The 57,671-nt window shown below is 72.4% G+C and carries 46 protein-coding genes and 1 pseudogene (2 of these 47 cut by a window edge); 22 read left to right on the top strand and 25 right to left on the bottom strand.

The genetic code is table 11. The features are described 5' to 3' along the window. The 9 genes from A949_RS0126385 to A949_RS0126425 form a co-directional block, all read right to left on the bottom strand. Positions 1–40: the 5' end (the start) of a right-handed parallel beta-helix repeat-containing protein gene (locus A949_RS0126385; protein WP_026005053.1), read on the bottom strand. 1,481 nt of this gene lie to the left of the window's left edge; only the first 40 of its 1,521 coding nucleotides appear in the window; its start codon is at positions 38–40; its stop codon lies beyond the left edge, outside the window. A gap of 8 nt (positions 41–48) precedes the next feature. After that, positions 49–1,992: an alginate lyase family protein gene (locus tag A949_RS0126390; RefSeq protein WP_019359054.1), complete on the bottom strand. Its 1,944-nt coding sequence runs from the start codon at positions 1,990–1,992 to the stop codon at positions 49–51. Next, positions 1,989–4,205, bottom strand: a complete 2,217-nt coding sequence (locus A949_RS0126395) for a bi-domain-containing oxidoreductase (RefSeq protein WP_026005054.1) — start codon at positions 4,203–4,205, stop codon at positions 1,989–1,991. The genes A949_RS0126390 and A949_RS0126395 overlap by 4 nt, the downstream gene beginning before the upstream one ends. A 15-nt stretch (positions 4,206–4,220) precedes the next feature. Beyond that, positions 4,221–6,155 carry an asparagine synthase (glutamine-hydrolyzing) gene (gene asnB, locus A949_RS0126400; protein WP_019359056.1) on the bottom strand — a complete coding sequence of 645 codons (1,935 nt, stop codon included), beginning with the start codon at positions 6,153–6,155 and terminating at the stop codon, positions 4,221–4,223. 3 nt (positions 6,156–6,158) lie between these two features. After that, on the bottom strand, positions 6,159–7,685 hold the full coding sequence (locus tag A949_RS0126405) for a Wzz/FepE/Etk N-terminal domain-containing protein (RefSeq protein ID WP_019359057.1): 1,527 nt from the start codon (positions 7,683–7,685) through the stop codon (positions 6,159–6,161). Beyond that, positions 7,682–9,049 (bottom strand): Wzz/FepE/Etk N-terminal domain-containing protein, encoded by a 1,368-nt coding sequence (locus tag A949_RS0126410; RefSeq protein WP_019359058.1) that lies wholly within the window; start codon positions 9,047–9,049, stop codon positions 7,682–7,684. Before A949_RS0126410 ends, A949_RS0126405 begins: the two co-directional genes overlap by 4 nt. After that, positions 9,046–10,308 carry a glycosyltransferase family 4 protein gene (locus tag A949_RS0126415; RefSeq protein ID WP_019359059.1) on the bottom strand — a complete coding sequence of 421 codons (1,263 nt, stop codon included), beginning with the start codon at positions 10,306–10,308 and terminating at the stop codon, positions 9,046–9,048. Before A949_RS0126415 ends, A949_RS0126410 begins: the two co-directional genes overlap by 4 nt. After that, entirely contained in the window at positions 10,298–11,626 is a 1,329-nt protein-coding gene (locus A949_RS0126420) for a nucleotide sugar dehydrogenase (RefSeq protein WP_019359060.1), read from the bottom strand. Before A949_RS0126420 ends, A949_RS0126415 begins: the two co-directional genes overlap by 11 nt. A 73-nt stretch (positions 11,627–11,699) precedes the next feature. Beyond that, positions 11,700–13,178: a sugar transferase gene (locus tag A949_RS0126425; RefSeq protein ID WP_026005055.1), complete on the bottom strand. Its 1,479-nt coding sequence runs from the start codon at positions 13,176–13,178 to the stop codon at positions 11,700–11,702. Between the two features lie 860 nt (positions 13,179–14,038). Between A949_RS0126425 and A949_RS0126430 the strand changes: the two genes are divergently transcribed. The 7 genes from A949_RS0126430 to A949_RS0126460 all read left to right on the top strand — a co-directional run bounded on the left by A949_RS0126430 (position 14,039) and on the right by A949_RS0126460 (position 20,400). Further along, positions 14,039–15,586: a sodium:solute symporter family protein gene (locus tag A949_RS0126430; protein WP_019359062.1), complete on the top strand. Its 1,548-nt coding sequence runs from the start codon at positions 14,039–14,041 to the stop codon at positions 15,584–15,586. Further along, the gene (locus A949_RS0126435; protein ID WP_026005056.1) at positions 15,583–16,161 is read left to right on the top strand and encodes a sigma-70 family RNA polymerase sigma factor; all 579 of its coding nucleotides are present in this window, start codon (positions 15,583–15,585) and stop codon (positions 16,159–16,161) included. Before A949_RS0126430 ends, A949_RS0126435 begins: the two co-directional genes overlap by 4 nt. Next, positions 16,158–16,481 carry a hypothetical protein gene (locus A949_RS34670; RefSeq protein WP_019359064.1) on the top strand — a complete coding sequence of 108 codons (324 nt, stop codon included), beginning with the start codon at positions 16,158–16,160 and terminating at the stop codon, positions 16,479–16,481. Before A949_RS0126435 ends, A949_RS34670 begins: the two co-directional genes overlap by 4 nt. Before the next feature lie 199 nt (positions 16,482–16,680). Continuing rightward, the gene (locus A949_RS0126445) at positions 16,681–16,920 is read left to right on the top strand and encodes a DUF3311 domain-containing protein (RefSeq protein ID WP_106428915.1); all 240 of its coding nucleotides are present in this window, start codon (positions 16,681–16,683) and stop codon (positions 16,918–16,920) included. Positions 16,921–17,465: 545 nt separating this feature from the next. After that, positions 17,466–19,166: a carbon starvation CstA family protein gene (locus A949_RS0126450; protein WP_019359066.1), complete on the top strand. Its 1,701-nt coding sequence runs from the start codon at positions 17,466–17,468 to the stop codon at positions 19,164–19,166. Then, on the top strand, positions 19,163–19,420 hold the full coding sequence (locus A949_RS0126455) for a cory-CC-star protein (RefSeq protein WP_019359067.1): 258 nt from the start codon (positions 19,163–19,165) through the stop codon (positions 19,418–19,420). The genes A949_RS0126450 and A949_RS0126455 overlap by 4 nt, the downstream gene beginning before the upstream one ends. Further along, positions 19,411–20,400 (top strand): ArsA family ATPase, encoded by a 990-nt coding sequence (locus A949_RS0126460; protein WP_019359068.1) that lies wholly within the window; start codon positions 19,411–19,413, stop codon positions 20,398–20,400. The genes A949_RS0126455 and A949_RS0126460 overlap by 10 nt, the downstream gene beginning before the upstream one ends. A 52-nt stretch (positions 20,401–20,452) precedes the next feature. Here A949_RS0126460 and A949_RS36835 read toward each other — a convergent pair. From A949_RS36835 to A949_RS0126490, 7 genes and pseudogenes are all read right to left on the bottom strand, one after another. Further along, a pseudogene (locus A949_RS36835) lies at positions 20,453–20,605 on the bottom strand (IS5/IS1182 family transposase); the annotation flags it as partial. 135 nt (positions 20,606–20,740) lie between these two features. Then, positions 20,741–21,670 (bottom strand): hypothetical protein, encoded by a 930-nt coding sequence (locus tag A949_RS0126465; RefSeq protein WP_158687638.1) that lies wholly within the window; start codon positions 21,668–21,670, stop codon positions 20,741–20,743. Between the two features lie 83 nt (positions 21,671–21,753). Further along, positions 21,754–22,383 carry a hypothetical protein gene (locus A949_RS0126470; RefSeq protein WP_019359070.1) on the bottom strand — a complete coding sequence of 210 codons (630 nt, stop codon included), beginning with the start codon at positions 22,381–22,383 and terminating at the stop codon, positions 21,754–21,756. A 197-nt stretch (positions 22,384–22,580) separates the two neighbouring features. Further along, positions 22,581–24,242 (bottom strand): tetratricopeptide repeat protein, encoded by a 1,662-nt coding sequence (locus A949_RS0126475; protein WP_019359071.1) that lies wholly within the window; start codon positions 24,240–24,242, stop codon positions 22,581–22,583. A 327-nt stretch (positions 24,243–24,569) separates the two neighbouring features. Continuing rightward, positions 24,570–24,977: a PGPGW domain-containing protein gene (locus tag A949_RS0126480; protein ID WP_019359072.1), complete on the bottom strand. Its 408-nt coding sequence runs from the start codon at positions 24,975–24,977 to the stop codon at positions 24,570–24,572. Between the two features lie 330 nt (positions 24,978–25,307). Beyond that, on the bottom strand, positions 25,308–25,850 hold the full coding sequence (locus A949_RS0126485) for a class I SAM-dependent DNA methyltransferase (RefSeq protein WP_026005059.1): 543 nt from the start codon (positions 25,848–25,850) through the stop codon (positions 25,308–25,310). 348 nt (positions 25,851–26,198) lie between these two features. Next, entirely contained in the window at positions 26,199–26,621 is a 423-nt protein-coding gene (locus tag A949_RS0126490; protein WP_019359074.1) for a YjbQ family protein, read from the bottom strand. A 116-nt stretch (positions 26,622–26,737) separates the two neighbouring features. Here A949_RS0126490 and A949_RS0126495 point away from each other — a divergent pair, with 116 nt between their 5' ends. Continuing rightward, positions 26,738–27,838: an NAD(P)-binding domain-containing protein gene (locus A949_RS0126495; protein ID WP_019359075.1), complete on the top strand. Its 1,101-nt coding sequence runs from the start codon at positions 26,738–26,740 to the stop codon at positions 27,836–27,838. A 113-nt stretch (positions 27,839–27,951) separates the two neighbouring features. Here A949_RS0126495 and A949_RS0126500 read toward each other — a convergent pair whose 3' ends face one another. From A949_RS0126500 to A949_RS0126520, 5 genes are all read right to left on the bottom strand, one after another. Continuing rightward, positions 27,952–28,962, bottom strand: a complete 1,011-nt coding sequence (locus A949_RS0126500; protein ID WP_019359076.1) for a LacI family DNA-binding transcriptional regulator — start codon at positions 28,960–28,962, stop codon at positions 27,952–27,954. Positions 28,963–29,093: 131 nt separating this feature from the next. Continuing rightward, positions 29,094–30,173 carry a rhamnose ABC transporter substrate-binding protein gene (rhaS, locus tag A949_RS0126505; RefSeq protein ID WP_019359077.1) on the bottom strand — a complete coding sequence of 360 codons (1,080 nt, stop codon included), beginning with the start codon at positions 30,171–30,173 and terminating at the stop codon, positions 29,094–29,096. A gap of 49 nt (positions 30,174–30,222) precedes the next feature. After that, positions 30,223–31,326, bottom strand: a complete 1,104-nt coding sequence (locus tag A949_RS0126510; protein WP_019359078.1) for an ABC transporter permease — start codon at positions 31,324–31,326, stop codon at positions 30,223–30,225. Then, positions 31,323–32,354 (bottom strand): ABC transporter permease, encoded by a 1,032-nt coding sequence (locus A949_RS0126515; RefSeq protein WP_019359079.1) that lies wholly within the window; start codon positions 32,352–32,354, stop codon positions 31,323–31,325. Before A949_RS0126515 ends, A949_RS0126510 begins: the two co-directional genes overlap by 4 nt. Beyond that, entirely contained in the window at positions 32,351–34,057 is a 1,707-nt protein-coding gene (locus tag A949_RS0126520; RefSeq protein ID WP_019359080.1) for a sugar ABC transporter ATP-binding protein, read from the bottom strand. The genes A949_RS0126515 and A949_RS0126520 overlap by 4 nt, the downstream gene beginning before the upstream one ends. A 342-nt stretch (positions 34,058–34,399) precedes the next feature. Here A949_RS0126520 and rhaI point away from each other — a divergent pair, with 342 nt between their 5' ends. From rhaI to A949_RS0126560, 8 genes are all read left to right on the top strand, one after another. Further along, positions 34,400–35,593 (top strand): L-rhamnose isomerase, encoded by a 1,194-nt coding sequence (gene rhaI / locus A949_RS0126525; RefSeq protein WP_019359081.1) that lies wholly within the window; start codon positions 34,400–34,402, stop codon positions 35,591–35,593. A gap of 138 nt (positions 35,594–35,731) precedes the next feature. Further along, positions 35,732–37,300 (top strand): rhamnulokinase, encoded by a 1,569-nt coding sequence (locus tag A949_RS0126530; protein ID WP_019359082.1) that lies wholly within the window; start codon positions 35,732–35,734, stop codon positions 37,298–37,300. Then, a complete protein-coding gene (locus A949_RS0126535; RefSeq protein ID WP_019359083.1) occupies positions 37,291–38,043 on the top strand; it encodes a (Fe-S)-binding protein in 753 nt (250 codons plus the stop codon). Before A949_RS0126530 ends, A949_RS0126535 begins: the two co-directional genes overlap by 10 nt. 79 nt (positions 38,044–38,122) lie before the next feature. Beyond that, on the top strand, positions 38,123–39,685 hold the full coding sequence (locus A949_RS0126540) for a lactate utilization protein B (protein WP_019359084.1): 1,563 nt from the start codon (positions 38,123–38,125) through the stop codon (positions 39,683–39,685). After that, the gene (locus tag A949_RS34675; RefSeq protein ID WP_051019652.1) at positions 39,682–40,362 is read left to right on the top strand and encodes a LutC/YkgG family protein; all 681 of its coding nucleotides are present in this window, start codon (positions 39,682–39,684) and stop codon (positions 40,360–40,362) included. The genes A949_RS0126540 and A949_RS34675 overlap by 4 nt, the downstream gene beginning before the upstream one ends. Positions 40,363–40,539: 177 nt before the next feature. Beyond that, positions 40,540–41,133 (top strand): hypothetical protein, encoded by a 594-nt coding sequence (locus A949_RS0126550; protein ID WP_019359086.1) that lies wholly within the window; start codon positions 40,540–40,542, stop codon positions 41,131–41,133. A 350-nt stretch (positions 41,134–41,483) separates the two neighbouring features. Next, positions 41,484–42,290: an ABC transporter ATP-binding protein gene (locus A949_RS0126555; protein WP_019359087.1), complete on the top strand. Its 807-nt coding sequence runs from the start codon at positions 41,484–41,486 to the stop codon at positions 42,288–42,290. 189 nt (positions 42,291–42,479) lie between these two features. Continuing rightward, complete coding sequence (locus A949_RS0126560) at positions 42,480–43,574, top strand: questin oxidase family protein (protein ID WP_019359088.1); 1,095 nt, start codon at positions 42,480–42,482, stop codon at positions 43,572–43,574. Positions 43,575–43,598: 24 nt separating this feature from the next. Here the strand turns inward: A949_RS0126560 and A949_RS0126565 are convergent, their stop codons facing one another. Next, a complete protein-coding gene (locus A949_RS0126565) occupies positions 43,599–44,108 on the bottom strand; it encodes an O-acetyl-ADP-ribose deacetylase (RefSeq protein ID WP_019359089.1) in 510 nt (169 codons plus the stop codon). Positions 44,109–44,280: 172 nt separating this feature from the next. On the opposite strand from A949_RS0126565, the gene A949_RS0126570 reads away from it, so the two are divergent. Further along, positions 44,281–45,579 carry an exo-beta-N-acetylmuramidase NamZ family protein gene (locus tag A949_RS0126570; RefSeq protein ID WP_019359090.1) on the top strand — a complete coding sequence of 433 codons (1,299 nt, stop codon included), beginning with the start codon at positions 44,281–44,283 and terminating at the stop codon, positions 45,577–45,579. 91 nt (positions 45,580–45,670) lie between these two features. On the opposite strand, the gene A949_RS0126575 is transcribed toward A949_RS0126570, so the two are convergent. Then, positions 45,671–47,515 carry an ABC transporter ATP-binding protein gene (locus A949_RS0126575; protein ID WP_026005060.1) on the bottom strand — a complete coding sequence of 615 codons (1,845 nt, stop codon included), beginning with the start codon at positions 47,513–47,515 and terminating at the stop codon, positions 45,671–45,673. A gap of 145 nt (positions 47,516–47,660) precedes the next feature. Between A949_RS0126575 and A949_RS0126580 the strand changes: the two genes are divergently transcribed. Both A949_RS0126580 and A949_RS0126585 read left to right on the top strand, forming a co-directional pair. Then, the gene (locus A949_RS0126580; RefSeq protein ID WP_019359092.1) at positions 47,661–48,107 is read left to right on the top strand and encodes a MarR family winged helix-turn-helix transcriptional regulator; all 447 of its coding nucleotides are present in this window, start codon (positions 47,661–47,663) and stop codon (positions 48,105–48,107) included. Positions 48,108–48,284: 177 nt separating this feature from the next. Beyond that, positions 48,285–51,254, top strand: coding sequence for an FAD-binding and (Fe-S)-binding domain-containing protein (locus tag A949_RS0126585; RefSeq protein WP_019359093.1), 2,970 nt, complete (start codon positions 48,285–48,287; stop codon positions 51,252–51,254). A gap of 50 nt (positions 51,255–51,304) precedes the next feature. Here the strand turns inward: A949_RS0126585 and A949_RS0126590 are convergent, their stop codons facing one another. Next, positions 51,305–52,723 (bottom strand): alpha-amylase, encoded by a 1,419-nt coding sequence (locus tag A949_RS0126590; protein ID WP_019359094.1) that lies wholly within the window; start codon positions 52,721–52,723, stop codon positions 51,305–51,307. Positions 52,724–53,046: 323 nt separating this feature from the next. Between A949_RS0126590 and A949_RS0126595 the strand changes: the two genes are divergently transcribed. Continuing rightward, complete coding sequence (locus A949_RS0126595; RefSeq protein WP_019359095.1) at positions 53,047–54,453, top strand: Gfo/Idh/MocA family protein; 1,407 nt, start codon at positions 53,047–53,049, stop codon at positions 54,451–54,453. Positions 54,454–54,537: 84 nt separating this feature from the next. On the opposite strand, the gene A949_RS0126600 is transcribed toward A949_RS0126595, so the two are convergent. Beyond that, positions 54,538–55,380, bottom strand: coding sequence for a L,D-transpeptidase family protein (locus A949_RS0126600; protein WP_019359096.1), 843 nt, complete (start codon positions 55,378–55,380; stop codon positions 54,538–54,540). A 180-nt stretch (positions 55,381–55,560) separates the two neighbouring features. On the opposite strand from A949_RS0126600, the gene A949_RS0126605 reads away from it, so the two are divergent. Further along, entirely contained in the window at positions 55,561–57,501 is a 1,941-nt protein-coding gene (locus A949_RS0126605; protein WP_019359097.1) for an ABC transporter transmembrane domain-containing protein, read from the top strand. 68 nt (positions 57,502–57,569) lie between these two features. Further along, positions 57,570–57,671, top strand: partial view of an ABC transporter ATP-binding protein gene (locus tag A949_RS0126610; protein WP_026005061.1) — the start only. The gene runs 1,668 nt beyond the window's last position; the window shows 102 of its 1,770 coding nt (coding positions 1–102); its start codon is at positions 57,570–57,572; its stop codon lies beyond the right edge, outside the window.

The following is a 57,671-nucleotide window of genomic DNA, read 5'->3' on the forward strand; positions in this document are numbered from 1 at the left end:
CCGCCACCGGTAACCCCCGGTGCCGCCGTTCGATCCCCACGCGCCCCCCTAGCCCCGGAACCTGAGTACGGTGACGAATCCCTCGGCGCTGTCGGTAAACCCGCTGCCGACCAGCGTCGTGGCGGGTTCCTTGCGCCCGAACCCGGCGGAGTACCAGCCCAGTGGCGGGTCGGTCTCGCCGCGATGGGCCCGCCAGGTCAGCCGCTCGGGCAGTTCGAGCACGGCGGAGCGGTCCTCGCCGTCCCGCAGCCAGCTGAGCACGGCCCGGTTCTCGACGAGTTCCGCGGTGACCGCCGGGCCGAGGTGGAACGCCAGGCGCGCGGCCCGGCGCGGTCCGCGCACCTCGTCGACCATCCGCAGCTCCCGGTCGTCGGCGGTCAGCTCCACCCGGCGACGGTGCACGGAGTGCCGGTAGCCGTCGTGCTCGGCGCACCAGCGGGCCGCGCCCTCCGCTGAGGGGTCCGCGACCAGGACGCGGCTGCGGGCGTGCCGGGTCCACAGGAACGGGCCGCCGGAGACGGACTGGTCGGCGCCGTCCAGTTGCAGAGTGTTGTGGCCCAGGGTGGAACGGAAGTACTGCCGCCACCCGGGCTGCCCGTGGTAGCAGTACGTTCCCGGGTCGGCGAGCACGTCCACCCCGTCGTGCCGGACCTCCACGGACAGCGCGTCCGCGTGGGCGTGCGCGGCGATGGACAGGAAGCCGTGCGGACCGCCGTCGCAGCGGCACCAGATCTCCCCCGGTCCGCGCAGGATGGTCATGCCCGCGTCGGCGAAATGGGCCGGACGGACGGCGGGCCGGGCCGTCGCCGGTGCGGTGGGCCGGAGCAGCGCGCCCAGCAGCGGAGTGCGCACATCGGTCCCGGTCACCGCCGGCCACCAGGCGAGCCCGCCGAACACGGCGTCCCCGGTGGCCAGCAGCGAGGCCCAGCGGTCGGTGCCCGGGCCGTCCAGGACCAGTCCGTGCCCGTCGTCCCCGTCCCCCTGGCGCGGTGGCCGCAGGCGGCTGTCCACCACGGCCGCGAGCGCGTCGGTCATCCGCAGCAGCACCCGCCGGATCGAGGCGGGGACCGGCACCCCGGCGGCATCCGCCTCGGCCACCGCGGCCAGGCCGAGCTCCAGGACGAGTCCGTGGTACTCGGTGGCCGACTCTCGGTTCAGGCCGGAGGCGAAGGTGTTGCTGCGCAACTGCCGCTCCAGCGTCCGCAGCGCCTCGGCGCGCCACCGTGCGGAGGAGGGGAACCACCCGAACGCGCAGGCCGCCGCGGACTGCCCGGCGGCCTCGGCGACGACGTGGTTGTTCGCCGACGACCCGCGGCTGGGGAAGGCGGCCAGCCAGCGCTGGTGGTGCCATATCTGGGCCACCGCCACCGGGTTGTCCTCGAACAGCTCCGCCGCGCCCGGCCAGCCCTCCAGCAGCCGGCGGATCCACACCCAGGAGAGCAGCCGGATGCCCAGCTCGATGCCGCTGACCCAGTGCACCCCGCACAGCGGCGGATTGGTCCGCCACCACGACCGCAGATGACCGGCCGTCCGCTCGGCGTACCGCTCGTCGCCGGTGAGCGCGTAGGCGGCGGCGAGCACGGTGAGGTACTGGTGCCGGGAGAGTTCCCAGATCTGCTTGATGTCCCCGACCGCGTCCTCGTCCCGGTAGGGCATGTCGAAGGCGTAGCCGCGCGGCGCACGGCGCCCGGTCTTCGGGTCGTACCACCAGTCCGGGTCGGACAGGTCGGCGCGCTCCACGCCGAAGTGGGCGGCGTGCCCTTCCAGCAGCCGGTCCGCCTCGGCGACGAGCCGCTTCGCGGCGTCCGGGGGCACCGCGGCGAGTGCGCCGGCGGGCAGTACGGAGGTGAACCGGGCGCCGGTCACCCGCGGACAGTCCGGCCGCAGGGACCGCCAGCGCCGCCTGCGCACCGCGTCGCCCGCACGGCCGACGGCCTCCCCGGGTCCCATGCGGGAGAGCCGCCGCAGGTACCAGCCCGCGCTCATCGTCATCGCGGCCCCGCCAGGGTCACCGGTGCGCCGGCGACCAGCGCGGTGCGCACGGCGAGGGTGGCCGCCGTGGTGGCGGCGAGCGACTCCAGCGGCACCGGCATCGGCCCGCCGGTGCGCACCGCCCGGAGGAACGCGGCCAGTTCGGTGCGCTGGCCCTTGTCCCGGGTCCTGGACAGCCGCGGGGAGGCCCACCGCTTGGGGCCGTGTACCGAGGCCCGCACGAAGTCGTCGAGCCGCAGCACCTTGCCGTCCGCGACGAGGTCCAGCGTCTCCTTGGGGAAGCCGGGCGAACCGCTGGTGACATAGCCGAGGGTGGCGGTCGACCCGTCCGGGTAGCGCAGCACGACTTGGAGGTCCTCGTTGTCGGGTGTGGCGACCGCGTACACCGAGACGGGATCGCCTCCGAGCAGCCAGCTCACCGTGTCGATGAAATGCCCGCCCTCCCCGGTGAACCGGGAGCCCTCCGTACCCTGCCGGAGGTACCAGCTGCCGTGCGCCAGCCGGCCGGCGTTGACCAGGTAGCGGACGCTCGCCGGACCGGTGCGGGCGCCGAACCGCTTCCTGGCCTGGCGCAGCAGCGGCGCGAACCGGCGGTTGAAGCCCACCTGCAGCCGGTCGTTGCCGGACTCCTCCACCGCCGCGAGCACACCGGCCAGCTCGTCCTCGGTGAGGGCCAGCGGCTTCTCCACGAAGACCGCCTTCCCGGCCAGCAGCGCCCTGCGGGTCAGTTCGGCGTGCGAACTGTGCCGGGTGACCACGAACACCGCATCGACGGCCGGGTCGCCGAGCACGGCGTCGAGATCGGTGGTCGCCTCGGCGAAGCCGAACTTCCGCTTCGCGTTGGCGGCCGAGAGCGCCGTCGTGGTCACGACGGTCGACAGTGCGACACCGTCCCGCTGGGCCAGGTGCGGCAGCAGCATCGACGACGCGTAGTTGCCCGCGCCGACGAACGCCAGCCGCACCGGTGCGGCGGCGGCCCGGGCGGGAACGGACGCCGCGGCGCCGCGGCGCCGCACCGCCGGTACGGCCACCTCGGGTGCCGCCGGTACGGTCAGCTCGGGTGCCGCCGCGTCCGCCGGCTGTCCGGCGGGGCCCGGGTACCGGAACAGCACGGCCACGGCCTTCAGGTCGCCGTCCGACAGGCGCCGGTAGGTCTCGACGGCGTCGTCGAAGGCGGCGACATGGGAGACGAGGGGCTCCGCGTCGGCGGAGCCGCGGGCCAGCAGGTCGAGGAAGCACGCCAGGTTGCGGCGTTCGGTCCAGCGCACGTAGCCGATCGGATAGTCCCGCCCGGCCAGCTCGTACTCCGGGTCGTAGCGCCCGGGGCCGTAGCTGCGGGAGAACCGTACGTCGAGTTCCTTCTCGTAGTACGCGTTCCACGGCAGGTCCAGACGGCACTTGCCGATGTCGACGACCCGGCCGCGGTCCCGGCTCAGCCGGGCGGCCAGCTCGACGGGCTCGTTGCTGCCGCCGCCGGCGGCCAGATACACCTGGTCCACGCCGTGCCCGCCGCTGAGTTCGGCGACGGCCGTCGCCACCGCGGCGGACGCGGGATCGCCGCAGGCCACCGCGCCCAGCCGGGCGCCGAGTTCGCAGCGCGCCGGGTCCGGGTCCGCCCCCACGACGCGGACTCCCGAGGCGGCCAGCAGCTGCACCACCAGCTGCCCGATCAGCCCGAGGCCGACGACCAGCGCCACGTCGCCCAGCTGCGGCTCGCCGCGGCGGACGCCCTGCAGCGCGATGGCCCCGACCGTCCCGAACGCCGCGTGCCGCGGCGCGAGGCCGTCCGGCACTCGGGCGTAGAGGTTCTTCGGCACCCAGTTCAGCTCGGCGTGCAGCGCGTGCTCATTGCCGGCGCAGGCCACGAGGTCGCCCACCGCGACGTCGTCGATCCCCGTGCCCACCTGCTCGACCACCCCGCACAGCGAGTAGCCCAGCGGCGTCCAGGAGTCCAGCCTGCCCATCACCTTGCGGTAGGTGGCGGGCACCCCGTCGGTGGCCACGCTCTGCATGACCTTGGCCACCTGGTCCGGGCGGGAGCGGGCCTTGCCCAGCATCGACATCCCGGCCTCGGAGACCTTCATCAGCTCGGTCCCGGTGGATATCAGCGAGTAGGCGCTGCGGACCAGTACACCCCCCGGCTTGCACCCCGGTACCGGCACGTCGAGCACCGTCAGCTCGCCGCTCTTGTAGTTCTGCACAACCTGTTTCACGAAGTCCTCTTGTCTCTACGCCGTCAGCTGAGAGTTGTGGCCGATCCCCGAGGTCGCGCCGCGGTACCAGTACTCGAGGGTCAGCACGTGCCACAGATGCTTGGCGTGGTCCCGCTGCCCGGCGGCGTCCTCGGCGACGAGCCGCTCCAGCGCGTCACGGCGCAGGAACCCGGACTCGACGAGCACACCGTCGTGCAGCACCTCGCGGACCAGCGGCGCCAGATCACGGCTCATCCAGGCCCGCAGCGGAGCGCTGAACAGGCCCTTGGGGCGGTGGACGATCTCCTCGGGCAGGATCGAGGCGGCCGCCTCCTTGAGGACGGCCTTGCCCTGCCGTCCGGCGATCTTGCGCTCCCCCGGCACGGCGAACGCCGCCCTGACCACCTCGACGTCCACGTAGGGCACCCGCACCTCCGTCGAGGCGGCCATGCTCGACCGGTCGGTATAGGTGAGGTTCAGGCCCGGCAGGAACATCCGGGCGTCGGCCAGGCACATGCGGTTGACGAAGTCGTCGAGTTCGTTGTCCCGGTAGACGTCCGCATGCTCGGTCAGCACGTCCTCGACCGTGCCGGCCAGGTCCGGATCGACCAGGGCGAGCAGTTCGTCCCGGTCGTACATGGTGTAGCTGCGCCGGAACGCGGTCTCCTCCGGCAGGTCGGCGAAGGAGAGGAACCGCTTGGCGAAGCGCACCGACCGGTATCCGCGGCGGGCCGAGGCGACCGGCAGCCGGTCCACGGCCCTGGACAGACCGCGCCGCAGCGGCCGCGGAACACGCCGGTAGCGGACCGCGAGCAGGTTGGCCAGGTGCTTGCGGTATCCGGCGAACAGCTCGTCCGCGCCCATTCCCGAGAGCAGCACCTTCACCCCGGCCTCCCGGGCGGCCGAGCAGATCAGGAAGGTGTTGATCGCGGCCGGATCGCCGATCGGCTCGTCCAGGTGGTACGTCATCCGCGGCAGCAGATCGAGCACGTCCGGAGCGATCTCGATCTCCCGCAGGTCGACGCCGAACCGCTCGGCGACCCGCCGGGCGTGGCGCAGGTCGTCCGGCATCGCCTCGAACCTGGCGTCCTCGGCGCGGAACCCGATCGTGTAGGCGGAGATCCCGGGCAGGTCGCGGGCCGCCAGCGCGGTCAGATAGCTGGAGTCCAGCCCGCCGGAGAGGAAGGTCGCCACGGGTACGTCGGAGAGCAGATGGCGGCGGGTCGACTCCTCGACGACCGCGGCGAGATCCGGCTGCTCCCCGGCCCGGGCACGCTCCCGGCCCTCGGCCGCGACCTGGCGCAGGTCCCAGTACCGGCCGCGCTCCACCCGCCCGTCGGGCCGGCACCTCAGCCAGCTGCCCGGCGGGAGCTTCTCCGCCCCGCGGAGCGCACACCGCGAATCCGGCACCCAGTAGTACAGCAGTGAGGCCACCATCGCCGCGGGGTCCACCTGCATCGACCCGCCGGTGGCGGCGGCCAGGGCCTTCAGCTCGGAGGCGAACACCAGGCCCGTGCCCCGCCGGAGCAGGAAGAGCGGCTTGATGCCGAGCTGGTCGCGGGCGAGCACCAGCTCTCCGGTGCGCTCGTCGAAGACGGCGAAGGCGAACATGCCGCGCAGCCGGGGCAGGCAGTCCGTACCCCAGCGCCGCCAGGCCTCCAGCAGCACCTCGGTGTCGGACGTGCCGCGGAAGCGCACCCCGCGGGCCGCCAGTTCGGCACGCAGTTCGGGCGCGTTGTACAGCTCGCCGTTGTAGGTCAGGACGAGACCGTCCGCGGCCATCGGCTGGGCGCCGGTCCCGGACAGGTCGATGACGGCCAGCCGGCGGTGCCCCAGGTGCACCTCCCCGTCGCCGAGGGGGTGGCTGTAGCGTCCCGCCCCGTCCGGGCCGCGATGGGCGAGGGTGTCGGTGAGCCGGTCGGTGACACCCTTCCCGTCCGGCCATCGGTACGTTCCGGTGATGCCGCACATGTCCTATCTCGCCTCCTGGTCGCTGTCCGGGACCCGAGCCGCCGGCACGGGCAGCCGTTCCGGCTGCGGGACGGCCGTCCCGTTCCGCCCGGCCGCCGGGCGTTCGTTCCGGCCGCGTGCCGCGGTGTGCGTGCCGTCCCAGAGCGTGCCGTCGGTCCGGTCCCGCGGGTCGGGGTCGATCAGCACCACGCCGAGCACCGGGATGTGCTGGTCGGCCAGCTGCCGCGCCACCGTGTGCAGCCAGGCGGCGCTGCCGTGCCCGGCGCGCACGACCAGGACGGTCCGGGTTCCCAGGTGTCTCAGGTCGGTCCAGGCCGTACCGGGCGCGACCGAGCCGACACCGAGCCGGCGTTCCGGGTGCTCCGTACCCGCGGCCCGCTCGCCGCCGACCGGCACGACCGGGTCGTCCGGCTGCCGGCGGCGGTTGGTCAGGTACGGGCCGGGCAGACCGTCGAGTACCGCCACCGGACCGTCCGCCGCGAGGGTTCCGGCCAGGTCCAGGGCGAGCACGCCCGTGCGGCGTGCGCACCCCAGCTCCAGCAGCGAGAGCGGTTCGGCGGAGCCGCGCACGGTGCGGGCCAGGGTCGCGGTGAGCCGTTCATGCGCCGCCCGCTTCCGCTTCGGCTGCCACAGCCTGCCGGTCCGCAGGGGCAGTTCCGCGAGGACCGAGGCGCCCAGGTTCGCCGCGATCTCCCGGCGCAGCACGGGGCGGTCCGCCACCACCGCGCCGACCGCGGCCACCGCGAGCCCGAGGGCGAGCCCCAGGGCGAGCCCGATCGCGGCGTCGGTGGCGGCGGCCGCGGGCAGCGAGTGGTGCACCGCGCGCGGGGCGTCCACGATCTGCGTCCCGGCGACGATCCGGGGCGTGCCGGTACGCGCCTCCGCGGCCCGCTGGTCGAAGTCGGCGATGCGCGAGTTGAGTTCGGCCCGGCGGGCGAAGAGCGACTCGATCCGCGCCGACGCCTTCGGGCCACTCTCCGGTGAGCGGCCGCCGATCGACGTGTTGACCCGGGCGAGTTCGTCCCGCATCCGGTCGCGCTGGTCGAGCAGGGCCTTGGCCTCGGCTTCGGCGGTCTCGCGCATCCGCCGCACATGGTCGGCGACGAACGCGTCGGCCAGCGCCTCGGCCCGGGCCACCGCCTGCGCTTCGTCCTCACCCGTCACATCGATCCGCAGCAGGTTGTTGGTCACGCCGGTGCCCCGGTAGTCCCGCAGGAAGTCCTCGGGGTCCGCGGAGGAGTGGAGGGACCGCAGGGCCCGGCCCGCGATCCGGGTGGTGCCCAGCAGTTCGACGTCGGTACGGATGAGGGTTCCGGTGTCGTTGGGCTGGTCCTCCTGGTGCGCGACCAGCACCGTGGTCACCGCGGCCGGCGGCGGGGGCAGCAGGACCGCCACGGCCGCACCGACCAGCAGCCCCAGCAGCGCCATGGAGGACCAGAGGCGGCGGCGCCGGCGCACCGCCGCGACCAGCGACTGCAGGTCCAGCAGCGGAGCGGCGCCCGGCGCGTCCGCGGTCCGGCTCGTCGTCACGCCGGGCCTCCCCTCGCGGTGCCACCGACCGCGACTGACTGCTCCGGGGGCTGCGCCGGACGGCCGGCGGGCCGCTCCGGCCGGGCCCGGACCGGTTCGGCGACGACGGCCCCGAGGACCCGGTGCCCCGCGTCCGCACACGCCCCGGCGATGCCGCCGAGCTCCTCCGCGGTCCAGCTGCCGGCACCGAGCACGACCAGGGCACCGGACTCGGTGTCGTGGTCCGGCACCAGCGGGCGGGACACGGACACCTCCACCGCCGGCAGCAGCGGATCGCTCCCGGTCTCGGCGGCGAGCTGCTCGGCGGCCCGGCGGCCGAGCACGTCACCCTCCGGTACCACGGCCAGCACCCGCCGGGGGGCCGCCGGCAGCTCCTCCCGGAGGCGGGCGCACACCCGGCGGCAGCGGATCCGCCGGTCGGCCTCGCCGCCGGACGTCCGCGGCACGGGTCCGTGCCAACGGGTGTCCAGGCCCAGCAGCCGGCGGATCCAGGCCCGGCCGCGTCCCGCATGGCGGTGCGCGAGCTGTTCGCCGGGCACCTCGACGGTGCCCAGCAGCACCGAGCCCAGTGCCGCGGCGATCTCCCCTCCGCTGTCCAGCCGGCGGCTCATCCGTGCGGCGGCGAGCTGCCAGACGACGCCGAGCAGGAAGAACAGCAGCGCCCCGGCGCCCACCCGTTGCGGCGTCGTCGGCGGTGCCTCTCCGGTGGGCCGGGCCGCCGGCCCCATGACGACCAGACCGGTCCTGCTGCTCGCCGGGGCGGCGTCGTCCAGCTTCTTCATGGCCTCCTGCAGCACGGTGCGCAGCTTCTCCAGCTCGGTGCGGGCCTGCACGCTCTCCACGGTCCGCCCCGGATCGGCCGCCTCGGCCAGCTCGGTGATCCTGCGGTCGGTCTCCCGCACCTTCTGCCGCAGTGCCTGTGTCCCCGCCGCCGCGTCGGCGTCGGTGCCCTCGCCCGCGATCCGCGCCGCGAAGGTGACGAACTGCTGGGCCATCCGGTCGGAGAGCTGCTGCGCGCGCTCCGGCGTCTCGGCCGTACCGGAGATGGTGATGATGTTCCCGTCCGCCGCCTGGGCACGTACCCGGTCCCGCAGCTCGGTGCCGCTGACACCCCGCCAGTCGAGCGCGGCGGCCGCACGGTCGGCCACGGACGAGCTGGTCGCGATCTCCACCTGGGTCAGCAGCTCGCGCTCCTCCCACTGCCCCGGCAGCAGTACCGACGCCGACGCGGTGTAGCGGGGCGGGAACAGCGCCGAGGTGCCGTAGCCGATGAGCGCGCCCACCACGACGAGGACGGCGAGCAGGCGCCGGCGCCGGCGGAGCAGCCGCCCGATCGTGAGCAGGCGTATCGTGTCGTCGCTCAACGGCGTCGCCTCTTGCCCGCCGGGACCGGGGTGCCCGTCGCGACCGGGTGGTCGCGGCAGGCGGCGGCGTAGGCGGCGAGCAGCGACTGCTGGGAGTTCCGCCAGGAGAGCTTCCCGCTGATCCGTTCCCGGCCGATCCTGCCCATCCGGGCCCGCTTCTCCGGATCGTCCAGCAGCTCCGCCACGGCCTCGGCGAACGCGGCCTCGTCGTCGGCGGGTGCGTAGACGGCGGCCTCTCCGGCCGAGACCCGGGCCTCCCGCAGGTCGAAGGAGACGATCGGCCGGCCCATCACCATGTACTCCAGGACCTTGTTCATGGTCGACACGTCGTTGAGCGGATTGTGCGGATCGGGAGAGAGGCACACGTCGGCGGTGGACAGATAGCGCACCAGGTCGGCGTCCGGGATCCGCCCGGTGAACTGCACCTGCTCGGAGAGCCCGAGCCGCCGGGAGAGCTCCACCATCGCGTCGAAGGTGTCGCCGGCGCCGACGAACACCGCGTGCCAGTCGGTCCGCCCCAGGTCGTCGCGGAGTTTCGCGAGGGCGCGCAGGGCGTAGTCGACGCCGTCCTGCGGGCCCATGACACCGAGGTAGCACAGCAGGTGCGGCTTGCCCCGCTTCAGCTCCGGCTCCGGCGGTACGGCACGGAACCGGTCGGTGTCGGGCGCGCTGCGCACCACGAAGACGTCCGCCGCGCTCCGGCCGCCGCGGCGCAGCGCGACCTCCCGGTAGCTCTCGTTCGTGGCGAGCACGATGTCCGCCGCCCGGTAGGTCATCCGCTCCAGCGCGCGGACTGCGCGGTGCAGCAGGTCCTCGCCGCGGCCGAACCGGGAGAGATACAGCTCGGGGACCAGGTCGTGCTGGTCGAAGACGAACCGTGCGCCGCGCCGCTTCAGCCACAGTGCCGGGAGGAACAGCAGGTCGGGCGGATTGCAGGCGTGGACCACATCGACCGGGCCGACCCGGCGGGCCAGCCGCACCGTGTGCCACAGCGCCGCTCCGTACTCCCGCAGATACCCGGTCGGCCCTCCGGTGGCCGCGCGCAGCGGATAACGGTGGATCCGTATCCCGTCGATCTCCGCCTCCGGCTCGGTGTCCCGTTTCCCTCCGCGGGGGCAGATGACGTCCACCTCCCAGCCGGCGTCGTGCAGCGTCCTGCACTCCTGCCACACCCGCCGGTCGAAGGGGACCGACAGGTTCTCCACGAGGATCAGCGCGCGCCGGCCCGGCCGGCCGCCGGCGGCCGTGTCACCAGGCAAGACCCAGGTACCCCTGTTCGGCCCGGCGCGCCTCGGCGTCGGGGAGGTGGACGAGGTCGATCAGCTCCGGTCCCTCGCCGGCGGGCGGCAGCGCCGAGAGGACGGCGGGGTCCCTGGTCCCGACCAGACACACCTCGGCGTGTTCGAGCACCTCGGAGACGGAGTCGGCGAGGAGCTGGGCGAGGTGCGGCAGCCGGGTCTCGATGTACTCGCGGTTGGCGCCCAGCAGCCGGGAGAGGCTCACGTTGGCGTCGTGGATCCGCAGGTCGTACCCCTTGCCGTAGAGCCGTTCCGCCAGCTCGACGAGCGGGCTCTCGCGCAGGTCGTCGGTGCCGGGTTTGAAGGAGAGCCCGAGCAGTCCGGCGCGCCGCTTGCCGGTGCGCTCGACCAGGTCCACCGCACGCTGCAGATGGTCGGAGTTGGAGGGCAGCACGTGGGCGAGGATGGGCACCGAGACGTCGGCCCGCCGGGCCGCGTGGACCAGGCTGCGCAGGTCCTTGGGCAGGCAGGAGCCGCCGAAGGCGAAGCCGGGCCGCAGATAGGCCGGGCTGACGTTCAGCTTGCGGTCGGCCAGGAACACGTCCATCACCTGGTGCGAGTCCACTCCGAGGGCCTGGCACACCGCGCCCAGCTCGTTCGCGAAGCCGATCTTGAGGCCGTGGAAGGCGTTGTCGGCGTACTTGATCGCCTCGGCCGTCGGGACCGGTACCCGGAAGACCTCGCCGGGCAGACCGTCGTACAGTGCCGCCACCGCGTCGCCGCTCGCCGGGTCGAGCTCGCCGATGACGGTCTTGGGCGGGTCGAAGAAGTCCCGCACGCTCGTGCCCTCGCGCAGGAACTCCGGGTTGACCACGACCCCGAAGTCCACTCCGGCGGTGCCGCCGACGTACTTCTCCAGAATCGGGACCAGCAGGTTCAGGCAGGTACCGGGGAGCATGGTGCTGCGGTACACGACGGTCTGCCGCCCGCCGCGCCCGTCGCGCTCCGCCAGCGCGGCGCCGATCTGCTCGGTGACCCGTTCCAGATACGCGGTGCACAGGCTGCCGTTGGGCTCCGACGGCGTGCCCACGCAGACGAGCGTCACCTCGCTGTCCAGGACCGCCTCGCGGACGTCAGCGGTGGCGCGTAACGCCCCGGTCCGCACGACCTCGGCGACGAGTTCGCCGATCCGCTCCTCGACCACCGGGGCCCTGCCTGCGTTGACCAGGTCGACCTTCGCCTGGTTCACGTCCACCCCGACCACCTGATGCCCCCGGCCGGCCAGGCACGCGGCCGACACGCAGCCGACGTAGCCGAGCCCCAGAACACTGACCCTCATGACATGTTCCTCCCCCAGAGCAGGCCGCTGCGGCCTGCGTTCCGCACGCCGGCCGGACGACGGCCGCCGCGCATCAGTAGGCCCCCTGCCCGTGGAGCACCACGCGCAGGGTCTTCCACAAGATCACCGTGTCCAGGGCCAGCGACCAGTCCTCCACATACCGCAGGTCGAGGCGGACCGCCTCCTCCCACGGCAGATCGCTGCGCCCGCTGATCTGCCACAGGCCGGTGAGCCCGGGTTTGACCAGCAGCCGCCGCCGGATGTCCGGGTCGTAGGCGGCGGACTCCTCCGGCAGCGGAGGCCGGGGACCGACGAGCGACATGGATCCGGCCAGGACGTTGAACAGCTGCGGGAGTTCGTCGAGCGAGTAGCGGCGCAGCACCGCTCCGACCCGGGTCACCCGCGGATCCCGGCGGAGTTTGAACAGCAGCCCGGCGCCCTCGTTGCGGTCGGCCAGCTCGGCGCGTGCCCGGTCGGCCCCGGCGACCATGGTGCGGAACTTCAGTATCGTGAATTCCCGGCCGTCCTTGCCGACCCGACGCTGCCGGTAGAACGCGCCGCCGCGGCTGTCCGCCAGCACCAGGAGCCCGACGAGCAGCATCAGTGGCGCGCACAGCACCAGCAGGAGCGTCGCACCCATCTTGTCGACGACCTCTTTGACGGCCCGGCGGCCTCCGGTGAAGGTCGGCATGCTGACCCGTAACAGCGGTATCCCGAGCACCGCGTCGACGTGCAGCCGCGGGCCCGCCACTTCCATCAGCACGGGGGCCACGACCATCTCGGCGTCGCTGCCCTCGAGGTTCCAGGCCAGCCGCTGCAACTGTTCGGGCGACCAGTGCGGGTCCGGGGTGACCGCGACCACGCGGTAGCCGTCCCGGCGGACGTGGCCCGCGAGGTCGGCCAGCCGGCCGACGACGGGCACTCCGTCCAGGTGGTCACCGTGCAGTCCGAATCCGTCCGGCGTGCACACCGCCTCCACCCGCCAGCCGAGGTGCGGGAATTTGCGGACCCGGGATATCAGATCGCGCACGGTGTCCGGGCTCCCGGCGGCCAGCACCGGCCGCAGGCATCTGCCCGCCATCCGCTGCCTGTGCAGCGAGAGCCGCAGCAGATATCGCGCGATCATGGTGAGCAGCGCGATCGCGGGGACGGCGACGAAGATCCAGAGTTTGATGTTGCGCGAGGTCAGGGCTATCCCGCCGAGCGCCAGCACGACGACCGCCGTGAACAGCGAGCGTCCGAGCCGGCGGAATTCCTCGGCACCCTGGCCGAGCACGGCGGGAGCCCACGCCCGGCTCACCGCGAGGGCCCCCAGCACCAGCAGCTCGGTGCCGAGCGCGAGGATGCCCCATTTCTCGTGCCAGTTGGCCGCGTCCCGGGCCCCGAAGAAGATGCCGATCGCCGCCACCACGAAGGCGGTCACCACGGTGTCGCCGGTGATCACGGTACGGCGGTACCGCTGCTCCCAGTCGCTCGCGGGCCGGCTGACTGCCCCCTCCGCCGGACGCCCGAGCGCCGACGGTAACGGGTCGACCAATTCCCCCTGCCGCACAGAATCCCCCAGCTCGCCAGTGGTTCGACCTGTTCGTCCATCACTGTTCCCCGGGAGACACCCGCCCCCCGCGCCGCGCTGTTCCTTTCCCCGGGAACGCTCCCGCCCGGGCGCACGCACTCCCGCCGTCGCAGGCCGTACGTGAACACCACACCGGGCGGTGGCGCATCCCCCTCTCCCCACCCGGCTCCCTGGTTGCACAGGACCCCGCGGAACCTCCGGATGCTCCCCACACCCGCGGTGCCGGCTCGGGATCCCGGAGCCGAGCGCCTCTGTTGTCCGGCGCAGGGATACGACCAATGGCTGCCCGAAACATCGGACCGTTAGATCACCATTTGTCGCCCTGTGTCCAAACATCTGAAGCACGGTCAATGTAGACCATCACGCGCCACCTGAAGAGGGGGTGTGTGCAATTTGTGCGCAAGCTTTGGAGTTTGAGTACCGGCCGAAGGCGGCCCGCGCGTACTTCGACAGTGAGAGCACGCCATGTGAGCTGCGGGAACGCGGCATCTCCGGGGCGCCGGCCCCGCAACCCCGAGATACCCGGATGTGCGGTTCACCTCGCCCGAGAGCCACCGGAGTTCCATGAACCGACATGCATGTGCCAGTGGTCTGGTCCGGCGGAGGCGCAACGGAAGGCCCCCATGAAGCAGACCGATGATCGCGACGCACGGTAGCCGGTGACGCACAGTTCGTGCTATGGCCTACGATCCTCTCCTGGCCGCTGCAGGCCGTGCAGGAGCTCTCCACCCGTCGGCAGGGTTGACGGAACGTTTCCGGCGGATTTGGTCCCTGTCCTCCGGTCCGGCGGCCCGTTCAACTCCTGCGCAAGGGAACAGGCACACCAAGGACGGTGACCCATGGCCGGTACAGCCATGACTGCGACGTTTCTCGCGGTGCTCGCCGGGGCGTCGCTGCTCGCGGTCACCGCGCGTCGCCTGCGTCCCAACGACCGGCTTCCGTCCCTGGAAGGCTGGGCGCTGGCCGACCGGAGCCTCGGACCCCTGTGGACCTGGATGCTGCTCGGCGGCACCATCTTCACGGCGTACACCTTCACCGCCGTACCAGGACTGGCGTACGGCAACGGGGCACCCGCGTTCTTCGCGGTGCCCTACACGGTACTCGTCTGCCCGCTCGTCTTCGTCCTGCTGGCCCGACTGTGGACGGTGGCCCGCCGGCACGGCTACATCACCGTCGCCGACTTCGTGCGCGGACGGTACGGATCCGCGCCACTGGCCCTGGTGGTCGCGCTGACCGGGATCCTCGCGACGATGCCGTATCTGGCGCTGCAGCTACTGGGCATACGTGCGGTGCTGACAGCCGGCGGCATGTACCCGGCGGGCGCGACCGGCGATCTGGTGATGGTGGCGCTGTTCGCCGGGCTCGCGGTGGCGACCTACCGGCACGGGCTGCGGGCGCCGACCGTCATCTCCGCGCTGAAAGCCGTAGCCGTTTTCGTCTCGCTGACCGCCGTGACCTGGTTGGTCCTGGTGCGGCTCGGTGGTCCGGGTGCGGTCTTCGAGGGCGCCGCCCAGCGGCTGGGTTCTCCCGCACTGCTCCTCAGCCCCGCTCATCGGCCCGCCTACGCCACCCTCGCCCTGGGCTCCGCTCTCGCCCTGCTGATGTACCCGCATGTGCTCACGGCGGGCTTCGCCTCCGACGGTTCGCGCACCCTGCGCAGGACCGCCGCGGCGTTGCCCGCGTGGACCGGGCTGCTGGCGCTCTTCGGGTTCCTGGGGATCGCTGCGCTCGCGGTGGGGGTGCGGGCGCCGGAGGGCACGGCCGAGGCGGCCGTGCCGATGCTGGTGGACCGGCTGATGCCGGGACCGCTGGCCGGGCTGGTGTTCGGAGCGATCACCGTGGGGGCGCTTGTCCCGGCTGCGGTGATGTCGATCGCGGCCGCGACCAGCTTCGTCCGCAATGTCTATGTCGAGTACGTCCATCCGACGGCCACGCCCAAGCGGCAGGTGCGCATAGCCAAGTCGGTGTCGCTCACCGCGAAGGTGGGCGCGGTGGCGTTCGTGTTCGGGCTGCGCGATCAGGACGCCATCAACCTCCAGTTGCTCGGCGGGGTCTGGATCCTGCAGATCTTCCCGGCCGTGGCCGTGGGGCTGTACACCCGATGGCTGCACCCCCGGGCCCTCCTCGCCGGGTGGGGGGTGGGCATGGTGGCCGGGACGTTCCTCGTGGTGCGGGAAGGGTTCTCGCCCATCGTGCCACTCGGCACGGATGCCGGACCGCTGGAGATATACGTCGGTCTCGTCGCGCTGCTGCTCAATCTGACTGTCGCAGTGGCCGGGAGCCTCGCTCTGGAACGCCTCCGCGTCCCGCGCGGCGCCGACCTCACCGACCTGCCCCCGCGTCTGACCCTCAGACGGCGCCCCGAGACGGGAGCGAACAACCCATGAGACACAGATCCGGCATCCCTGTGCCGGTGCCGCAGCCCGCAGTCCCAGCCGACGCACTCGCCCCCACGATCAACGACCCCGCCGACGCGGCGAGGGAGGCCGGTGTGGCTCGGCTGTTCGAACTGCACTACACCCCGATGCTGCGACTCGCCGTGCTGCTGGGAGCCGACGATCCGGAGAACGTGGTGGCCGAGGCCTACTACCAGATCTACCGCAGATGGCGGCGGCTGCAGGACACTGCGGCGGCTGAGGCCTATCTGCGCTCCACGGTCTGCAACCTGACGCGGATGCGGATACGCCATCTGCAGATGGCACGCAAACACGCGGTGAGATCGCCCGACGAGATGGTCGCCTCGGCCGAGAGCACCGCGCTGCTGCGCGACGATCAGCGTGTGCTGATCGACACACTGCGGCAGCTCCCGGCCCGGCAGCGTGAGGCGCTGGTGCTGCGGCACTGGCTCGGGCTGAAGGAGAGTGAGATCGCCGCCGCGATGGGAATCTCCTGCGGGTCCGTCAAGACGCATACGGCGCGCGGTATCGCAGCGCTGACCCAGGCGATGGAGGCCCGGAAATGAACGACACCGGTCCCGACCGGACGGAGAGGGAACTGGGCGAGGCCCTGGCCACGCTCGCCGACGGGGTGCGGAGTGCCCCCGACGCCTACAGCACTGCGCGCGGCGACTGGCTGCGCCGCGAGCGTCGGCGCAGGCTCGTCCTCGCGGCGCTCATCGCGGTCGTCTTCACACTGGCCACGCTGATCGGCCTGTGGGTACTGAACCGGACGCCCTCGGACCGGGGGGTCGTCTTCTCCGGTGCCGGGCCCACCGGCGGAGCTCTCGTCTCACTTCCGCGAGCCCTCCCCGACTGCCTCGTGCTCTGCGCCTCAACCGTGTGACCCGCTCGGCCGGCTTCGGGACGGCGGAGCGCCTCCCCCATGACGGACGCCGCCCACGGCGCCGGCCATGCACCGTACGGAGGCGTGGGAAGGTCCCGTTCACCGACGAGTCCGCCGGGGCGGAACCGTCGCTTCGATGTCCTGCTTTGTTCGCGTAGTCGGCGAGGAATGGAGCCGCCGTATGCCGGGAAGATCTCGGATGAGACCAGCGGTGATCACACCGGCCCGGGTGGTGATCGCCCTGTGTCTCGTCGCCCCGTTCGTCGCGATGCTGTGGGTCGGCTCCTACGCCAAGAGCGACCCCGCTTTGATGGGCATCCCGTTCTTCTACTGGTACCAGCTGCTGTGGGTGCCGCTGTCCGCAGTGCTGACGCTGGTTGCCCACCAACTGTGGCGGCGTGACCAGCGGGCACGTCGGAGCGGGGACGCCGCGGAGTGAAACGGGGGCGGTGGCGTCCGGTGTGTGCGTCGCGCTGCGTGCAACCGGGCCGCCGAGGAGGTTCCCCGGCCCGGCACGACGGCCGCCGACCGGGACAGCGGGGCGTGCCCGTGACGTCATGACCCGCCGCCGGAAACTCGAGGAAATCTCCTGTCAACCGAATCGGAACCTCCGGCAACTCCTGAGCAGACCGCCGGGCGGCCGGCCCGCGGCATCCGAGCAGGAGGTCAGGGGGCACCCTTGGCAGACAGCGGGTACGGACCCACGCCGAGCCGGGCGTTGACCGACGGCTTCCAACGGGCGTGTGCGGCCGTGACGGGAGAGCTCCGCCGCCGCGGCACAGTCGCCGCCCCGGCGCGGCACCTGGTGGCCGGGTACACCGCCGAGCCAGGCAGAGCGGGCGAAAGTACCCGATGCCCCGTTCCGGTCGCCGGCATCGCTCGGTCGAGGAGGGCCGCCCTCCACCGTCCACGCTGTCTCCCTGCCAGGTGCACATGCCGTGCAGGGCAACGGCTCAATCTCCCAGAATCCAGAGAGCGTCTCGCATGAACGCACTTCCGCTGCTGTTGATCGGCCTTGCGATATTCGCGGGCGGATACGTCTTCTACTCGAAATTCCTGGGCAACCGGGTCTACAAACTCGACGCGTCCTTCAAGACGCCCGCGCACGAGCTGCAGGACGGCGTGGACTACGTCCCGACCAACAAGTTCGTGCTGTGGGGTCACCACTTCACCTCGGTCGCGGGGGCAGCGCCGATCGTCGGCCCCGCAGTCGCCGTGATCTGGGGCTGGGTGCCCGCGTTCCTGTGGGTCACCCTCGGCACGGTTTTCTTCGCGGGCATGCACGACCTGGGCGCGCTGTGGGCCTCGGCGCGCAACAAGGGCCGCTCGATGGGTACGCTCTCGGGCCGCTACATCGGCGCCCGGGGCGCGAACCTCTTCCTCGTCGTGATCTTCCTGCTGCTCCTGATGGTGATCGCGGCCTTCGCGGTGGTCATCAAGGACCTGCTGATCTCCACGCCCTCGGCGGTGATCCCCGCCTGGGGCGCGGTCGCGGTGGCGCTGCTGGTCGGCCAGGCGGTCTACCGCTACCGGATGAGCCTCGGCCTGGTCACCGTGGTGGGCGTCGCGGCGCTCTACGGCCTGGTGCTCCTCGGTGACGCCGTCCCCGTGGAACTGCCCGACCCGATCCTGGGCATGTCCCCGGCGACCTTCTGGATCGTCGCCCTCTTCGTCTACGCCGGGATAGCCTCCCTGTTGCCCGTGTGGGTGCTGCTCCAGCCGCGGGACTACATCAACGGCGTCCAGCTCTTCGTCGGGCTCGGCATCCTGTTCGTCGCGGTGCTGCTGAGCGCCCCGACGGTCGTCGCCCCGGCCTTCAACGACGCCGTGCCCGCGGGCACCCCGGACCTCCTGCCGCTGCTCTTCGTGACCATCGCGTGCGGCGCGATCTCCGGCTTCCACGGCATGGTCTCCTCGGGCACCACCTCGAAGCAGTTGGACAAGGAGACCGACGCCCGTTTCGTCGGCTACTTCGGCGCGGTCGGCGAGGGCATGCTCGCGCTCGGCGCGATCATCGCCGCCATCGCGGGCTACCGCACCATGGCCGACTGGAAGGCCGTCTACACCGCCTTCGGCGAGGGCGGTGTCGGGGCGTTCGTCGCGGGCGGCGGCGAGATCGTCAACAGCGGCCTGGGCCTGTCGGCTTCGCTGAGCTCGACGGTGCTGGCCACCATGGCGATCCTGTTCGCCGCCACCACCATGGACACCGGCATGCGCCTGCTGCGCTTCGTCGTCCAGGAGGCCGGTGAGGTCGCGAAGTTGAAGATCAGCAATGGCGTCGGCACCCTCATCGCGCTCGCCGCCGGTATGGGACTCACCTTCAGCCAGGGCGCCGACGGCGCCGGCGGCCTCCGGATCTGGCCGCTGTTCGGCACCAGCAACCAGCTGCTGGCCTCCCTGACCCTGTCCATCGTCGCGGTCATGCTGATCCGCAAGCGCCGCAACCCGGCTCCTGCGCTCGTGCCGCTCGTGGTCGTGTTCGTGATGGCGTTCTGGGCCGCGCTCGCCCAGCTCGGCGACCTCTACGACGCCCGGGACTGGCTGCTGCTGACCATCGACGTCGTCATCATCGTCGCCGCCGTGTGGGTCGCCTTCGAGGCGATCGTCGCGATGCGGCGGGCATCCCAGGAACCGCCGGAGGCCCCCGACGCCGATACGGCGGAGAAAGCCGGGGTGACGGGGTGACGTCCCGCTGGGCCTCGTTCCGGGCCGGGCTGGAGGAGTTCTACGCCGGCCCCTACCGGCGCACTTTCGCCCGCGCCCGACGCGAGGAGGACGACCTCTTCCGGATGGTCGTCCTCGCGGAGGCACTGGGCGTGCCCGACCCGGCGGCGTATTACACCGTCGAGCTGATGCCCGCCCTCTACGAGGACTTCCACGCCTGGCACCGCCGGATGGGCATGGACCGCTCGCCACTGGAGCATGTCGGGTGCTGCTAGACCTCATCACCTCGCGCAGGGTCGTCTTCGTCGGCGGCAAGGGCGGAGTGGGCAAGACGTCCATCGCCGCGGCGCTCGCCCTCGGCCGTGCCAGGGCGGGCGCCCGCGTGCTGCTGGTGTCCACCGATCCCGCCCACAACCTCGGTCACCTCTGGGACCGCCTCGTGGGCGACGAGCCCACGCGCCTCGCCGGCCCTGGGGACCTCGCCCCCGGGGCCGGGACGGCGGGTCACGTCGACGGGCTGGAGATCGACCCCGAGCGCACGGTCGAGCAGCACCTCTCCGCGGTCGCCGGCACGATGCGGCGGCTGCTGCCCGAGCGGATGCACGCGCCGGCCGCCCGGCACCTCGAGCTGGCCCGGCTGGCACCCGGCACCCACGAGTCGGCGGTGCTGGAGCGGATCGCCGAGGCGGTGGAGCTCGGGGAGGAGGCGTACGACCTGGTCGTCTTCGACACCGCCCCGTCCGGCCACACGCTGCGGCTGCTCGCGCTGCCCGAACAGCTCACCTCCTGGACCGAGACCCTGCTCGCCAACCGTGACCGGTCCGAGCGGTTCGGCGCCGCGGTGCGCGGCCTCGGCGGCGGCGAGCAGTCGGACGGCGACGCCGACCTGCGCCGGATCCTGCTGCGCCGACGCAACCGCTTCTCCCGGCTGCGCGAGGTGGTGACGGATCCGGCACAGTCAGGGTTCGTGGTCGTGCTGACCGCCGAACTGCTCCCGATTGCCGAGACGATGGAGGTGTACGAGAAGCTCACCGGCCTGGGCGTCGAGGTCGCCGCGCTCGTCGCCAACCGCCGTTCCCCCGCGGACGCCGGTGAGGTGCTCGCCCGGCGCCGGGGGCAGGAGGACCAGCACCTCGTCCGGCTGCGGCAGCAGGTTGACGCACCGTTGCTCGACGTACCGCTGCTGCCGGGGGATCTGGTGGGCACTCAGGCGCTCGCCACGCTGGCCGATCTGCTCGGACCCTCCTCGTCCTGAGTTTCCGGAGGCTTCCGGACCACTTGATGGTCCATGGCGCGCGACGCCCGGTCGAGCAGGCCAGGTGCAGGGTGAGGACGGCTTGGAAGAGGATGGTGATGCGGGTGGTGGAGCATCGCAGTCTGCGCAGGAGACGCCGGGTCTTGGGGGCGGCCATGGCCTGCTCGACGAGCACGCGGATCTGCGCATGCGAGCGGTCGAGGGCCTATCGGCGAGACTCGGGGCGAGCGCGTCAGGAGGCCGACGGCCTCGACGACATACCGGTAGGCGGGGCGACTTCCGCCCGGCGGCCCGTCGCAAGGCCGTCCCGATCCGGCCGCAGAACGGGAGGAGGGTTCTCTCAGTCCCGGACGATGGACTGTATTTCCTTCACAGTGACGGCTTGTTCATAGACGGAGTTGCCGTCGGGCAGGGCGGGCTGAGCTTCCGGCCGACCGTCCGGGTCGGCGGAGTCGGTCCAGGTGACCTCCCACACAACAGAGGCGGAGAAGGTGTAGGTGCCGCCCTTGCCGGAGGAGCGCTTGTACGTGATGTTGCAGTCCGCGTCCGTGGAGTCGACCTGGTAGCCCCCATGGGCTTTGGACAGGTTGTATGTGCATGACTTCGGTTCGGCGTGGTCCGTACCCGCTTTCACGGTGAGTGCCTTGGGAGTGGCCACCGTGGTCGCCGCAATGTTGACACCGAGGTGATCGATGCCGGCAGTCACCGACACCCGGTTCAGCGGCTTCTTGAAGACAATCCGGGTCTCCAGATTCACCACCTGGCGGCCCGGGCCGGGGCTCAGCTTCACCGGGGGCGTGGGGAGCTTGGTGTTGTCGTACGCGATTCCGGCGAGCATCTGCGGATCGATGGCGGCCGGGTCTTCCGGAGGGTTCCCCTTGGGTACCCAGATTTCGCGTTCCTTGGCCAAGCATTCTGCGTCGTCCTTGCCTGTCTCATAGTGCAAGGACCACCACAGGCCCTTCTTGCCGATGTTGTAGTTCTGCTTCTCCCGCTTCTTCTGGTACGCCTGGTATTCCTCCGCGTAGTCGCCCAGCACCTGCGGGGTGGGGCTCTCCGTCCGCAGTGCCTCTTTGTACGCCTTCGGCTTCCACATCGGTTCGTACCAGCACGCCGGAGGCTTCCAGTTCGCTGCGGGGGCGGGTGCCATCGGCGTGCCGGAGGCGGGAGCGTTGCCGTGCACGGCGATATGCATGCCCACGGTGTCACTGCCGTCGCTCTCCGGGGTGGGCCTCTCCTCCACCACCGTGCCGCCCTGCCCGTCTCCCACGCCCGCATGTGCCGGGGACGCCACGGCCAGCAGAAAGACCGTGGTTCCCGCTGTCGCTATGCACGTGCGTCCTGTACGTCTGCTCACGGTTGGCATTCCGCGGCCCCCTTGGTCGCTTGCGTCTGCGATACCTGCCACTGCTCGCCGTCACTCTTGACCAGCCCGGCCTTCCAGGCGACGAAGTCGTCCTTGCTGGGCTCCGTCTTGAGTGTCTTCCCCGACTTCTTGTCCTTGGCGAAGGCGTTGCGCTGCGACTCGCAGTACCGCACCCATGCGCCCTTCTTCGTCAGGTCGGTGACCTCGAAGTCGTAGTAGCGGAGAGAGCCGGTGAAAGTCCTGTTGTCCTCCGCGAACCTCGTGATGTCCTTGCCCCAGTACTGAAGCGCGGGATGCTTCCAATACCTGACCATGTTCTTCGTCGCCGGATCCGCCTTGGTGTACGCCTCGACACGTGCCTTCGCGGCATACTCCGTGGCTTGCAGGACCTCGTCTTTCCCGGGGTCCTCTGACCGCACGTCCTCGAAGTCCAGCTTGAGATCGTCGGGAAAATCGAACTTCGGCGCCTGAGCGGCCGGCGACTCCTCAGCAGGGGAAGACTCCGCCCCTTTCTCTCCCCCGTCCGCGCCCGCGATCTTCTCGTCCCCGCCCTTGTGCCCTCCGTCGCCGCCGCAACCGGTCACGAAGAGCGCACACGCGAACCCCAGAGCTGCCATCGATCTCGTGGCTCGGCGCGGAAGATGGCGACGACGATGCACGATGCGCTCCCTGGGAAGGCCTGGCGACAGGTACAACCCTCGATCGTAACAGTGTTAGTCACGTGAACATGACATTCCGGCTGCTCACGGTGACGGGCTGTTCCATGTCCATCGAACGCTGGTCATGTTCCGGGGTCCTCGTTCTGTACCCATCGTCACAGGGATTCGCTGACAGCCGACAGTCGGCAGAAGCAGGAGACGTCGACCGGGATGTCAGCCCTGGCCTGGGCGAGGCGCAACTGCTGTTCGATGATGGTGGCCTCTCCCGTGCGGTCCTGCCGGGTCAGGCACTCGTGGTAGCCGCGCAGGCTCCAGATGTTGCCCGGGTGCTGCTGGGACCGTGGGATGGTGCCGTCCAGACCCAAGTCGGCCCGATACACCGCCTCGGCTTCCTCGATACGGCCCTGCTCCAGCAGCAGCGCCCCGTAGGCGTGCCGGGTCGGCTGCATCCACCCCCAGGGTTCGTCGTAGGGAAGGCCGTCATCGAGTCCGATCGACCGCCGCAGCGCGGCGAAGGCCTCCTCGGTGTTCCCCTTGCGGTACTCCACCTCGCCCTCCAGCATCGCGGCCGCCACCGCGAGGATGTCCCGACAGGTGTTGTTGAAGAGCATGCGCGACTGCGGGACACGCTCCACGGCCGCCCTGAAGAGCCCCCGCTGCGTCTCGGCCACCCCCACCTGGCCGGCGGAGGCGTGGGCGACTGCCTTCGCATAGAGCATCATCGCCGTGGTCACGCAGTAGAGCTCGGAGTCCCTCGGCAGTTCTGCGTCGATGATTTCCTGCCACATGCCGAAGCGGATCAGCACGTGCATGCGCAGGGGAAGGAGGCCCTCGAGCCAGTCCGCCATCGGTGGCGCCTCGACACGGAGGAGCTCCTCAGGAACCGCCGCCTCCAGTTCCCTGCATGTCTGCAACGCGACGGCCCGCTGCCCGAGGAACATCGAGCCGTAGATCTTGAAGTGATAGTTGTGGCAGCGGTAGAGCGTGTAGAAGTTGAGCGGGCCGGAACGCGTCACGAACTTCTCGTCCGCCTCGACAGCACGCGTGTTGGAGGAGACCACGCGCGCGTAGTCACCGCAGAGGACGTCCAGGTGCGTGGGCATGTGCTGCAGATGGCCGGCATCGGGGACGAGGTCGCGCAGCCGATCGGCCACCGGCAGGGCCTGCTCCGGCGCGGACGACATCTCCATCAGGTGGATGAACATGTGCAGCACGCCCGGGTGCTCCGGCCCGCCCGGCAGTTCCAGCGCGTGCTCGAGCACGGAGCGCGCCTCCACGGCACGTGATCCCGGGGCCGGCCGGCCGGTGCGCTGGTCCCACAACTGCCACGGGGTGAGGTTCATCAGCGCGTCGGCGAACAGCGTGCTCACGTCGAGGTCCTCGGAGTGTTCCGCGTACACCGTGCGCATCGCCTCGGCGTAACGGTGATTCCACACCGCGGGGTCCGGCACCGGTTCCGGCTGAGGATATCGGTGCCGGAGCGCGCCGATCAGCGCCCGCTCGACCGGCGTGGCCCCGCCCGCGAGACGTTCCGCCCGGGCAGTCGCCTCGAACGCCCGGGACACGCTCGTCTCGAGATCGGCCGGGTCGAAGCGTTCCCAGGGTTTGTTGTAGTTGGGCCCCACGGCGTAGGCGATGCCCCAGGAGGCCATGGCACACTTCGGGTCAAGCCGGCGGGCCCGCTCGAAGCAGTCGATCGCCTCCTCGTGGTTGAAGGCATAGCTCCACAGCAGGCCGCGGTCGAACCAGGTCTGCGCCTCTCGCGTCCCGGTCGACACCGGCCGGGTGTAGCGGCCGAGATCGTAGTAGTCCGTCATCGAGAGTCTCCTCCGGAACATCGCCCGATCTCGCGTCCCGTCGGGCGTCGTCGACGACCTCGGGCGCTGTCAGCACGGGCGCCCCGCCGCCGCGTCGAAGAGCCTGAGTGCAGCGACCGGGTGTGCGCCCGACCGCCGGTGCACAGGCTGCGGGCAGGAGCGTCGCTTCGGCGATCCTCTCCTTGACCACGCCCGTCATCTTCGCAGGATGAGGTGATCCTCGATGCGATACACACGCCGGGTGACGGCGTCGAACTCGTCGGGATCGGCCACCTCGGGGGGGGCGGGATCCGGCCTTCCGTGAGGAAGTCGGAGCCGGCATGGCGATCACACGGCCGGACGCCGCAGCCGGCGGTAGCTCCAGACGAGGAGCACGAAGAGCACGATGCCGGAGGCGATCAGGCTTCCTCCGGTGCTCCAGCCATCGAACGGCAGTTGCGGCACCAGCCCCCAGGCGACGCCCGCGCCGATCAGTCCGAGGCCGACCAGCGTCGAGCCGGCGATCCGCCAGCTGGACGACACGCTCTCCTCGGCGGCCCGCATGGCGCGGACCCGCACCGGTTCCAAGTGGCGGTGCAGGGCGGGGACGGCGCGGGCGAGCAGCACCATGCCGGCGAACACCAGCAGCAGTCCGGGGCCGGGAAGGACGAGCAGGACGAGACCCACGGCGACCAGCACCGCGCCGGCGAGGGCGAATACAGCCCGCAGCACAGGATGCAGATTGGTGTCCGCCACGCCGTCTCCCGTCTCTGTCGCCGTGTGGCCTCTTCGGCCCTGGGCCGCGTCCCGGCCCGGGCGCGGCAGGCTCCTGGTCCCGGTGGAGCCCTCCAGATGCGGGGGCCACGCGCGCGTCCCGCTGCGGTCGGGCTCGCACCGCGCCACAGCCGAGGGCTCGCCGGACCAGGGTTGGCCGCGGCACGGGCCGCGTACCGGTACCACGCCAACGGGTCACCCGCATGGCGGCAGGTGAACCGCGCAGTGCTGACAGGGCCCGGTCCGAAGCCTGCGCTCCCCGCCCCGAACCCGCTCCCTGCGAGGCAGGAGGCTCGACGGCGTGACCGGTCGTCAGGGCCTGCGGTGGACCGAGACCGCGTACGCCCCACCGTCGTAGGGTTCGCGGGACCATGTCGCGTAGCGCCTCTCGAGAGTGAGGCCCGCCGCGGCACAGTGTGCGTCGTACGCGTCCAGCGTGTATCCCCGGTCCAGGGAGAACCCCGCCACCAGACGGCCTCCCGGGCGGACGTGCGCAGCCACCCCGGCGACCAGGGCCGGTTCCGTTCCGGGCGGCGTGAACAGGGGGACGTTGCCCGCCATCACCACCACGTCGAAGGACCTCCCGAGGTCCAGATCGGCCAGGTCGCTCAGCTGCCAGCTGATGTCGGGGGCGAGCTGCCGCGCCGTGTCCAGCATCGAGGGATCGAGGTCCGCTCCCACCACGTCGATCCCGTGCCGCGCCAGTTCGATCGCCACCCTGCCCGTGCCGCATCCCGCGTCGAGGACACTGGACGGCCCCAGAGAACGCACCAGCGCGGCCTCGCCGTGCACGTCCCCGCCCTCGGCTGCGATCCGGTCGAACCGGGCCTGGTACTCCTCACCATTCCACGCCATACCGGCACCCTGGCACATCAGGTCTCCCCCATGGCACTCTCCCCCGGCTCGCGCGTCCGACGGCCTCGGGTGGACATCGGCGCGGATCACGCACCCATGACGCCCGACGGGGCGATCAGGCCGGCCATCCCCTCAGGCGCGTCACGGACTGCGGCTCGCCGTGACCGTCCGTCCGTCCGGCGATCCGAACATCGGGGCCGGTAATCGAGTTCCTCGCGGGTGACACCCTCCCGGCCGTACGTCGCAGCGCAGGACCGCTCGCCCTGCCCTGCCCTGCCCTGCCCGGAGAAGGTGCTTTCGCACCTGGTACGGCCGGACATCACTCCCCCAGCGAAGGCAGACGCAGCCCTACCCGAGGAACGACAGCCGCACCTTCCGGTCCGGATTGTCGACGTTGGTGTCCACGAGGCACACCGACTGCCAGGTGCCCAGGGCCAGCCGGCCGGCGACCACGGGCAGGGTGGCGTGCGGGGGGACGAGGGCGGGGAGCACGTGGTCGCGGCCGTGGCCGGGAGTGCCGTGGCGGTGGCGCCAGCGGTCGTCGGCGGGGAGGAGGTCACGCAGGGCGGTCAGCAGGTCGTCGTCGCTGCCTGCTCCGGTCTCCAGCAGGGCCACACCCGCGGTGGCGTGCGGCGTGAAGACGTTCAGCAGTCCGTCGCGGTCCTCGGCGACATCCCGCAGGAAGGAGCCGCACTGCTGCGTCAGATCCTGGACCACCTCCTGCGAGCCGGTCCGGACGTCGATCTCACGTGTCGTGAAGCGCTCAGCCATGAGTCGATCATCTCAAAGCGGACCAACCTCGCGTCCCGACGGCACGCTTCCCCGACGGAGGGGCGGCGCCGCGCACGTGCGGGAAGGTTTCGGGGGGCCGGATGGTTCGCAGAGGCATGAATGACGTGGCGGTCGTGGTCGTCGGGGCCGGGCAGGCGGGGCTCTCCAGCGCCTATCACCTGCGGCGGACCGGGTTGGTGCCCGGTGCGGACTTCGTGGTGCTGGACCACTCGCCCGCGCCGGGCGGGGCGTGGCAGTTCCGCTGGCCGACGCTGACGTACGGCCGCGTCCACGGCATGCACGCGCTGCCCGGCATGGAACTGACCGGCGCCGACCCCGGGCGTCCGTCCGCGGAGGTGATCGGCGAGTACTTCGCGGCCTACGAGCGGGCCTTCGCGCTGCGGGTGCGGCGCCCGGTGGATGTCCGCGAGGTGCGGGACGCGGGAGGGGGCGGACGGCTGCTGGTGCGGACCTCGCAGGGCGACTGGACGGCACGGGCCGTGATCAACGCCACCGGCACCTGGGACCGGCCCTTCTGGCCCCGGGTGCCGGGGCAGGAGCTGTTCGGGGGCCGCCAGTTGCACACGGCGCAGTATCCGGGCCCGCGGTCGGACGCCTTCGTGGACCGCCGGGTGGTCGTCGTGGGCGGCGGGACCTCCGCGGTGCAGCATCTGCTGGAGATCGCCGAGGTCGCGCGGGAGACGCTGTGGGTGACGCGGCGACCGCCCCGCTTCCGCTCCGATTCCTTCGGTGAGGAAGCGGGCCGGGCGGCCGTGGCGCTGGTCGAGGAGCGGGTGCGGGAGGGCCTGCCACCACGCAGCGTCGTGTCGGTGACGGGGCTGCCGATGACCGAGCAGGTGCGCCGCGCGCGGGAGAGCGGCGTGCTGGAGCGGCACCCGATGTTCGCCCGGCTGACCGAGGACGGGGTCGCGTGGGCGGACGGCAGCCGGGCGCCCGCGGACACGGTCCTGTGGGCCACCGGCTTCCGCCCGGTCATCGATCATCTCGCTCCGCTGCGCCTGCGCGAGCCCGGTGGCGGCATCCGGCTGGAGGGGACGCGGGCCTCCCGGGACCGGCGGGTCCACCTGGTCGGCTACGGTCCGTCCGCCAGTACGATCGGCGCCAACCGGGCCGGCCGGGCGGCGGTGCGGGACATCCGGTCGCTGCTGGCGGAGCGGGACCGGGAGGCTCCGGCTGTCAGCCCAGCCGCGGTGTGAGAGGCCCTGTGGAGAGCCGTTCGCCGCGGCGCTCCGGCTCCGCCCCGGCCGGCGGGCGCCGTTGCCGATGCGGTCCGCGGGAGGCGGACGGGACCGGTACGCGGCCGCGGGAGTCAGCCGCGCGGGAGGGTGGAGGCGCGGACGACCAGTTCGGGCCGGAGCACGATGCGCTGGTGCGTGTGGCCGGCGGCGGCCTCGCCGGTCTCCTCGATGAGCAGGTCGGCGGCTGCCCGGCCCATGCGGTAGGCGGGTTGCCGCACGGAAGTGAGGGGGACGGCCGCCGCGGCGGCGAACTCGATGTCGTCGTACCCCACCAGCGCGATCTCCTCGGGCACGGAGACACCGGCGGCGTACAGCGCTTGCAGCACTCCGAGTGCCATCAGGTCGTTGGCGCAGAAGACGGCCGTGGGGCGCGGCGACATGCCCAGCAGCCGGGCTCCGGCGTCCCGGCCGGTCGCCACGTCCATCCGGGAGCCCTCGATGTGCCGCAGCCGCGCGCCGGAGCCGCGCAGGGCCCGGGTGGCGCCGGTGTGGCGGTCGCGGCACTGGGTCAGCTGCATCGGTCCGCTGACGTGGGCGAGGTCGCGGTGGCCGCTCTCCAGCAGATGGCGCACGGCCAGTCCGGCGCCCCGGACGTCGTCGACGGAGACCGAGCAGCCCTCGGTGCTGGGTGCGACGCGGTCGACGGAGACGTAGGGGATGCCGTGCCGCTGGAAGGCGGTCAGGTTCTCACCCGTCGTGCCGGTGGGGGTGATCAGGACGCCGCGCACCCGCTGCTCGGCGAAGAGGGCCAGGTATTCGGCCTCTTCGGCGGGGCTCTGGGCGCTGTTGCAGAGCATGACACCCAGCCCGGCGGCGCGGGCGGCGCGCTCCGCGCCCGCCGCGACGTCGACGAAGAACGGGTTGGCCATGTCGAGGACCAGCAGGGCGATGATGCGGCTGCGTCCCGCGCGCAGATGGCGGGCCGCCTCGCTCCGTACGTAGCCGAGGCGTTCGATGGCGGACTGCACGCGCTGCCGGGTCTCCTCGGCCACCATCGCGGGCCGGTTGATGACGTTGGAGACCGTGCCCACGGAGACCCCGGCGGCGCGGGCGACCTCCTTGATCCCGACCGTCCGGCTCACTCGGGCACCCCGGTGGTCCCCGGCCGCGCGCCCCGCTTGCGCCGCACCGGCCTCAGCCCCTCCCCGCCGGTCCGGCCGGCTGCTCGCAGGTCGGACGCCCCGCTGTCCGGCGTCCCCTCGGCCCGATCTTCTCAGAAGTCGAAGTCGTCGATGTTCCCGCTGTCGAAGACCGTCGGGGGTCCGAGGACGACCTCGCCGTCCTGGCCGACGGTGTACTCCCCCAGCTTCCCCGCGGTGAACTTCTCGCCCTCCTTCCCGGTGATCTGTCCGGAGGAGAGGGCGGCGGCGGCGTAGGCGCCCAGGTAGCCGAGCTTGGAGGCGTCCCACAGGGAGAACTGCTCGAGGGTGCCGTTCTTGATGTACTTGCGCATCTGGTTGGGCGTGCCCAGGCCCCCGAGGGTGACCTTGCCCTTGTACTTGGAGCCGCTCACATAGCGGGCCGCGGCCGCCAGACCGACCGTGGTGGGCGAGATGATGCCCTTCAGGTCCGGGTAGGCCTTGAGGAGGCCCTGGGTCTCCTGGAAGGACTTCTGGTCGACGTCGTCTCCGTAGGCGGTCTTGACGAGCTTCATGTCCCGGTACTTGGGCTTGCTCAGCTCGTCTTTCATGATCTTGATCCAGGTGTTCTGGTTGGTGGCGTTCTGGGTCGCCGAGAGGATCGCGATGTCGCCCTTGTAGTTGAGCTGTTCGGCCATGTCCTTGACCAGGCCCCGGCCGATGTCCTCGGAGCCGGCCTGGTTGATGAACAGGTGGCGGCAGTCCTCGCCCGCGTCCGAGTCGTATGTGACGATCTTGATGTCCTGCTTCATGGCGGCCTTCAGCGGCCCGCACACCGCGTTGGGGTCGTTGGCGGCGAGCAGGATGGCGTCCTGGCGCTGCCGGGTGAGCGTGTTGATGTAGCTCACCTGCGAGGACGCCTTCGCGTCCGAGGGTCCGACCTCCTTGCCCTTGCCGCCGAACTCCTCGGCCGCCTCGATACCGCCCTTGTCGACCACCGTCATGTAGGGGTTGTTGATCTGCTTGGGCAGGAAGGCCAGTTCGAGGCCCTTCTTCAGCGGTGCGTCCGGGCTCGCCTCGGCGTTGTGCGCCGTGTCCTTCGCGTCGTCCTCCGCGTCGCTCTTGGTCGTACCGGAGCAGCCCGCGACGGTGACGGTCAGGGCGCAGGCCGCCGCGGTGAGGGCGAGGGCGCGAGGGCGGGGGTGCGAGCGCATGGGCGTGGCCTTTCGGAAGACTGCGGGACCGGCGGTGCGGCTGCGGGGGCTAGCGGGGCTCCGGGGGTGGCGCTGCGGTGTCCGGCGCCGCGTCGGCCGCCGCTTCGGGAGGTCGGGCGGCGGCCGCACGGCGTTGCCTGCGGTCGGTGAGCACCGAGACCGCGCGCGGGGTGAGCACGGAGATGATCAACAGCGCGCCAGTGACGATAACTTGGATCTCGTGCGAGACGTCGTTCAGGGTCAGCAGGTTGCGCAGGACGCCGATGAGCAGGACGCCCGCCACCGCTCCGCCGAGCGTGCCCTTGCCGCCGTCGAAGTCCACGCCTCCCAGCAGCACGGCTGCCACGACCGTCAGTTCCAGTCCCAGTCCGTTGTCGGCGCGCGCGCTGCCGTAGCGGAGGGTGTAGACGATTCCGGCGAAGGACGCCACCAGGCCGCTGACGGCGAAGAGGACCAGCTTGAGGCGCTCGACCCGCACTCCGGCGTAGTGTGCGGCGTCCTCCTGGGCTCCGACGGCGAACACCGCCCGGCCGAAGCCCGTGCAGTGCAGCACGACGGCCGCCAGGACGGCGAGCAGCGCGAAGAGGGCCAGCGGATACGGCACGAAGGTCCCGGGCACGGTCTCGCTGCTGCGCGCCCAGCGGGCATAGCTGTCGGGGAAGTCGGCGACGGCCTTGTCGCCCAGCACCACGGAGGCCAGTCCGCGGTAGAGGGTGAGGGTGCCGATGGTGACGGCCAGGGAGGGCAGCCCGACCCGGGTGACGAGCCAGCCGTTGAGCAGTCCGCCGGCCAGCCCGGCGAGCAGGCACAGCGGCACGAGCGTCTCGAAGGCCCAGCCGGCGTCCCACAGCGCACCCGCCAGTGCGCTGGAGAGCCCGAGCATCGAGGCGATCGACAGGTCCACCTGCCCGGCGACCACCAGGAGGGTCATCGGCAGTGCCAGCAGGGCGATCTCGGCGGTGTCGTCGAGGGCCGCGGACAGGTTGGCCGCGTCGGAGAACCCGGGGGTGGTGCCGGTGCCCACCAGGAACGCGGCGACCAGCAGTGCGCCGACAGCCGCGTCCCAGCGCAACAGGCCCGGGCAGCGGCGGACTCCGGTGCGGTCCCCGGCGGGGGCGGGCCGCCGCGCCGTGGGGGCCGGTGGTGCGTTCATTGCCGCCTCCTCTTCCGGAGCGCCCGGGTGCTGCGGCTGCGCACCACCCGGTCGGTGCTGATGGCGGCGAGCAGCAGTACGCCGGTGATGGCCTGCTCCCAGAAGGAATCGACCTTCAGCACGATCAGGGCGCTGCCGATGGTGGTCAGCAGCAGTGCGCCCAGTGCCGCACCCCAGACGGTGCCCACTCCCCCGGTGATGGCGATGCCGCCGACGACGACCGCGCTGACGACGGTGAGCTCCCAGCCGTTGGCCGCGTCGGCGACGACGGTGCCGAAGCGCGCCAGCCACAGTGCGCCTGCGAATCCGGCAACGGCGCCGGAGAAGACGTAGGCGGCCAGCACCCGGCGCCGCACCGGGATGCCCGCCAGGCGCGCCGCCTCGGGATGGGATCCGATGGCGTACAGCTCCCGGCCGCTGCGGTAGGCCCGCAGGAAGTAGCCGGTCGCTGCCAGCACCAGCGCGGACAGCAGCGGCAGCCAGGGGATGCCGAGCACGCTGCCGCTGCCCAGGGTGAGCACGGAGTCGGGGACGGTGGCGGCGTTGATCTGCTCCCCGTGCGCCCAGGCGTGGCCGACGCCCTGGATGACGTAGAGCATGCCCAGGGTGACGACCAGCGCGGGCACTCTGCCGAAGCTGACCAGGGCACCGCTGAGGAACCCGCAGGCGGCACCGAGGGCGATGCCGAGCAGGACGAGGGAGAGGGGGCCGCGGTCGGTCCCGGAGACGAACGACCCGCAGGCGAAGGCGGTCAGGCCGACCACGGACCCGACGGACAGGTCGATGTTGCGGGTGAGGACGACGACGGACTGCCCGGTGGCGAGCAGCACCAGGATGGCGGAGTTGAGCAGCAGGTCCTCGACGCCCTGCCGGTCGAGGAAGGCGGGGTTGGCCAGCCAGGTGACGAGGATCAGCAGGAGGAGGGCCCCGCCGATGCTGTACTCGCGGACCCGCAGGAGGGTTTCGGCCGTGGAGCCTCCGGTGGGCTCGGGTGCGGAGGGGGCGGTGGGCGGCAGGGTGGTGCTCACGGGGTGCCTCCTTGCCGCGGTCGCGGATCCGGGTCGGCGCGTGGAATCTCGGGGGCCCGCGGTCTTCCCGGTCCCGGCATCCGCGGGGTGCCGTCCGGCTTCGGCGGCGCACGCAGTGCGGCTGCGCTTGGCCCGGAGCTGTCGTCTCCGGCTGCACCGTCCGATCCCGGCTCCGCGTCGTCCGTCCGGACCCGTCCGGCGGCAGCGGCCAGCACCGTCTCCTCGTCCGCGCGGTCCCGGGGGATGTCGGTGACGAGCCGGCCCTCCCGCATGACGAGGACGCGGTCGGCCATGCCGAGGACCTCGGGCAGGTCCGAGGACACCATCAGGATGGCGAGCCCGTCGGCGGCCAGCGAGGCGAGCAGCCGGTGCACCTCGGCCTTGGTGCCGACGTCGATGCCGCGGGTGGGCTCGTCGACGACGAGGACCCTCGGGCGGGTGGCCAGCCATTTGGCGAGGACGACCTTCTGCTGGTTGCCGCCGGAGAGGACGTTCGCGGGGTCGGAGAGGCGGTCGTACTTGAGCCGCAGCCGCTGTCCCCACTCCCCGGCGCGGGCACGTTCGGCGGATCGGCGCACGAGTCCGGCCGGGCCGAGGCCGCCGAGTCCGGTGAGCCCGATGTTGCGTTCGATGGAGGCTTCCCCCACCAGTCCGCGCTGTCTGCGGTCCTCGGGCACGAGAGCCATTCCGGCCCGCATGGCGGCGGTGGGCGACCCGGCGCGCAGCAGCGTTCCGGCCACCCGGACCTCGCCCGCGTCGGGGCGGTCGACGCCGAAGACGGCTTGCGCGACCTCGCTGCGGCCCGCGCCGACGAGTCCGGCCAGGGCGACGATCTCGCCTTCGCGCACCTCGAAGGAGACGTCCCGGAAGACGCCCGCGCGGCTCAGCCCGCGCACCGCGAGCGCGACCTCTCCGCTGCGGGCCTGGCGTTCGGGGCGGAGGTGCCCCAGATCCCGGCCGACCATACGGCGGACGAGCGCGTCCTCGGTGAGGTCCGCCAGCGGCTCGGTGGCGACCGGTTCGCCGTCCCGGAGCGTGGTGACGTGCGAGCACAGTTCGAAGATCTCGCCGAGTCGGTGGGAGACGAACAGCACTGCGGCTCCCGCGGCGCGCAGGGCCTCGACCACGGAGAAGAGCCTGGCCGTCTCCCGGCGGGTGAGGGCCGCGGTGGGTTCGTCCATGACGAGCACCCGGGCGTCGAAGGACAACGCCTTGGCGATCTCGACGAGTTGCTGGTCGGCGATGGACAGGCCGCGGGCGGCACGGTCGGGACGGAGGTCCACGCCCAGCCGGTCCATCAGCCCGCTGGTGGCCTCGCGGGTGGCGGCTCGGTCGATACGGCCCAGGGAGCGACGGGGCTGGCGGCCCATGAAGATGTTCTCGGCGATGGACAGGTCACCGAAGAGCGTCGGTTCCTGATGGATGACAGCGATGCCCGCGTCCCGCGCTCCGCCCGGCCCGTGGAAGGCGGTGGGCGACCCGTCGAGCAGCACCTGGCCGCTGTCCGGTGCGTGCACACCGGCGAGGACCTTGATCAGCGTGGACTTGCCCGCGCCGTTCTCCCCCGCGAGGGCGTGGATACGCCCGGCGTGCAGTTCGAGGTGCACACCGCGCAGTGCGCGCACGCTGCCGAAGGACTTGCTCACCCCGCTCAGCGCGAGGACCGGCACGCGGTCGGCGCCGGGCGGCGCGGTCCTGCCCATGTCACCCCTCCGGTATTCGGCTGCTCGGCAGACGCAGCAGGGAATCTGACGGCCCGGGCAGATGAATTGATTCAAAATCTCCCGGACGACGGACGGGAAGCTAGCCCTCGCCGACAGAGCGGTCAAGAGGGCGTCATTTCCTCGATTTCCAATGGAGGGAGGGGTATTGACCGCACCTGGCGAACGCCTCTACGTTCCGGGAACAGAGGCTTGAATCGTTTTTAACACCTGCCGCTCCTGTCGCCCCTGCTGATTCCGCCGACCCCGCCTGCCGTCGCCCGAGGACCCCGGACGCCCCGGGTCCCGGCAGCCGCCCGGTGCCGCATCCACTCGAGGAGCCGTATGCCCGAGCCGAACCCCGCGCGCCTCACCCCCGCGCTGCGCGCACAGCGGATCGAGACGCCGTCGTGGGCGTACGGGAACTCCGGGACCCGCTTCAAGGTCTTCGCGCAGCCAGGCGTCCCCCGCACGGTCCACGAGAAGCTGGACGACGCGGCTCAGGTCCACCGGCACACCGGCGTGGCACCCCTGGTGGCCCTGCACATCCCCTGGGACCGCACGGACGACTTCGGCGCACTCGCGGACCACGCCCGGGAGCGCGGACTGCGGCTGGGCGCCGTCAACGCGAACGTCTTCCAGGAGGAGGAGTACAGACTCGGTTCGGTCACCAATCCGGACCCCGCGGTACGGCGCAAGGCGCTGGACCATCTGAGGGAGTGCGTCGACATCATGGACGCGACCGGCTCCCGCGACCTGAAGCTGTGGTTCTCCGACGGTCTCAACTACCCGGGCCAGGACGACCTGCGGGCCCGTCAGGAACGCCTGGCGGAAGCCCTGTGGACCGTCTGCGAACGACTGGGCCCCGACCAGCGGCTGGTGCTGGAGTACAAGCTGTTCGAGCCCGCCTTCTACGCCACCGACGTACCCGACTGGGGCACCTCCTACGCGCACTGCCTCAAACTCGGCCCCAAGGCCCGGGTGTGCGTGGACACCGGCCACCACGCGCCGGGCACCAACATCGAGTTCATCGTCGCCTTCCTGCTGGGCGAGGGGAAGCTCGGCGCGTTCGACCTCAACTCCCGCTTCTACGCGGACGACGATCTGATGGCCGGGGCCGCCGATCCCTTCCAGCTCTTCCGCATCATGTACGAGGTGCGCGCCGGCGGCGGCCTGCCGGGCACCCCGGAGAGCGCGGAGGGCGGCCCCGCGATCGCCTTCATGCTCGACCAGTGCCACAACATCGAACCCAAGATCCCCGCCGTCATCCGCTCGGTGATGAACGTCCAGGAGGCGACGGCCAAGGCGCTGCTGGTGGACCGGCAAGCGCTGCGGGAGGCACAGGAGTCCGGAGACGTGCTGGGTGCCCACGCGGTGCTGATGGACGCCTACGACACCGATGTGCGGCCGCTGCTGGCCGACGTGCGGGAGGAACTGGGCGCGGACCGCGACCCGGTGGCGGCCTACGCGGCGTCCGGATGGGCGGAGCGGATCGTGCGCGACCGGGCGGAAGGCCGGCCCGCGGGGTGGGGCGCGTGAGACCCCGGCACCCGCGCCGCTGCGGCCGCGCTCCGCGGGTCTCCGGCGGAGCGCACCACCCGCAGAGCCGCCGCCCGCACCGCCTTTCCGGACGGCCGGGACGACAGCGCAGCACACCCTGCGAGCCACCCGGCCGCCATGCCGCCCGCTGAGCCGGCTCCGCCGCGCCGCGCGGCGACGGCCCGCGGGGACGCCTTCGCCGCCGTCGACCTGGGCGCGTCCAGTGGCCGCGTCATGCTCGGCCGGGTACGGGAGGGCCGGCTCGCCCTGGAGGAGGTGCACCGGTTCGCCAACCGGCCGGTGCGGGTGCTCGGCACTCTCCACTGGGACATGCTGGGCATCCACCGGGGCGTGCTGGAGGGGCTGCGCGCCGTGGCGGCGGCCACCGGTGCGGCCGGTCCGGCATCCGTGGGGATCGACTCCTGGGGTGTCGACTACGGCCTGCTGGACGCGGACGGGGCGCTGCTCGGCAATCCGGTGCACTACCGCGACACACGCACCCGGAACGCGCCGGACGAGGTCGAGGCGGTGCTGCCGGCCGCCGACCTGTACGCGCACACCGGTGTCCAGCGGATGCCCATCAACACGCTGTACCAGTGGGCCGCGTCCCGCGGCAGCCGACAGGCGCGCGCGGCCCGCCGGATGCTGCTCGTCCCCGATCTCGTCTCCTACTGGCTCACCGGCACGTGCGGTACCGAGCTGACCGTCGCCTCCACCACCCAGCTCCTCGACCCCCGCACCGGGAACTGGTCCGCGGCGGTCACCGAGGCGGTCGGACTGGACCCCGGCCTCTTCGCCCCGCTGCGCTCCCCGGGGGACCCGGCCGGGGAACTGCTGGACGACGTGCTCGCCGAGACCGGGCTGCGCGGTCCGGTGCCCGTGACGGCCGTGGGCGCGCACGACACGGCGTCCGCCGTCGCCGCAGTGCCCGCCCGCGGCGAGCGCTTCGCCTACCTGGCCACCGGCACCTGGTCGCTGGCCGGGGTCGAGCTGAGCGAGCCGGTGCTGACCGAGGAGAGCAGGGCGGCGAACTTCACCAACGAACTGGGCGTGGACGGCACGGTGCGCTATCTGCGCAACGTCATGGGGCTCTGGCTGCTCCAGGAGTGCCTGCGCAGCTGGGCGGCGGAGGGCACGCCGCAGGAACTTGATCCGCTGCTGCGGTCGGCCGCCCGGGCGCCCGGGCTGCGGTCGGTCGTGGACGTGGGCGGGTCGGAGTTCCTGCAGCCGGGCCGGATGCCCGGGCGGATCGCCCAGGCCTGCGCACGCGGCGGCCAGCCGGTCCCGCGCGATCCGGCCGAGACGGCGCGCTGCGTGCTGGACTCGCTCGCCCTCGCGCACCGCGACGCGGTCCTCGACGCGCGGCGGCTGTCCGGCGCGGAGGTGGAGGCGGTGCACCTGGTGGGCGGCGGGGCGCGCAACCCACTGCTGTGCCAACTGACCGCGAACGCCTGCGGGCTGCCCGTGGTCGCCGGCCCCGTGGAGGCGGCGGCGTACGGGAACCTGCTGGTCCAGGCCCGCACGGCCGGAGCGGTGACGGGGCCGCTGCCCGCGCTGCGCGCCCTGGTGCGCGACAGCGTGCGGCTGCGACAGTATGACCCCGAAGGTGATCGCTCGCCGTGGGAGCGGGCTGCCGCGCGGCGCACCGCCGGCGAGCACCCCACCGGCCGGCAGCGCCAGGACGGAAGGGAGTCGCCGTGCGCGTAGCGCTCTTCGTCACCTGCGTCAACGACGCGCTCTACCCGCGCACGGGACGGGCCGTGGTGACGCTGCTGGAGCGGCTCGGCGTCCGGGTGGACTTCCCCGAGGCGCAGTCGTGCTGCGGCCAGCCCCAGTTCAACACCGGATACCGGCACGCGGCCGAGCCCCTGGTGCACCGGTACGCCTCCGCCTTCGCGGACTACGACCACATCGTGGTCCCCTCCGGGTCCTGCGCGGCCATGGTGCGGGAGAACCACCCGCGCATCGGTGCCAGAGCGGTGGCGGAGGGGCGTGGCGACAGACTGGCCGCGGCGGCCGAGCGGGTCGTGCCGCGCACCTACGAGCTGACGGAGTTCCTCGTGGACGTCCTGGGGGTCACCGATGTCGGTGCGTACTACCCCCGCACCGTCACCTACCATCCGACCTGCCACGGGTTGCGGGTGCTCGGGCTGGGCGGCCGGCCGCGCGCCCTGCTGGACCAGGTCAGGGGGCTGGAGCTGCGCGAGCTGTCGAGTGCCGAGGAGTGCTGCGGCTTCGGCGGCACCTTCGCGGTCAAGAACCCGGCCGTCTCCTCCGCCATGGGTGCCGACAAGGCGCACCACATCCGTGCGACCGGCGCCGCGTCGGTGTGCACGGTGGACAACTCCTGTCTGATGCACATCGGCGGCCTGCTCTCCCGGGCGCGCTCGCCGGTGCGCCCCGTCCACCTCGCGGAGATCCTGGCGAGCACCGAGGAGTCACCGTGGTGAGCGGCGCACCCGCGGCCGCCCGACCCGGTGCGACCGCCGCGGCGGGCCGCACGGGCAGGACGAGGAACGGAGGGGCGCGGTGAGCGTCACCTACCTGGGCATGCCGCCCTTCCCGGAGGCCGCCGCAGCGGCCACGGGGGACGAACGGCTGCGCGGCAACCTCCGGCACGCCACCCGCACGATCCGCGGCAAGCGCGCCGGGGCGGTGGCGGAACTGGCCGACTGGTCCGCACTGCGGACGGCCGGAGCGCAGATCAAGGACCGCACACTCCGCCACCTGGACCACTATCTCGAACAGCTGGAGACCGCGGTCACCGCCGCGGGCGGCACGGTGCACTGGGCCACCGACGCGCAGGAGGCCAACGAGATCGTCACGCGTCTCGTGCGGGAGACCGGGGAGCGCGAGGTCGTCAAGGTCAAGTCGATGGCCACGCAGGAGATCGGCCTCAACGAGGCGCTGGAGCAGGCGGGCATCTCGGCCTACGAGACGGATCTGGCGGAGCTGATCGTCCAGTTGGGCGACGACCGCCCCTCGCACATCCTGGTGCCCGCCATCCACCGCAACCGCTCCGAGATCCGCGAGATCTTCCAGGAGCGGATGGGGCGTTGGGGCCGGCCCGCGCCGGACGCGCTCACCGACCGTCCCGGCGACCTGGCGGAGGCCGCCCGGCTGCACCTGCGGGAGAAGTTCCTGAGAGCCAGGGTGGGCGTCTCCGGGGCGAATTTCCTGGTCGCCGAGACCGGCACCCTGGTCGTCGTCGAGTCCGAGGGCAACGGCCGGATGTGCCTGACGCTGCCCGAGACGCTGATCTCGGTGGCCGGCATCGAGAAGGTCGTCCCCACCTGGCAGGACCTGGAGGTGTTCCTGCAACTCCTGCCGCGCTCCAGCACGGCGGAGCGGATGAACCCCTACACCTCCACCTGGACGGGCGTCACATCCGGCGACGGCCCCGCAGCCTTCCATCTGGTGCTGCTGGACAACGGGCGGACCGACACACTGGCCGACCGGGTGGGCCGGCAGGCGCTGCGCTGCATCCGCTGCTCGGCCTGCCTCAACGTGTGCCCGGTCTACGAGCGCGCGGGCGGGCACGCGTACGGCTCGCCCTACCCGGGACCCATCGGCGCGATCCTGACGCCGCAGCTCGACAGCATGGGGACCGGGCTGGACGCCTCCTTGCCGTACGCGTCGTCGCTGTGCGGTGCCTGCTACGAGGTGTGCCCGGTGGCCATCGACATCCCCGAGGTCCTGGTGCACCTGCGGGAGCGCGTCGTCCAGGGCGGTACGGCCACCGTGCGCGGGCAGCGCACGACGGTGCGGCCGGCCAGGGGGCACGCGGCGGAGCGTGCAGCCATGCGGGCGGCCTCCTGGACGTTCGACCATCCGCGTGCGCTGCGTGCCGGTGAGCGGATGGCCGCACGGGCGCGGCACCTGGTGCCGCGCAGGCTGCCGGGGCCCGGCCGCGCGTGGAGCGACACCCGGGAGGTGCCGGCGGTGCCCGCGGAGTCGTTCCGCGACTGGTGGCGGCGCACCCGCGGCACCGCGGACGGCGCACCCGGCAGCACCGGCGCGGACTCCGCGGACGGGGGCACCGGCGCAGCCGGCTCGGCGGACCGTACCGGACCGCGGGAGGACCCGCGGTGAGCAGCCGGGAGACGGTACTCGGACGGGTGCGGCGGGCGCTGGCCGACGTACCGCGCGGAGAGCTACCACAGCAGGCGCCGGTCGCCCGCGACTATCTGCGCGTCCACGGCAGGCGTTCCCCGGCGGAGGCCGCACGGCTGCTCGCCGCCCATCTGGCGGACTACCGGGCGCGGGTGCACCACAGCTCTCCCGCCGGGCTGCCGGAGACCGTCGCGGGGCTCCTCCTGCGCCGGGAAGCGCGCCGGGTGGTGACTCCGCCGGGGATCCCCGAGCAGTGGCTGCCGGACGGGATCACACACCTGCGGGACGCGGCGCAACTCACCCCGCTCGTGCTGGACACGGTGGACAGCGTGGTGACCGGGTGCGCGGTGGCGGTGGCCGAGACCGGCACCCTGGTCCTGGACGGCTCCCGGGACCAGGGGCGGCGGTGCATCACGCTGGTCCCCGACCATCACGTCTGTGTGGTGCGGGTGCCGGAGCAGGTCGTGGACTCCGTACCGCAGGCTCTGGAGCGGCTGGATCCGGCGCGGCCGCTGACGTGGATCTCCGGTCCGTCGGCCACCAGCGACATCGAACTGGCCCGGGTGGAGGGCGTGCACGGCCCGCGCGCCCTGGACGTGGTGCTGGTGTCCTCGGACGAGCGGCATCCGGCCGGCGGCGAAGCCGCACGGAGCTGACGGGCCGCGCACCGGTCGCCTGTTGTTCTCGCGGACGTAACTCCCCTGTATTACCGCCGAGTTCAGCCGCACTGTTATCAGATTTACCCACCAGAAGCGCTGGTTCGCGCAGGTGTTCCCGTGCAAGGGTCGAACCGATCATTCCATATCCCGTAATGCCGCAAGGAGTTCGCGCACGTGAGCCACCCCCAGACCGCCCCCCGCACCGGTACGCCGTCCAGCTTCCCGGACTCCGGCCACCCGGCCGGTCAACCGGTGCGGAAACCGGGGGTCCTGGTCGCCCTGCTGGCCGCCACCGCGCTGTCCGCCGTCTCCGGCGCCGTCGGTGCGCTGCTGGTGTACGTCGGCGGCAAGGACCTCGCGGACCGGAACGTCCGCAACGCCGTGGACGGCGACCCGACGGCGGTCGGCCTGCCCGCGGGCACGGATGCGTCCGACATCGCGGAGATGACCCGCATCGCATGGGACGACGTCGTCACCGAGTGGCAGAGCACCATGTCGGCACGGGCCGCCATCGCCCTCGCCCTGGCCCTCGCCCTGCTGGTGGCAGGACTGTTCGTCGGCAGCAGATGCACCCTGTGGGCCCGGATCCTGCTCACCGTCCTGGCAGTGGGCGGAGCGGCCTTCCCGCATCTGCTGATCCTGCGGGACGCCGCTCCCGCCGGCCCCTACGCGACCAGTCTGATCGCCGCCGCGCCGGCCCTCCTTGCCGCGGTGCTGTGCTGGCTGCCGCAGGTGGGGCGCTACCGGGAAGCCGTCCGCGGCCGCTGACCGCAACCGCAGCGATCCCGGTTGACAACGTTGCCGGACGGGTTCGCAGGACAGGGCCGGCGGCACGGAGGTGCGCCGCACGGAGGTCCGCGGCACGGGGTTCGCCGGACGCGCCGCCGCTCAGCCCCGGGCGTGGCGTCGCGCAGGCAGCCGCCCGGGGCCGCCTGCGGCGGCACCGCGCTGTCCCTGCCCGGCACCGTCTGCTCCGGGCACGGTGAGCCGCTGGTCACCGGTGGCGGTGAGACACTCGCCCAAGCCGCTGCATGTCACAGCTAGTCTGGTCGGCCGCACGGCGCGCGGGAGTGTGCCGCACCGTGCGCACCCACCGCTCAGCAGGACCGGGAGGCCCCGTGAACCAGCCCGCACCCCGCCAGGTCGCCTCGGTCGAGGGGGTCGGAGTCCGCCGCTCGACCTCGGACCAGCTCATCCTCGACGGCATCGACTGGTCGGTGCGGGCCGGGGAACACTGGGCGCTGCTCGGAGCCAACGGCGCCGGGAAGACCACCTTGCTGAAGCTCCTCGGCGCCGTGCTGCACCCCACCACCGGCAGCGTGGAGGTGCTGGGCAACAGGCTGGGCAGGGTGGATGTGCGCGAGCTGCGCGCACACATCGGCCATGTCTCCACCGCGCAGCGTGTGCCGCAGGACGCCACGGCGCACACGGTCGTGCTGACGGGGGCGACGGGCACGGTGCAGCCGCTGTGGCGCAAGTACGACGACGCGGCCCGGCAGCTGGCGAGCGACCTGCTCTCCGAGCTGGACTGCAAGGAACTGGCCGACCGGCCCTTCGGGGTGTGCTCGGGGGGCCAGCGTGCCCGCGTGCTCATCGCCCGCGCCCTGATGCCCGCGCCGTCGCTGCTGCTGCTGGACGAACCCTTCAACGCACTCGACCTGCCCTCGCGCGAAGACCTGATCGACGCGCTGCGCCGGCTGGCTGCCGACCGCCCGTCCCTGGCGACCGTGACGGTCACCCACCACCTGGAGGAGCTTCCCCCGACCACCAGCCACGCGCTGCTGCTCCGGGAGGGCAGAACCGCCGCGTGCGGCCCCGCGTCCGAGGTGCTGACCGGTGAGGTGCTCACCCAGTGCTTCGGCCGCCCCGTCGAGGTCTCCCGCAGGGACGGCCGGTGGCTGGCCCGCTCGGGCCGCCGCTCCTGAGGCCGTCGGCTGCCGAGCCCCTCGCGGGTCCGGACGCCAGGGGGATCCCCGGGCCCCGGTGACCGAGGACATCGGGGCCTTTGCGCCGCCGGCCCGGCCCCCGGGACGGCGTGCCTAGGCCCTTCGCCGCGGGCCGGTTCCACCCCGCGTCCGATACCGGCGCCCGGGCCCGCTCGTACCGTCCTGGTCATGGACCCGACGAGAGAGAACACGAGCGGCGGCGACCCGACCGGCACCCTGGACGAGGCCTTCGAACGCCTGCACACCAGTGGACCCGAACGGGAGGGCTGGCTCAGCAACCACGCGCCCATGGCGGTGGAAGCGCTGGTGCGGCACGGTCAGGCCCCCAGGGTGCACCGCTGGATCGACGACTACCGGGACAAGCTGGAGGACCTGCCCGGCCGGAGCACCCGGGTGACGGCGGAGAACTGGACCGAGGCCCTGGGGGACCCGCGGCGGCTCGGGGACTGGATCGGCTACTTCGCCCGGCAGGTCGAGGAGCACCCCTGGCGCGACGTCCTCGCAATGTGGTGGCCGCGGCTGCTGCCGGGTATCTCCGCGGGCGCCACCCATCCGGTGATCCGTACCGGACACGCCGTACGGGTGCTGCTCGCGGACGGCCCGCCGACCGCCCCGCGCCTGGCGGAGCTGGCGCACGCACTCGGGTACTGGGCGGCCCGGCACAGCACGCTGCCGGAGATCGACCTGCTGCCACGGGAACCCACCGCGGCGGCGGGGCTCACAGCCGTCCCGCTGATCGGCGACCAGAGCGGCGGCATCCGCGAACGGCTGGCGCGCATCACCGCGCTGCCCGGTCGGCCGCGGGCGGGGCGGCCGGGACCGGACGCGGTCGCCGCGGACGGCGTCACCGGTCCCGACAGCGCCCGGACCGGCCTGCGGGAGATCGTCCGCGCCGCCACCCACCGGTACGCCACCCACGCGCACGGCTCGCCCGTCATGCTGGTGCACGCGGCCACCGCACCCAACGCGGTGCTGCGCACCCTGCCCGCGCTCCCGCCCGGACTGTGGGCCCCCAGCGCCGACGCCGCCTGGGCCGCGAGCGCCGCCGTCACAGCCGTGTACGCGCCCGGGCAGGCGGCGCCGGTCCCGGACGGCACTCCGCCGGCCCCGCAGGAGGTCTTCGCCCGGGCGGCGGCCCACGGCGACGAGCACGCGATCAAGTTCGCGGACACCGCGCTGGAGGTGGCCGCCGGCCCGGAAGGCGGCGATCCGCTGGCCATGGCGGCGGCGCGGCGCGCGATCGAGCTGATCCCGCGGACCTGATCCCGCAGGGGAGCTGACCGGGTCTCAGAGGGCCGCGCGGAAGGCCTCGTACGAGGGCTGCCCGAACAGCACGAGGCGCACCTCGGCGAAGCCCTCGCCCTCGGCCCGCAGGGTGCGCAGCGCGATACGCGCCGCGTCGTCCAGCGGCCAGCGGTAGACACCCGTGGAGATGGCGGGGAACGCGATGGTCCGGGCACCGAGTTCACGAGCGGCGCGCAGCGACTCGCGGTGGCAGGAGGCCAGCAGCTCCGAGCGGTCCTCCTGCCCGCTCCAGACCGGGCCCACCGTGTGGATGACCCAGCGTGCCGTCAGCCGTCCTGCCGTGGTGGCGACCGCAGCACCGGTGGGGAGACCGCTGCCGTACCGCTCGGCGCGCAGCCTGCGGCACTCGGCGACGATCTCCGGGCCGCCTCTGCGGTGGATGGCTCCGTCCACGCCTCCGCCGCCCATCAGGGAGGAGTTGGCCGCGTTGACCACGGCGTCGACGTCCTGCTCGGTGATGTCCCCCTGCACGAGGGTGAGGTGAGTGGGCATGGCCTCATCCTGGCGCGGCGCCCGGCGGGGCGCACGCCGGTTACCGGTCCGCGTCCCCGAACGGCGCCGCGGCGCGGCTGTCCGCTGCGCGCCCTCTGGTCGGCGCTCCCGCGTTCGTATTAGCTTGCCCCACCGCCCGCTGCCCCCCTGGACGCCGGAAGGACGGTCCCCGATGACCGCTGCACCCTCGCGCCGTTCGCTGCTGGCCGGTGGCACCGCCGCCACCCTCGGCACGCCGCTGCTCGCCCCGTCCGCCGCCGCGGACTCCTCCCCTCCCGGCGGCGGCCACCGCACGCCGCGTGTCGTCCCGGGCGCCGACGCGGCCGCCGCCGGGGGCTGGCGCACGCTGCGGGGGCGGAAACTCGGCGTCCTCAGCAATCCGACCGGAGTGCTGCGGGACGCCCGGCACGTGGTCGACTCGATGGCGGCGCACGAGGAGCTGCGCATCGCGGGCGTCTTCGGCCCGGAACACGGCTTCCGCGGCAGCGCGCAGGCGGGCGGGTCGGAGCCGGAGTTCGAGGACCCGCGCACGGGGCTGACGGTCTATGACGCCTACGGCGCCGACGGGGCGAAACTGGCCGCGCTGTTCCGCAAGGCCGACGTGGACACGGTCGTCTTCGACATCCAGGACGTCGGGGTGCGCTTCTACACCTACATCTGGACGATGTACCACGCGATGGTCGCGGCGCGGGAGATCGGGGCGTCCTTCGTGGTCCTGGACCGGCCGAACCCGATCGGCCGCAGGGCGGACGGCCCGCTGCTGACACCCGAGTTCGCCTCCGGCGTCGGACTCAAGCCGATCATCCAGCAGCACGGTATGACGGTCGGTGAGCTGGCCCGCTACTTCAACGGCGAACTGCTGCCCCGGGAGGGCGACGGCGGCCGGGTGGAGCTGGAGGTCGTCCGGGTGCGGGGCTGGTCGCCGCGCACCCCGGCGCAGGAGACGGGGCTGGCCTGGGTGCCGCCGTCCCCCAACGTCCCGACTCCCGACACGGCGACCGTCTACGCGGGCACCGGGTACTTCGAGGGCACCAACCTGTCGGAGGGGCGGGGGACCACGCTGCCCTTCCAGTTCATCGGCGCCCCGTTCCTGGACCACCACTACAGCGACCGGCTCAACGCGCTCGGACTGCCGGGGGTGCGCTTCCGGGAGGGCTATTTCGTCCCCACCTTCAGCAAGCACCAGGGCAGGACCTGCGCGGGAGTGCAGCTCCTGGTGACCGACCCGGCCCGCTACCGGGCCGTGCCGACGGCGGTGGCCATGCTGCGGGAGGCGATGCGGTACGACGGATTCGCCTGGCGCGAGGACGCCGACCCGAAGCGGCCCTTCTGGATCGACAAGCTGTCGGGCTCCTCCCGGCTGCGGGAGATGCTGGACGCGGGCCGGAGCCTGGAGACGATCACCGGAGCCTGGCGGGCGGAGGTGCGCGACTTCGAGCGGGCCAGGCGTCCCTACCTGCTCTACCGGTGAGGGACCGCGGCGGTCACTCCCGCCGGGCCCCCGGCCCGGCGGCGCCCGTCCACCGCCGTCTCCGGGCCGGCCGCCCGCTGTCGCCTGCGGGTCAGCCGCGCACCGCCGCGTCCGCGGTCCGGCTGTCGCGCCGCACCAGCGCGGCGTACCTTCCCTCCGCCGCGAGGAGCTCGGTGTGGGTGCCGCGCTCGGCGATCCGCCCGCCGTCCAGGACGACGATCTGGTCGGCGTCGCGGATGGTGGAGAGACGGTGCGCGATGGTGAGCGTGGTGCGCCCTTCCGAGAGTGCGTCGACGGCTTCCTGGACCGCGCGTTCGGTGCGGGTGTCGAGTGCGCTGGTGGCCTCGTCCAGGATGAGCACCGGCGGGTCGCGCAGGATGGTGCGCGCGAGGGCGAGCCGCTGCTTCTCGCCACCGGAGAAGCGGTAGCCGCGCTCGCCGACGAGGGTGTCGTAGCCGTCCGGCAGCGCGGCGATCTGCTCGTGGATCTGCGCGGCGGCCGCCGCCTCGCGCAGTTCCTCGTCGGTGGCGTCCGGCCGGGCGAAGCGGAGGTTGTCGGCGACCGTCGCGTGGAAGAGGTAGGTCTCCTGGGAGACCACGCCGACGGCTCCGGAGAGGGTCGCGAAGTCGAGGTCCCGTACGTCGACGCCGTCGAGGGTCACCCGGCCCCCGGTCACGTCGTAGAGCCGGGGCACCAGGTAGCTGAGGGTGGACTTGCCCGAACCGGTGGCCCCCACGACCGCGAGGCTGCTGCCGGCGGGGACGGTCAGGTCGATACCGCGCAGAGTGTGGCCGCCGTCGCGTGCGGGGCTGCCCGGCGGACGGGTGTCGTAGGTGAAGTCCACGTTCTCGAAGCGGATTTCACCGCGCACCTGCGGAAGCGGGGCGGGGCGGCGGGGTTCGGTGATGGAGACGGGCAGATCGAGGTACTCGAAGATGCGCTGGAAGAGCGCCAGCGAGGTCTGCATCTCCACGCCCGTGGTGAGCAGCGAGACGGTGGGGCGCAGCAGCCCCTGCTGGAGGGTGACGAAGGCGACGAGGGTGCCGATGGAGAAGGCGGGCCCGCCGAAGTGGGTGAGCATGCCCGCCGTCCAGTAGAGCAGTGCGGGGATCGCGGACATGACGATACCGATGGTGGACATCCGCCAGCGCCCGGCCATGTGGGATCGGATCTCCAGGTCGGCCAGGGTCTCGGATTCACCGGCGAAGTTCCTGGTGAGCGAGTCGGCCCGGCCCATGGTGCGGCCGAGCAGGATGCCGCTGACCGACAGGGACTCGGTCACGAGCGCGGACATGGCGGCCATCTGCTTCTGCCGCTGGGTGGTGATGCGCTTGCGCTCCCGCCCCACCCGGCGGCTCACCCAGACGAAGAAGGGCAGCAGTACCAGGGAGGCCAGCGTGAGCCGCCAGTCCAGCGCGAGCATGGCGACGATGGTGGCCACCACGCTGGTGAGGTTGGAGACCAGCGAGGTCGCCGTCGAGGTGACGGTGGCCTGCATTCCGCCGATGTCGTTGGCGATGCGGGACTGGACCTCGCCCGTCCGGGTCCGGGTGAAGAAGGCGAGCGGCATCCGCTGGAGCTTGGCGTACACCCCGGTGCGCAGGTCGTGCATGACGCGCTGGCCGACCGTGGTGCTGATGAGCGTCTGGAGCACACCGAAGACGCTGGTGACGACCGCGGTGACGATCAGGCCGAGGGCGAGCAGCGAGAGCAGCCCGGTGCGCTGCTGGGGGATGGCGACGTCCAGGATCTCGCGCAGCAGGAACGGCGAGGCGACGGAGACCAGGGAGGAGGCGGCCACCAGGAGGCCGACCAGGGTCAGGCGGGCACGGTAGGGGCGGAAGAGCCGCAGGATGCGGCGCACCTGTGCGGGCTGCTCCCGCGGCGTCGGGGTTTCCTGCGGTGACGGCGTCCAGCCGGATGCTTCACGGTGCAAGGGGCTCCTCGGTACTCGGGGGTGTGCACCGGGGGCGGAGCGGTCCGCCGGCCCGGGGCGCTCGGCGGGCTGCGCCGAGGGTCATGGAGCATAGTTCATCGTTACCTATGTTCACAATGACCTATATCCTGATAACCTGCCGGGCATGGTCCACCACCCCTCCGCCGAACGCGCCTCCGACCTGGCTGACCAGCTCCTGCATCTGACGAAGCGGATCAACCACGCACATCGGGAGAACTTCGCGCCGCTGGGGGTCACCCCGGCGCAGGGCCGCATGCTGCGCACGGTCGCGCACTGTCCGCAGCCACCCCGGATGGCGGACCTCGCCGCCCGGCTGGGCGTGGTGCCCCGGCAGGTCACCAGCCTGGTCGACGCGCTGGAGGAACGCGGCCTGGTACGCCGCTCCCCCGACGCCACCAACCGCCGGGTGATCCGCATCGAACTGACGGAAGGCGGCTCGACGGCCCTCACCGCACTGCGCCGGGCCCGCAGGAGCGCCGCGGAGGAACTGCTCGCGCCACTGACCGCCGCGCAGCGCGACGAACTCAGCCGGCTGCTGGCCCTGCTCGATGCGGACCAGGGCGGTCACTGACCCTCGGCCACGGGCCCGCGCCGAGCCCGCGGAGGCGCGGGCGCCGCAGCGCAGCGACCGGCCGGGGACCGTTGCGCGGCGGGAACGACCCGCACGGATCCGGCCCGCCGGCGGAACTAGCATGTGCCACACACAAGCCCGCACTCCCGCCCGACCCCTGCGCGCCCAGGAGATGCCATGCCGCTGCTCGAACCCGAGGCCGGAGCGCTGCGCCCGCTGACCGGCACCGGCCACTCCCCCGCCGCCGACCGGGTCCCCGAGACGCTGGCACACGGAACGCCCCAGCCGCTGCGCGGCGACCTGGAGCGGCTGCTCGGGCCGGAGAAAGTGCTCAGCAAGGTGTCCGACTTGGTGCGCTACGCCTCCGACGCGAGCCCCTACCGCTTCGTGCCGCAGGTCGTCGTCCTGGCCGAGGACGTGGCCGATGTCTCCGCCGTGCTCGGGTACGCACGGGAGAACGGCCGGGACGCCGTCTTCCGCGCCGCGGGCACCTCCCTGAACGGGCAGGCCCAGGGCGAGGACATCCTGATCGACGTCCGCCGGCACTGGGCGGGCGTCGAGGTGCTGGCGGAGGGCGAACAGGCCCGGATCCGGCCGGGTACCACCGTCTTCCGCACCAACGCTGCGCTGGCGCGGCACGGACGGCTGATCGGCCCCGACCCGGCCAGCGCCATCGCCTGCACCGTGGGCGGAGTGGTGGCCAACAACGCCTCCGGGATGACCGCCGGAACCACGCGCAACTCCTACCGCACGGTCGCCTCGCTCACCTGCGTCCTGCCCAGCGGCACGGTCGTGGACACGGCGGACCCGGCCGCGGAGGAGAAGCTGGCACAGGCCGAGCCGGAGCTGTGCGCGGGGCTGCTGGCGCTCAAGGCGGAGATCGAGGCGGACGCCGCGCTGGTCACCCGGATCCGGGCGAAGCACGAGCTGAAGAACACCAACGGATACCGGCTCGACGCCTTCCTCGACGGCAGCACCCCGGTGGAGATCCTGCGCGGGCTGATGGTGGGCTCCCAGGGCACGCTCGGCTTCCTCGCCGAGTTCGTCTTCGACACCCTGCCCCTGCACCGGCGCACCTCGACCGGACTGTTCTTCTTCCCGTCGCTGTCCGCGGCGGCCGCAGCCGTGCCGCGCTTCAACGAGGCCGGCGCACTGTCCGTGGAGCTGATGGACGGGAACACGCTGCGCGCCTCGGTCAGCGTCTCCGGCGTGCCGCAGGACTGGGCGGAACTGCCCAAGGAGACCACGGCCCTGCTGGTGGAGTTCCGCTCCCCCGACGACGCCGTGCGCGAGGAGCGCGAAGAGGCGGCGCGTGCGGTGCTGGCCGAACTGGAGCTGGTCGCCCCGGTCGCCTCCGTCACCAACGAACTCACCCGCGACCCGGCCACGATCGCCTCCTACTGGAAGGCGCGCAAGGCGTTCGTCACCGCGGTCGGCGGCTCGCGCCCCGCGGGCACCACGCTGATCACCGAGGACTTCGCCGTACCGCCCTCCCGGCTGGCCGAAGCCTGCGAGGCGCTGCTGGAGCTGCAGGAGCAGCACGGATTCGACGCGGCCGTCGCCGGCCACGCGGCACACGGCAATCTGCACTTCCTGCTGGCCTTCGACGCGGCGGCGCCGGACGACGTGGAGCGCTACGCGGCCTTCATGGACGCGTTCTGCCGGATGACCGTGGAGCGCTTCGACGGCTCCCTGAAGGCCGAGCACGCCACCGGCCGCAACATCGCCCCCTTCCTGGAGCTGGAGTGGGGCAGCACGGCGACGGAGCTGATGTGGCGGGTGAAGCGGCTGCTGGACCCGACCGGGGTACTGGCGCCCGGGGTGCTGCTGGACCGCGATCCGCAGGCACATCTGCGAGGCCTCAAGTCCATCCCCGCGGTGGAGGCGTCCGCCGACCCCTGCATCGAGTGCGGCTTCTGCGAACCGACCTGCCCGAGCGAGGACCTGACCACCACGCCGCGGCAGCGGATCGTGCTGCGCCGGGAGATGACGCGGCAGGCCCCCGGCTCGCTCGTCGGCGAGAATCTGCTGGCCAGCTACGGCTACGACGCCGTCGACACCTGCGCGGGCGACTCCACGTGCAAGCTGGACTGCCCGGTCGGCATCGACACCGGAGCCCTGATGAAGACCCTCCGGCACGCCCGCCACTCGCCGCGGGAGGAGCGCGCCGCGGAGCGCACCGCGCGGCACTTCGCACAGGTGGAGCGCGCGGCCCGGCTCGCGGTGGCCGCCGGGGACCGGATCCGCCGCCGGGTGCGCGGGCGGGGAGGAGATCTGGGCGACCGGCTGCTCGGCGCCGCGACCGGTGCCGCCCGCCGGGCGGTCCGCCCCGACCTGGTGCCGCAGTGGCTGCCGGAGATCCCGGCGGCGGCTGCCAAACGTCTCCCGGCGACGGCCAGGCAGGACGCCGCCGCGGTCTACTATCCGGCGTGCGTGAACCGCATCTTCGGCGATCCGGACGGCCACCGCGGGCTGTCGCTGCCGGAAGCCCTGGTCACCGTGTCGGCCCGCGCGGGTCGCCCGGTGTGGACACCGGAGGACGTCACCGGGACCTGCTGCGCGACGATCTGGCACTCCAAGGGCTACGAGGCGGGCAACACCCTGATGGCCAACCGCATGGTGGAGGCCGCGTGGCGGTGGACCGACGGAGGTGAACTCCCGCTCGTCGTCGACGCGTCCTCCTGCACTCTGGGACTGACGGAAGAGGTCGTCCCGTACCTGACACCGGCCAATCGCACACTGCACGCGAGGCTGACCGTGCTCGACTCCCTCGTGTGGGCCGCCCGCGAGCTGCTGCCGCGGCTCACGGTGGAGCGGAAGGTCGCCTCGGCCGTGCTCCATCCCACCTGCTCCATGCGGCACCTGGGCGACGAGGCGGAGCTGCGCGAGGTGGCCGAGGCATGCGCCGAGGAGGTCGTGGTGCCGCTCGACGCGGGATGCTGCGCCTTCGCCGGTGACCGCGGCCTGCTGCACGAGGAGCTGACCGCCTCGGCGACGGCGCGGGAGGCCGCGGAGGTGAACCGTCGTTCCTACGACACGTATCTGTCGGCCAACCGCACCTGCGAGATCGGCCTCGACCACGCGACCGGCAACCGGGGATACCACTCGGTCCTCCAGGAACTGGAGCTGGCCACCCGGCCGCGGTGAACCGGTGCGGGCGGGCCGCGGGCATGCGGCCCGCCCGTCCACCCCGTTCCTCAGCCGGCCGCCTCGATGTGGAAGGCCACCGCTTGGTGGGCCGGGACCGTCAGCCGGGCGCTGCCGTCTGCGGCGACCGTGACCTGCTGCGCGCAGCCGCTTTGCGCGGCGGCGACATCGCAGTACGTCCCGGCGGGCAGGGAGGTCTGGAACGTCCTGCTCAGTTCGGCGTCGCCGTTGTTGAGGGCGACGAATCCGCGGTCGCCGCGCCCGAAGGCGAGTGCCTGGCCCTCGGACCACCAGTTCGTCAGCTCCGCGGTGCCCACCGTGTTGCGGAAGCCGACCATGCCGGTGATCTCGGGTTCGGCGTGGAGGTCCGTCCACCCGGTCTCCCCGGTGGGCGGTCCGGCGTCACGGTCGGTGAACATGTAGCCCGAGAAGATGTTCGGGGAACCGTAGGGATGGGCCAGTTCGAAGACGGTGGCGAGGGTGTGGGCGGCGCCGTCCCGGTAGGTGAGCGTCGAGCCGTTGCGTTCGGTGTCCCAGTTGTCGACGAACGTGCGTGCCGCCGCGCTCTCCAGCATGCCGTCACCGACGCTCCGCAGGGATCCGAGATCGCCGCCCTGGAAGGCGCTCTTGAGGCGGCGGCCGTAGCGGAACTCGTCCACGTCGCCGACACCGGTGTACTCCTCGGGCTGCACCGCCTCACCGGCACCGTGGATGACCTCGCTGACCCAGTAGCCCGGCGGCCGGGTCAGCTTCGCCTTGACGGCCGCCAGATCGGAGGCGGCCATGTGCTTGGCCGCGTCGATGCGGAACCCGGCCACGCCGAGGGAGCGCAGATCGTCGAGATATCCGGCGAGCGCCCCGCGCACCTTCTCGCTGCCGGTGTCCAGGTCGGCCAGGCCGACGAGTTCGCAGTTCTGCACGTCGTCGCGGTCGGTGTAGTCCGAGATGTCGTGCCGGCAGGTGTGGAAGTCGGCGTCCCGGTAGGTCCCGGGGTAGTCGTACTTGCTGTACGCGGTGCCGCCGGTGCCGGTACCCGACCCGGACGTCATGTGGTTGACGACCGCGTCGGCGATGACCTGCACACCGGCCGCCGCACAGGTGTCGACCATGCGTGCGAAGTCCTCCCGGTCGCCGAGCCGTCCGGCGATCCGGTAGCTGACCGGCTGGTAGGACGTCCACCACTGGTCGCCCCGGATGTGTTCGGTGGCGGGTGAGACCTCGACATAGCCGTACCCAGCCGGGCCGAGGGTGTCGGTGCACTCCCGGGCGACGGAGGTGAACGGGCGCTCGAACAGCGTCGCGGTGACGGTCCGTCCGCCCGGCGCAGCGGATCCGTCCGCGGCGGGCCGTGCCGGCACCGCGGCTGCCGGTGCCGGGCGGGCCGTCCGGGCCTGCCAGGGTGTCGCCGCCAGCAGGGCGCCGGCCACCAGCACGCCCGCCGTACCGGCGCTGAGCAGTCGTCTTCTCATCGTGCGGCTCCTTCGGTCTGCGGGCGCGCAAGGGCCCGGGAAGGCAGCAGCCGGCTAGCTCGGCCACCGTGGGGGGAGGCGAACGGGCGGTTGCCGAGGGCCCGTTCACGGGTGGTACGGCGGGGAGACTGCCGGTGCCCGGGAGCGCCGTCAAGTGATCCTGCAAGTATTTCCGTCTCATTGCGGCAAGATTTTGCGAGCACGGAAGTCCATCCACGGGCGACGAGAGTCCACGTGCGCACTCTTGCGGCCCGGTGGTCTCCACCAGCAGGGTCCTGCATCGAGATCACGCATCCGAGTTGCAGAGAACTGCGGGAGACCCGATGAGTGACGACCAGGGATTCAGCCGGCGTTCGGCACTGCGCACCGCCGGTGCCGCGGGTGCCGGGCTCGGCATCGGCGCGCTGGGCACCCCGGCGGAGGCGGCGCAGGGCGACGCCTCCGCCGCCCGGCAGAGCGCGAGCACCGCGGCGCCGCCACGCCGGGGCCGCACCATGATCGGCGTACCGTTCGAGGAGCGCAGCACCATCCGGGTCGGCCTGGTCGGCCTGGGCCAGCGCGGCGGGAGCATGATCGACCTGTTCCTGGCGCTGGAGGGGGTGCGCGTGGTCGCCCTGTGCGACCCGGTGCGGGAGAAGACCGAACGCGCGGCGAGGAAGGTCACCGACGCCGGACAGCCCGCGCCCGCCCTCTACACCAAGGGGGACCACGATTTCGAGAAGCTGTGCCGGCGCGGCGACCTCGACTTCGTCTATGTCGCCACGCCGTGGGACTGGCACTTCGAGATGGCCAAGGCCGCGCTGAAGGGCGGCAAGCACGTCGGCGTCGAATGCCCCATCGCCCTGGAACTGGAACAGTTGTGGGAGCTGGTCGACCTCTCGGAGCGGACCCGCAGGCACTGCATGCAGTTGGAGAACTGCGTCTACGGCCGCAACGAGATGCGCGTGCTGCGGATGGCGCACGAGGGGCTGTTCGGCGACCTCCTGCACAGCGCCGGCGCCTACCTGCATGACCTGCGCGGACTGATGTTCGATCCCGACTACTACGAAGGGCCCTGGCGCCGCAAATGGCACACCCGGCTGCGGGGAGACCTGTACCCGAACCACGGTTTCGGCCCCGCGGCCAACTACCTGGACATCAACCGCGGCGACCGGGCCGTCCGGATCGCGACCTTCGGCTCTCCCTCACTGGGCCTGGCCGCCTACCGCGAGGAACACATGCCGCCCGGCCACGAGAGCTGGAAGGAGACGTACATCGAGAGCGACATGTCGATCAGTCTCGTCCAGACCGCCAAGGGCCGGGTCGTCCGGTTGGAGCATGACGTCTCCAACCCGCACCCCTACTCCCGGATCAACACTCTCGGCGGCACCAGGGGAGTGTTCGAGGACTACCCACCACGCATCTACCTCGAACCGGACATGTCCGGTGACCAGTGGGGCGACTTCGGGCAGTACGAGGAACACGACCACTGGCTGTGGAAGGAACACGCCCATCCGCCCGGCGGGCACGGCGGCATGGACTACATCATGCTGTTCCGGTTGACGCAGTGCATGCGGCTGGGACTCGTACCCGACTTCGATGTCTACGACGCCGCGACCTGGACCTCGCCGGTACCGCTCAGCCACGCCTCCATCAAGGCCAAGGGAACGCCGCAGGAGATCCCCGACTTCACCCGCGGGCACTGGAGGAAGAAGCGGCCTGGCGTCGACTCCGAGAAGCCGGAGACCTGAGCGGGGCCGGAGAACGCCCCCGGCGCCGGCACGGGCTGAACCGGATGCGCCGGCACAGCACCGGGCCCGCGCCCCGCCCTCGGCTCACTTCCTGAGCGAAGCCCGGTCCCCCATCACCACCACGGGATGCTTGTCCGGGTCCAGCGTGCGCAACAGCGTCCGCATGCCGGACTCGGACAGGCTCACACACCCCGACGTCCCGCTGCCGTGATCCATGTGCAGCCAGATACTGCCCCCCTTGGCCTTGCCCTGCGGGCGGGTCGGGTCGAGGGGGGAGGTACCGGTGACACGGTTGTAGTCGATCGCGATCACATGATCGAAATCGTGCCGGGTCTTCTTCGGCCAGTACGAGGGCGGGGTGAACGCCGACGTGTGCGTGTAGGGCAGCTTGGCCTCGCTGTCCGGCAGCACGCCGCCCGCGTCCGAGAGTGTGAAGACGCCGACCGGACTGCGTTTGTCGCCCTCGTGGTGGTCGGCCGTCCAGCCCTTCTTGCCGTTGTGACCGGCCCAGCTGTGCTCCTCACGCCACTTCTTGCCGTGCCGGGTGTAGAGCCGCACCGTGGCCTGTGCCGCGTCCTCGCCCTTGCCCTCGACGGCCACGACCTGGCGCGCGTCATCGGGGATCTTCGACTGGAGCCGGTCACCCACCCGGGGGATACGGGTGGGGTTCTCGGCCAGTTCGGCCTGCTCCGAGTGCTCGGGCACCTTCGTCCGCTTCGGGCCGCCGGAATCGCGGTCGCTCCCGCCGTCCCCGCATCCGGAGAGCAGCACGGTCAGCGCGGTGCCCACCGCGGCGGCCGCCAGGACTCCACGGGCCGCGCCCCGGCCGCGGACCCGGCCGGTCGGCGCACCGTCCGGGGAGAAGTCCTGGGCGGCCTCCGGCCGGACGGTTCCGCCACCTGTACGTCGTGCCCCACGCATGCCCATGCCCTCCATCCTCGCATTGGCCGGAAGTACGCCGCCGTCCGGGAAATCCCGTTGCAGACGCGGCGGCGACCCGGTGGGATCGGCGGACGTCCCGCGAGATCCGTACCGCCTGCCCGCAGCTGCCGGCCCGCCACCTCGCGTGCGTCCCCGTCCGTGCGGTTTCGAGCCCATTGGAACACCATGCAGATCCGCGACCTCCCCTACGACGACCCCGGCGAACCCGATGTCCGTTCGGGCCTCCGGCTGCTGCTGTGGCTGGGGCGGACGCAATGGGGCGGCCAGTGCAGAGCGCTGGCCTGGGGAGTCGTGCATCTCGCCTCGATCGCCGCCTTCCCCGCCGTCGCCGGACTGGCGGTGACCGCGGTCGTGAACCGCTCCGGCGGCGACCTGGCACTGGCCGCGCTGGCGATGGCCGTCGTCACGCTCACGGTGACGGCAGGCGACACCCTGCTGCACCGGGCCGCCGTCACCAACTGGATCACCGCTGCCGCACGCGTCCAGCAGCTCCTGGCGCGCCGCACCGCGGCTCTGGGCGCGACCCTCACCCGCAGGGTCGCCGCGGGCGAGATCGCCGCCGTCTCCACCGGTGACATCGAACGCATCGGGTGGTGCGTCGAGGCTGCCTCGCGCTTCAGTGCCGCCCTGCTGACGACGCTGGGCGTCTGCGCCGCGCTGGTCGTCTACCAGCCGCAACTGGGTCTGCTGGCATGCGCCGGCATGCTCGCGCTGGCGCTGACCGTGCTGCCGCTGCTGCCGAGGGCCACCAGGCGCGCGGACACGCAGCGCGAACACGCCGGGCGCGCCACCGAACTGGCCGCCGACACCGTGGCCGGACTACGGGTACTGCGCGGCATCGGCGGTGAGGAGCTCTTCCTCACCCGCTACCGGCGGGCCTCGCAGCAGGTGCGGCACGCCGCCGTGCGCACGGCCCGCATGTGGTCGTTCATCGAGGCGGTCCAAGTCGCACTGCCCGGACTGCTGCTGGTGGCCGTGGTCTGGTACGGCACCCGGCTGGCGCTGGACGGGCACATCGCGGTGGGCGAACTGGTGACGGTCTACGGTGCGATCAGCTTCCTGCTGGTACCGCTCCAGCTCTTCGGCGAGTTCGCCATGTCGTACTCCTTCTCGCGCCCCTCGGCGGCACGCGCGGCACGGGTGCTGGGACTGCGGCGGCCCGGCGAGGAGCAGCAGGCGGCGACCGCACCCCTCACCCGGCCGGACGCGCGAGAGCGGCCCGCCCGCACCGGCTCCGCCGAGGTGCGGGCGGGACTGTACGACCCGGCCACCGGGCTGCGCGCCCCGGCGGGTCTGCTGACCGCCGTGGTCTGCGGTGACCCGGACGCGGCAGGGCACCTCGCCGAACGGCTGGGCGGGCACCCCGCCTCCGCCGGTCCCGGCACCACCACCGGAACGGGGAATACGCCGCCGTCCTTGGCCACGGGGCGAGCCGGCCGGACGCCGGACCGGAGACGGGAGAGGGAAGACGTCTCGGTACTGCTGGACGGCTCACCGCTGGACACGATGCCGCTGGCCCATGCCCGGGCCGCCGTGCTGGTGCAGGACAAGGATCCGGTGCTGCTCTCCGGCACACTGGCCGATCTGCTGGACGTGCCCTCCTCCGGCGCGGTGGACGCCGGCCGGGCGCTGCAGGCCGCCCAGTGCGGCGACGTCCTCGCCGCACTGGTGCAGGGCACCCCGGATGCGAAGGGCGACCCCATGCGGGCCAGGATCACCGAGCGGGGACGCTCCCTCTCGGGAGGACAGCGGCAGCGGCTCGCGCTCGCGCGGTCGCTGCTGACCGATCCCCCGGTACTGGTGCTGGACGAGCCGACCTCGGCCGTCGACGCGCACACCGAGGCGCGCATCGCCCGGGAGCTGACCGCGCTCAGGTCGGGGCGGACGACGGTGGTCCTCACTTCCAGTCCTCTGCTGCTCGAGACCGCCGACCGAGTGGTCTTCGTACAAGGTGCCGGAGCCGCGGCCGCCGGCACCCACCGGGAGCTCCTCAGCTCCCAGGACGCGTACCGGGCCGTCGTCACCCGGGCACCGCAGCCCGACGCCGTGCGGCCGGCCGGGCCGCGGGCCCAGCACGCGACGACCGAGGGAGCCGAATCCACGTGAGCCGCCAGAGCCACCGGGCGCCAGACGACCGGACGGCGGGCGAGGGACGCCGCGGCCCCCGGTTCGGCGTGCCCGAGCCCGGCTACGACCCGTCGGCTCCGGAAGACGTCACGATCCTTCCCGTCGGCTCCTCAGTGACGGTCCGCACCTATGTACGTGAGCTGCTGCGC

The organism is Streptomyces sp. AA1529 (assembly GCF_000280905.1).
In the GTDB taxonomy this organism is placed as follows: domain Bacteria; phylum Actinomycetota; class Actinomycetes; order Streptomycetales; family Streptomycetaceae; genus Streptomyces.

Excerpts from the sequence above, each read along its gene's own strand:
- A949_RS0126390 (WP_019359054.1), bottom strand. The coding sequence starts at position 1,992 with ATGACGATGAGCGCGGGCTGGTACCTGCGGCGGCTCTCCCGCATGGGA.
- asnB (WP_019359056.1), bottom strand. The coding sequence starts at position 6,155 with ATGTGCGGCATCACCGGAACGTACCGATGGCCGGACGGGAAGGGTGTC.
- A949_RS0126420 (WP_019359060.1), bottom strand. The coding sequence starts at position 11,626 with ATGAGGGTCAGTGTTCTGGGGCTCGGCTACGTCGGCTGCGTGTCGGCC.
- A949_RS0126430 (WP_019359062.1), top strand. The coding sequence starts at position 14,039 with ATGGCCGGTACAGCCATGACTGCGACGTTTCTCGCGGTGCTCGCCGGG.
- A949_RS0126435 (WP_026005056.1), top strand. The coding sequence starts at position 15,583 with ATGAGACACAGATCCGGCATCCCTGTGCCGGTGCCGCAGCCCGCAGTC.
- A949_RS34670 (WP_019359064.1), top strand. The coding sequence starts at position 16,158 with ATGAACGACACCGGTCCCGACCGGACGGAGAGGGAACTGGGCGAGGCC.
- A949_RS0126445 (WP_106428915.1), top strand. The coding sequence starts at position 16,681 with ATGAGACCAGCGGTGATCACACCGGCCCGGGTGGTGATCGCCCTGTGT.
- A949_RS0126450 (WP_019359066.1), top strand. The coding sequence starts at position 17,466 with ATGAACGCACTTCCGCTGCTGTTGATCGGCCTTGCGATATTCGCGGGC.
- A949_RS0126470 (WP_019359070.1), bottom strand. The coding sequence starts at position 22,383 with ATGGCAGCTCTGGGGTTCGCGTGTGCGCTCTTCGTGACCGGTTGCGGC.
- A949_RS0126475 (WP_019359071.1), bottom strand. The coding sequence starts at position 24,242 with ATGACGGACTACTACGATCTCGGCCGCTACACCCGGCCGGTGTCGACC.
- A949_RS0126485 (WP_026005059.1), bottom strand. The coding sequence starts at position 25,850 with ATGGCGTGGAATGGTGAGGAGTACCAGGCCCGGTTCGACCGGATCGCA.
- A949_RS0126490 (WP_019359074.1), bottom strand. The coding sequence starts at position 26,621 with ATGGCTGAGCGCTTCACGACACGTGAGATCGACGTCCGGACCGGCTCG.
- A949_RS0126495 (WP_019359075.1), top strand. The coding sequence starts at position 26,738 with ATGAATGACGTGGCGGTCGTGGTCGTCGGGGCCGGGCAGGCGGGGCTC.
- rhaS (WP_019359077.1), bottom strand. The coding sequence starts at position 30,173 with ATGCGCTCGCACCCCCGCCCTCGCGCCCTCGCCCTCACCGCGGCGGCC.
- A949_RS0126510 (WP_019359078.1), bottom strand. The coding sequence starts at position 31,326 with ATGAACGCACCACCGGCCCCCACGGCGCGGCGGCCCGCCCCCGCCGGG.
- A949_RS0126520 (WP_019359080.1), bottom strand. The coding sequence starts at position 34,057 with ATGGGCAGGACCGCGCCGCCCGGCGCCGACCGCGTGCCGGTCCTCGCG.
- rhaI (WP_019359081.1), top strand. The coding sequence starts at position 34,400 with ATGCCCGAGCCGAACCCCGCGCGCCTCACCCCCGCGCTGCGCGCACAG.
- A949_RS0126530 (WP_019359082.1), top strand. The coding sequence starts at position 35,732 with ATGCCGCCCGCTGAGCCGGCTCCGCCGCGCCGCGCGGCGACGGCCCGC.
- A949_RS0126560 (WP_019359088.1), top strand. The coding sequence starts at position 42,480 with ATGGACCCGACGAGAGAGAACACGAGCGGCGGCGACCCGACCGGCACC.
- A949_RS0126565 (WP_019359089.1), bottom strand. The coding sequence starts at position 44,108 with ATGCCCACTCACCTCACCCTCGTGCAGGGGGACATCACCGAGCAGGAC.
- A949_RS0126570 (WP_019359090.1), top strand. The coding sequence starts at position 44,281 with ATGACCGCTGCACCCTCGCGCCGTTCGCTGCTGGCCGGTGGCACCGCC.
- A949_RS0126580 (WP_019359092.1), top strand. The coding sequence starts at position 47,661 with ATGGTCCACCACCCCTCCGCCGAACGCGCCTCCGACCTGGCTGACCAG.
- A949_RS0126585 (WP_019359093.1), top strand. The coding sequence starts at position 48,285 with ATGCCGCTGCTCGAACCCGAGGCCGGAGCGCTGCGCCCGCTGACCGGC.
- A949_RS0126590 (WP_019359094.1), bottom strand. The coding sequence starts at position 52,723 with ATGAGAAGACGACTGCTCAGCGCCGGTACGGCGGGCGTGCTGGTGGCC.
- A949_RS0126595 (WP_019359095.1), top strand. The coding sequence starts at position 53,047 with ATGAGTGACGACCAGGGATTCAGCCGGCGTTCGGCACTGCGCACCGCC.
- A949_RS0126600 (WP_019359096.1), bottom strand. The coding sequence starts at position 55,380 with ATGGGCATGCGTGGGGCACGACGTACAGGTGGCGGAACCGTCCGGCCG.
- A949_RS0126605 (WP_019359097.1), top strand. The coding sequence starts at position 55,561 with ATGCAGATCCGCGACCTCCCCTACGACGACCCCGGCGAACCCGATGTC.